The sequence below is a fragment of the Streptomyces sp. NPDC052101 genome, from assembly GCF_040680235.1.
Classification (GTDB): domain Bacteria; phylum Actinomycetota; class Actinomycetes; order Streptomycetales; family Streptomycetaceae; genus Streptomyces.
Genome location: NZ_JBFAWH010000035.1, coordinates 1 through 57671, shown reverse-complemented (window position 1 = coordinate 57671; position 57671 = coordinate 1). Strand labels below are relative to the sequence as shown.

Annotated in this window: 44 protein-coding genes and 2 pseudogenes (1 of these 46 running past the window's edge); 21 read left to right on the top strand and 25 right to left on the bottom strand. The window is 71.3% G+C overall.

Going from position 1 to position 57671, the window contains the following annotated elements; genetic code table 11:
- The 5 genes from AB0L75_RS37075 to AB0L75_RS37055 form a co-directional block, all read right to left on the bottom strand.
- On the bottom strand, window positions 1–477 hold the 5' portion of the coding sequence (locus AB0L75_RS37075; protein WP_365190359.1) for a GNAT family N-acetyltransferase. Its footprint begins 54 nt before the window's first position; the window shows 477 of its 531 coding nt (coding positions 1–477); the start codon lies at window positions 475–477; its stop codon lies off the left edge, out of view.
- Window positions 474–1766 (bottom strand): lysine N(6)-hydroxylase/L-ornithine N(5)-oxygenase family protein, encoded by a 1293-nt coding sequence (locus AB0L75_RS37070; RefSeq protein WP_365190358.1) that lies wholly within the window; start codon window positions 1764–1766, stop codon window positions 474–476. Before AB0L75_RS37070 ends, AB0L75_RS37075 begins: the two co-directional genes overlap by 4 nt.
- Window positions 1750–3192, bottom strand: coding sequence for a lysine decarboxylase DesA (desA, locus tag AB0L75_RS37065; RefSeq protein ID WP_365190356.1), 1443 nt, complete (start codon window positions 3190–3192; stop codon window positions 1750–1752). Before desA ends, AB0L75_RS37070 begins: the two co-directional genes overlap by 17 nt.
- A gap of 128 nt (window positions 3193–3320) precedes the next feature.
- Window positions 3321–4175 (bottom strand): siderophore-interacting protein, encoded by an 855-nt coding sequence (locus tag AB0L75_RS37060; protein ID WP_365190353.1) that lies wholly within the window; start codon window positions 4173–4175, stop codon window positions 3321–3323.
- A 68-nt stretch (window positions 4176–4243) separates the two neighbouring features.
- The gene (locus AB0L75_RS37055) at window positions 4244–5290 is read right to left on the bottom strand and encodes an ABC transporter substrate-binding protein (protein WP_365190351.1); all 1047 of its coding nucleotides are present in this window, start codon (window positions 5288–5290) and stop codon (window positions 4244–4246) included.
- Between the two features lie 269 nt (window positions 5291–5559).
- Here AB0L75_RS37055 and AB0L75_RS37050 point away from each other — a divergent pair, with 269 nt between their 5' ends.
- The 3 genes from AB0L75_RS37050 to AB0L75_RS37040 all read left to right on the top strand — a co-directional run bounded on the left by AB0L75_RS37050 (window position 5560) and on the right by AB0L75_RS37040 (window position 9151).
- Entirely contained in the window at window positions 5560–6744 is a 1185-nt protein-coding gene (locus AB0L75_RS37050; protein WP_365190349.1) for a polyprenyl synthetase family protein, read from the top strand.
- Window positions 6741–7370 (top strand): biliverdin-producing heme oxygenase, encoded by a 630-nt coding sequence (locus tag AB0L75_RS37045; protein WP_365190347.1) that lies wholly within the window; start codon window positions 6741–6743, stop codon window positions 7368–7370. Before AB0L75_RS37050 ends, AB0L75_RS37045 begins: the two co-directional genes overlap by 4 nt.
- A gap of 110 nt (window positions 7371–7480) precedes the next feature.
- Window positions 7481–9151, top strand: a complete 1671-nt coding sequence (locus AB0L75_RS37040) for a 5'-nucleotidase C-terminal domain-containing protein (RefSeq protein ID WP_365190344.1) — start codon at window positions 7481–7483, stop codon at window positions 9149–9151.
- A gap of 205 nt (window positions 9152–9356) precedes the next feature.
- Here AB0L75_RS37040 and AB0L75_RS37035 read toward each other — a convergent pair whose 3' ends face one another.
- The 4 genes from AB0L75_RS37035 to AB0L75_RS37020 are packed head-to-tail and all read right to left on the bottom strand — an operon-like array spanning window position 9357 to window position 15008.
- Window positions 9357–10517: an acyl-CoA dehydrogenase family protein gene (locus tag AB0L75_RS37035; RefSeq protein ID WP_365190341.1), complete on the bottom strand. Its 1161-nt coding sequence runs from the start codon at window positions 10515–10517 to the stop codon at window positions 9357–9359.
- A 5-nt stretch (window positions 10518–10522) separates the two neighbouring features.
- Window positions 10523–11467 carry a hydroxymethylglutaryl-CoA lyase gene (locus tag AB0L75_RS37030; RefSeq protein WP_365190338.1) on the bottom strand — a complete coding sequence of 315 codons (945 nt, stop codon included), beginning with the start codon at window positions 11465–11467 and terminating at the stop codon, window positions 10523–10525.
- Window positions 11464–13380 carry a biotin carboxylase N-terminal domain-containing protein gene (locus AB0L75_RS37025; protein ID WP_365190335.1) on the bottom strand — a complete coding sequence of 639 codons (1917 nt, stop codon included), beginning with the start codon at window positions 13378–13380 and terminating at the stop codon, window positions 11464–11466. The genes AB0L75_RS37030 and AB0L75_RS37025 overlap by 4 nt, the downstream gene beginning before the upstream one ends.
- 11 nt (window positions 13381–13391) lie before the next feature.
- On the bottom strand, window positions 13392–15008 hold the full coding sequence (locus AB0L75_RS37020) for a carboxyl transferase domain-containing protein (RefSeq protein ID WP_365190332.1): 1617 nt from the start codon (window positions 15006–15008) through the stop codon (window positions 13392–13394).
- Between the two features lie 97 nt (window positions 15009–15105).
- On the opposite strand from AB0L75_RS37020, the gene AB0L75_RS37015 reads away from it, so the two are divergent.
- The 4 genes from AB0L75_RS37015 to AB0L75_RS37000 all read left to right on the top strand — a co-directional run bounded on the left by AB0L75_RS37015 (window position 15106) and on the right by AB0L75_RS37000 (window position 18721).
- Window positions 15106–15705, top strand: coding sequence for a TetR/AcrR family transcriptional regulator (locus AB0L75_RS37015; protein ID WP_365190330.1), 600 nt, complete (start codon window positions 15106–15108; stop codon window positions 15703–15705).
- A 107-nt stretch (window positions 15706–15812) separates the two neighbouring features.
- Entirely contained in the window at window positions 15813–16970 is a 1158-nt protein-coding gene (locus AB0L75_RS37010) for an acyl-CoA dehydrogenase family protein (protein WP_365190327.1), read from the top strand.
- 36 nt (window positions 16971–17006) lie between these two features.
- Window positions 17007–17876, top strand: coding sequence for an acyl-CoA thioesterase II (tesB, locus tag AB0L75_RS37005; RefSeq protein WP_365190325.1), 870 nt, complete (start codon window positions 17007–17009; stop codon window positions 17874–17876).
- Window positions 17877–18154: 278 nt separating this feature from the next.
- Window positions 18155–18721 (top strand): hypothetical protein, encoded by a 567-nt coding sequence (locus AB0L75_RS37000; protein ID WP_365190322.1) that lies wholly within the window; start codon window positions 18155–18157, stop codon window positions 18719–18721.
- Between the two features lie 76 nt (window positions 18722–18797).
- Here AB0L75_RS37000 and AB0L75_RS36995 read toward each other — a convergent pair whose 3' ends face one another.
- Both AB0L75_RS36995 and AB0L75_RS36990 read right to left on the bottom strand, forming a co-directional pair.
- Window positions 18798–19586 (bottom strand): phosphatase, encoded by a 789-nt coding sequence (locus tag AB0L75_RS36995; RefSeq protein ID WP_365190320.1) that lies wholly within the window; start codon window positions 19584–19586, stop codon window positions 18798–18800.
- A 79-nt stretch (window positions 19587–19665) separates the two neighbouring features.
- A complete protein-coding gene (locus AB0L75_RS36990) occupies window positions 19666–21459 on the bottom strand; it encodes a helix-turn-helix domain-containing protein (protein WP_365190317.1) in 1794 nt (597 codons plus the stop codon).
- 134 nt (window positions 21460–21593) lie between these two features.
- Between AB0L75_RS36990 and AB0L75_RS36985 the strand changes: the two genes are divergently transcribed.
- Genes AB0L75_RS36985 through AB0L75_RS36975 form a run of 3 tightly spaced genes read left to right on the top strand, consistent with a single transcriptional unit; the run spans window position 21594 to window position 25785 of the window.
- A complete protein-coding gene (locus tag AB0L75_RS36985) occupies window positions 21594–23060 on the top strand; it encodes a sodium:solute symporter (RefSeq protein ID WP_365190314.1) in 1467 nt (488 codons plus the stop codon).
- Window positions 23061–23116: 56 nt separating this feature from the next.
- Window positions 23117–24088 carry an agmatinase gene (gene speB, locus AB0L75_RS36980; RefSeq protein ID WP_116150954.1) on the top strand — a complete coding sequence of 324 codons (972 nt, stop codon included), beginning with the start codon at window positions 23117–23119 and terminating at the stop codon, window positions 24086–24088.
- A 5-nt stretch (window positions 24089–24093) separates the two neighbouring features.
- The gene (locus AB0L75_RS36975; RefSeq protein ID WP_365190311.1) at window positions 24094–25785 is read left to right on the top strand and encodes a thiamine pyrophosphate-binding protein; all 1692 of its coding nucleotides are present in this window, start codon (window positions 24094–24096) and stop codon (window positions 25783–25785) included.
- 55 nt (window positions 25786–25840) lie between these two features.
- Here AB0L75_RS36975 and AB0L75_RS36970 read toward each other — a convergent pair whose 3' ends face one another.
- Window positions 25841–28174, bottom strand: a complete 2334-nt coding sequence (locus AB0L75_RS36970) for a glycosyltransferase family 39 protein (protein WP_365190308.1) — start codon at window positions 28172–28174, stop codon at window positions 25841–25843.
- A 149-nt stretch (window positions 28175–28323) separates the two neighbouring features.
- Between AB0L75_RS36970 and AB0L75_RS36965 the strand changes: the two genes are divergently transcribed.
- The 3 genes from AB0L75_RS36965 (at window position 28324) to AB0L75_RS36955 (ending at window position 33671) form a co-directional block, all read left to right on the top strand.
- Entirely contained in the window at window positions 28324–29256 is a 933-nt protein-coding gene (locus AB0L75_RS36965; RefSeq protein ID WP_365190305.1) for a serine hydrolase, read from the top strand.
- Between the two features lie 210 nt (window positions 29257–29466).
- Window positions 29467–33189 carry an ABC transporter ATP-binding protein gene (locus tag AB0L75_RS36960; RefSeq protein ID WP_365190302.1) on the top strand — a complete coding sequence of 1241 codons (3723 nt, stop codon included), beginning with the start codon at window positions 29467–29469 and terminating at the stop codon, window positions 33187–33189.
- Between the two features lie 86 nt (window positions 33190–33275).
- Window positions 33276–33671 (top strand): hypothetical protein, encoded by a 396-nt coding sequence (locus tag AB0L75_RS36955; protein WP_365190299.1) that lies wholly within the window; start codon window positions 33276–33278, stop codon window positions 33669–33671.
- 12 nt (window positions 33672–33683) lie between these two features.
- Here AB0L75_RS36955 and aroA read toward each other — a convergent pair whose 3' ends face one another.
- Both aroA and AB0L75_RS36945 read right to left on the bottom strand, forming a co-directional pair.
- Window positions 33684–34943, bottom strand: a complete 1260-nt coding sequence (aroA, locus tag AB0L75_RS36950; protein WP_365190296.1) for a 3-phosphoshikimate 1-carboxyvinyltransferase — start codon at window positions 34941–34943, stop codon at window positions 33684–33686.
- An 86-nt stretch (window positions 34944–35029) separates the two neighbouring features.
- Window positions 35030–37510: a DUF3376 domain-containing protein gene (locus AB0L75_RS36945; protein ID WP_365190294.1), complete on the bottom strand. Its 2481-nt coding sequence runs from the start codon at window positions 37508–37510 to the stop codon at window positions 35030–35032.
- 416 nt (window positions 37511–37926) lie between these two features.
- On the opposite strand from AB0L75_RS36945, the gene AB0L75_RS36940 reads away from it, so the two are divergent.
- On the top strand, window positions 37927–39780 hold the full coding sequence (locus AB0L75_RS36940; protein WP_365190291.1) for a glycoside hydrolase family 3 protein: 1854 nt from the start codon (window positions 37927–37929) through the stop codon (window positions 39778–39780).
- A gap of 112 nt (window positions 39781–39892) precedes the next feature.
- Window positions 39893–40483 (top strand): hypothetical protein, encoded by a 591-nt coding sequence (locus tag AB0L75_RS36935; protein ID WP_365190288.1) that lies wholly within the window; start codon window positions 39893–39895, stop codon window positions 40481–40483.
- A 60-nt stretch (window positions 40484–40543) separates the two neighbouring features.
- Here the strand turns inward: AB0L75_RS36935 and AB0L75_RS36930 are convergent, their stop codons facing one another.
- The 3 genes from AB0L75_RS36930 to AB0L75_RS36920 form a co-directional block, all read right to left on the bottom strand.
- Window positions 40544–41974, bottom strand: a complete 1431-nt coding sequence (locus AB0L75_RS36930; protein ID WP_365190285.1) for a S28 family serine protease — start codon at window positions 41972–41974, stop codon at window positions 40544–40546.
- A 111-nt stretch (window positions 41975–42085) separates the two neighbouring features.
- Window positions 42086–42886, bottom strand: a complete 801-nt coding sequence (locus tag AB0L75_RS36925) for a sugar phosphate isomerase/epimerase family protein (protein WP_365190282.1) — start codon at window positions 42884–42886, stop codon at window positions 42086–42088.
- Between the two features lie 43 nt (window positions 42887–42929).
- Window positions 42930–43859, bottom strand: a complete 930-nt coding sequence (locus tag AB0L75_RS36920) for a GNAT family N-acetyltransferase (protein WP_365190279.1) — start codon at window positions 43857–43859, stop codon at window positions 42930–42932.
- A 366-nt stretch (window positions 43860–44225) separates the two neighbouring features.
- On the opposite strand from AB0L75_RS36920, the gene AB0L75_RS36915 reads away from it, so the two are divergent.
- On the top strand, window positions 44226–44564 hold the full coding sequence (locus AB0L75_RS36915; RefSeq protein ID WP_365190276.1) for a hypothetical protein: 339 nt from the start codon (window positions 44226–44228) through the stop codon (window positions 44562–44564).
- A gap of 123 nt (window positions 44565–44687) precedes the next feature.
- Window positions 44688–45902 carry an FAD-dependent monooxygenase gene (locus tag AB0L75_RS36910; protein ID WP_365190273.1) on the top strand — a complete coding sequence of 405 codons (1215 nt, stop codon included), beginning with the start codon at window positions 44688–44690 and terminating at the stop codon, window positions 45900–45902.
- Here AB0L75_RS36910 and AB0L75_RS36905 read toward each other — a convergent pair.
- Entirely contained in the window at window positions 45888–46946 is a 1059-nt protein-coding gene (locus AB0L75_RS36905; RefSeq protein ID WP_365190270.1) for a LacI family DNA-binding transcriptional regulator, read from the bottom strand. The genes AB0L75_RS36910 and AB0L75_RS36905 overlap by 15 nt on opposite strands.
- 221 nt (window positions 46947–47167) lie before the next feature.
- Here AB0L75_RS36905 and AB0L75_RS36900 point away from each other — a divergent pair, with 221 nt between their 5' ends.
- Genes AB0L75_RS36900 through AB0L75_RS36890 form a run of 3 tightly spaced genes read left to right on the top strand, consistent with a single transcriptional unit; the run spans window position 47168 to window position 50306 of the window.
- Window positions 47168–48319: a Gfo/Idh/MocA family oxidoreductase gene (locus tag AB0L75_RS36900; RefSeq protein WP_365190267.1), complete on the top strand. Its 1152-nt coding sequence runs from the start codon at window positions 47168–47170 to the stop codon at window positions 48317–48319.
- Window positions 48316–49467, top strand: coding sequence for a dihydrodipicolinate synthase family protein (locus tag AB0L75_RS36895; protein WP_365190265.1), 1152 nt, complete (start codon window positions 48316–48318; stop codon window positions 49465–49467). Before AB0L75_RS36900 ends, AB0L75_RS36895 begins: the two co-directional genes overlap by 4 nt.
- Window positions 49464–50306: a sugar phosphate isomerase/epimerase family protein gene (locus tag AB0L75_RS36890; RefSeq protein ID WP_365190262.1), complete on the top strand. Its 843-nt coding sequence runs from the start codon at window positions 49464–49466 to the stop codon at window positions 50304–50306. Before AB0L75_RS36895 ends, AB0L75_RS36890 begins: the two co-directional genes overlap by 4 nt.
- Before the next feature lie 3 nt (window positions 50307–50309).
- Here AB0L75_RS36890 and AB0L75_RS36885 read toward each other — a convergent pair whose 3' ends face one another.
- The 6 genes from AB0L75_RS36885 to AB0L75_RS36860 form a co-directional block, all read right to left on the bottom strand.
- Window positions 50310–50789, bottom strand: coding sequence for a hypothetical protein (locus tag AB0L75_RS36885; protein WP_365190259.1), 480 nt, complete (start codon window positions 50787–50789; stop codon window positions 50310–50312).
- Between the two features lie 46 nt (window positions 50790–50835).
- On the bottom strand, window positions 50836–51216 hold the full coding sequence (gene rbsD, locus AB0L75_RS36880; protein ID WP_365190256.1) for a D-ribose pyranase: 381 nt from the start codon (window positions 51214–51216) through the stop codon (window positions 50836–50838).
- Window positions 51213–52115: a ribokinase gene (locus tag AB0L75_RS36875; RefSeq protein ID WP_365190253.1), complete on the bottom strand. Its 903-nt coding sequence runs from the start codon at window positions 52113–52115 to the stop codon at window positions 51213–51215. Before AB0L75_RS36875 ends, rbsD begins: the two co-directional genes overlap by 4 nt.
- An 89-nt stretch (window positions 52116–52204) precedes the next feature.
- A complete protein-coding gene (locus AB0L75_RS36870; protein ID WP_365190250.1) occupies window positions 52205–54157 on the bottom strand; it encodes a substrate-binding domain-containing protein in 1953 nt (650 codons plus the stop codon).
- Window positions 54147–55676, bottom strand: a complete 1530-nt coding sequence (locus AB0L75_RS36865; protein ID WP_365190247.1) for a sugar ABC transporter ATP-binding protein — start codon at window positions 55674–55676, stop codon at window positions 54147–54149. The genes AB0L75_RS36870 and AB0L75_RS36865 overlap by 11 nt, the downstream gene beginning before the upstream one ends.
- On the bottom strand, window positions 55673–56722 hold the full coding sequence (locus AB0L75_RS36860) for a LacI family DNA-binding transcriptional regulator (RefSeq protein WP_365190244.1): 1050 nt from the start codon (window positions 56720–56722) through the stop codon (window positions 55673–55675). Before AB0L75_RS36860 ends, AB0L75_RS36865 begins: the two co-directional genes overlap by 4 nt.
- Window positions 56723–56918: 196 nt before the next feature.
- Here AB0L75_RS36860 and AB0L75_RS36855 point away from each other — a divergent pair.
- Window positions 56919–57098 (top strand): annotated as a pseudogene (locus AB0L75_RS36855) (alpha/beta hydrolase); the annotation flags it as partial.
- Between the two features lie 54 nt (window positions 57099–57152).
- Here AB0L75_RS36855 and AB0L75_RS36850 read toward each other — a convergent pair.
- Window positions 57153–57671 (bottom strand): annotated as a pseudogene (locus AB0L75_RS36850) (hypothetical protein); the annotation flags it as partial.

The window sequence follows — 57671 nt, the reverse complement described above, 5'->3', positions numbered from 1 at the left end:
CAGGGCCGGCTTCTCCGGCTTCTGGATCTCCCGCTCGGGCACGAATCCGACGGCCTCGTTCAGGGCGTGCACGGCCGTGTTGGCCACGTCCGGCTCGACGACGACCCGGCGCACCGCCGGGTCCTCGAAGAGGCGGGCCATCACGGCGGTGATGACGGACCTGGTGAAGCCGTGCACGGGGGTGTCGGTCGCCGGGGTGAGGAAGTGCATGCCGATGTCGCCGGGCTGCGGCTCGTACAGGCCGACCAGCTCCCGGTGCGCGGGGTCGTACTGCTCCATGAGGAAGGCGGGAGCGCCGTCCCGCAGGCCGAGCAGCGCGTGCTGGTGGGGGTCCGCCGCGATCTCCATGTACGCGCGCTCGATGTCCTCCAGTCTGGCGTCCTGCATCATCCAGAAGGCGGCCTTGGGGTGGGTGAGCCAGGAGCGCAGCAGCTCGGCGTCCTGCAACGGGTCGACGTCACGGAAGGCGAAGGTCATACGGCGAACTCCTGGAATGCGATGGTCTTCTCGACCGGGTAGTACTCGGTGCCGAGCAGCTCGCGGATGATGTACGAGTTGCGGTAGGCGCCCATGCCCAGGTCGGGGCTGGTGATGCTGTGGGTGTGGACGCCGGCGTTCTGCAGGAAGACGCCGCGGCCGGTGACGTCGACGGCGTAGTTGCGGGCGACGTCGAAGCGGCCGTGGCCGTCGAAGAGCAGACGGTCGCGGATCGGGGCGAGGAAGGCCGGGGGCTCGTAGTGGTAGCCGGTGGCCAGCAGCAGGCCCTCGGTGCCGATCTCGAAGTCCTTGTCCTGCTCGTCCTGGTGGAAGCCGAGGGTGTAGCCGCCGTCGGCGTCGTAACGGGCGCTGGTCAGGCTGGAGTTGGTGAGCAGGCGGGTGGGGACCGGGCGGTCGCCGCTCTCGACGTGCTTCTGGTAGAGCAGGTCGAAGATCGAGTCGATCAGATCCGAGTTGATGCCCTTGAACAGGCCCTTCTGCTGCTTCTCCAGCCGGTAGCGGGTCTCCTCGGGCAGCGCGCGGAAGTAGTCGATGTAGTCCGGGGACGTCATCTCCAGGGTCAGCTTGGTGTACTCCAGCGGGAAGAACCGCGGGGAGCGGGTGACCCAGTTGAGCTGGTAGCCGTGGGAGTCGATCTCGGCGAGCAGCTCGTAATAGATCTCGGCCGCGCTCTGGCCGCTGCCGACGATCGTGATGGACTTCTTCGCCTGCAGCTCCGCCTTGCGGTGCATGTACTGGGAGTTGTGCACGAAGTCGCCGCCGAGCCCCCGGCAGGCCCGCGGGACGAAGGGGACGGTGCCCGTGCCGAGGACCAGACGCCGGCCGCGGTACGTCTGGCCGCGCTCGGTGCGGACGACGTACACCTCGTCCTCGTCCTCGTACGTCACCTCGGTGACGGTCGTGCCGAAGCGGACGCTGCTGAGCTTGCCCGCCGCCCAGCGGCAGTAGTCGTCGTACTCGACCCGCAGCGGATAGAAGTTCTCGCGGATGTAGAACGGGTACAGCCTGCCCTTCTCCTTCAGGTAGTTGAGGAAGGAGTACGGCGAGGTGGGGTCGGCGAGGGTGACCAGGTCCGACATGAACGGGGTCTGCAGATGGGCGCCGTCCAGGAACATGCCGGCGTGCCACTCGAAGTCGGGCTTGGAGTCGAGGAAGACGCCGTCCAGTGCGGCGATCGGCTCGGTCAGGCAGGCGAGGCCGAGGTTGAAGGGGCCGAGCCCGATCCCCACGAAGTCATAGGTGCGGCTGGCTTCAGGAAGCGCGGTCAAGGGACTCTCCCAGGTACTGCTCGGCATGGCCGGCGATCAGGTCGAGGACGGCGGCGATGTCGGCCGGCGTCGTCTCGGGGTTGAGCAGGGTGAACTTCAGGTAGTGGCGGCCGTTGGCCTTGGTACCCGCGACCACGGCGTCGCCGGAGGCGAACAGGGCCTTGCGGGCGTAGAGGTTGGCGCGGTCGGTCTCGGCCGGGTCGGTGACGGCCGCCGGGATGTAGCGGAAGACGAGGGTGGAGAGGGTCGGCTCGACGACGACGTCGTAGCGCGGGTCGGCCGCCAGCAGCTTCCAGCCCTCGGCCGCGAGGTCGCAGACCTCGTCGAAGAGCGCGCCGATGCCGTCGGCGCCCATCACCCGAAGGGTCATCCAGAGCTTGAGGGCGTCGAAGCGGCGGGTGGTCTGCAGGGACTTGTCGACCTGGTTGGGGATACGTTCCTGCACCATGCGGCGCGGGTTGAGATAGTCCGCGTGGTAGGTGGCGTGGCGCAGGGTGGCCGCGTCCCGGACCAGTAGGGCGGACGAACTCACCGGCTGGAAGAAGGACTTGTGGTAGTCGACCGTGACCGAGTCGGCGCGGTCGATGCCGGCGAGGCGGTCCCGGTACTTCAGCGAGGCGAGCAGCCCGCAGCCGTAGGCGGCGTCGACGTGCATCCACACGCCGTACTGCGCGCACAGCTCGGCGATCTCCGGGAGCGGGTCGATGGAGCCGAAGTCGGTGGTGCCGGCGGTGGCGACGACGGCCATGGGGACCAGGCCGTCGCGCCGGCAGCGCTCCAGCTCGCGGGCGAGGGCGACGGTCTGCAGGCGCTTGTTGTGGTCGACGGGGACGGCGACCACGGACTCCTGGCCGAGACCGAGCAGTTTCGCAGACTTCTGCACGCTGAAGTGGCTGGCCTCGGAGGCGAAGATCCGCAGCTCGGCGAGGCTGTCGGTCTTCGCCTCCTCCCTGGCGAGCAGCAGGGCCTGCAGGTTGGACTGCGTGCCGCCGGAGGTGAACACGCCGTCGGCGGCGGGGCCGAGGCCGATCCGCCGGGCCGTCCAGTCGATGAGCCTGCGCTCGATGAGGGTGCCGCCGGCCGACTGGTCCCAGGTGTCGAGGGAGGAGTTGACGGCGGAGAGTACGGCCTCGCCGAGCACCGCCGGGATGACGACCGGGCAGTTGAGGTGGGCGAGGTAGCGGGGGTGGTGGAAGTAGACCGCGTCCTTGAGGTAGACGTCCTCCAGCTCGTCCAGGACGGCGGCGGTGTCGCCGAGCGGGCGGTCCAGGTCGATGGCGTCGACGCGGGGGGTGAGGGCGTCGACGGTGACGCCGGTGAACGGACGGTCGGTGGTGGCGAGTTTGGCCGCCACCCGCTCGACTCCTTCGGTCACGGAGCTGCGGTAGTGCTCCGCGGTCAGGCCATTGAGCAGGTGCGAGCGCATGTGAGGGTCCTCCGAGGGGACAGTCCGTGCGGGGGTTTGAACGGGCTCCGTTCTACTTAGGTTAGCCTAACCTAAGTTTCTTGGATCAAGGCATGCCTGACCCGTGACCGGCGTCACGCCAGGCCGGGTTACTCCGCGGCCCGCAGCTCTTCCTCGGTCATCCCCTGCCGCCAGTACCCGACGAACGCCACCCGCCGCCGGTCCACCCCGCGCTCGCCCACGAAGTGCCGCCGCAACGCCTTGACCTGCCCCGACTCGCCCGCGATCCACACGTACGGCCGCTCGGCCAGGGGGAGTCGGGCGGCCCGTACGGCGTCGACGGCCATGGGGGCGCCGTCGTGCCGGACGAGCCAGGTGATCTCCGCGTCCGCGTCCGTCGCGATGTCCTGGATGTCGCCGGCGTGCGGCACCTCCAGCCAGGCGTGGACGCGGGTGCCGGCGGGGAGGGACTCCAGGATCGCGGTCGCGGCCGGTACGGCCGTCTCGTCGCCCCACAGCACGACGAGATCGGTGTCCTTCGTCGGACGGAAGCGGATCGCGCGGTTGTCGGCGAGGGCGGGCCCGAGCAGCAGGACGCGGTCGCCGGCGGCGGCCCGGGAGGCCCAGCGGGAGGCCGGGCCGGCGGTGGTCGCGTCACCGGGTTCGATGCCGTGCAGGACGAAGTCGATGTCGATCTCGGCGGTGTGGCCCAGGGCGTCCCGGCGCAGGGCGCGCAGGGTGTACGAGCGCATCACCGCCCGTATGTCGTCCGGCAGTTCCCGCCAGCCCTGCCACCAGCCGTCGCCCAGCTCCAGCGGTACCACGGGCTCGGGCTGGCCTGGATGCGGCAGGAACAGCGACAGGGACTGGTCGCGGCCGTCGGAGTGGAAGGCCCGCAGATCGGCCCCGCCGAACGTGACCCGGACGAGAGACGGCCCCAGCCGCCTCGTCCGTACGACCTGCAAGGAGAAGAAGCGGAACGGGGCGGCTACGGCCGTCGTCATGGTGACTCCTGAAGGGGGGTGGGATTCAGGACTTTCTCGGCGCTGCGGCAGGGCTCTGCCGGGGTGGGTCAGCTGACCTTCCTGGCCTTCTCCAGGGCCTCGGCCAGAGACGTCAGCAGGGGTACGCACTTGTCGTACGACAGGATCGGCTCGGGGGAGCGGGCGATGACCTGACCCGCCTTCACCGCGGGCAGCTTCTTCCAGGTCGGCTTGGTGATGTCGGCGGGCTGGAGCGCGGAGGAGCGGTCGTCCATCATGATGATGTCGGCCTGGTACTTGTCGACGTTCTCCCAGCTCAGCGACTCGTACCAGCCGCCGCCCTGCTTCTTCGCGCTCTCCGGCGGCTCCACGAAGTTGACGCCGAGTGCCTTGAAGTACTCCAGGTCGGCGGAGAGGTGGGTGCCGGAGACGTAGAAGAGCTGGTCGCTCGCGCTGCCGGCCATCACCTTGATGCCGGGCTTGGCCTTGGCGGCGGCGCGCAGCCGGGCGGCCGCGGCCTCGAACCGCTTCTTCGCGTCCGTCACCTTGGCGGCCTTCATGTCGCCGCCGAGCGACTGCGCGAGGTCCCACATCCGCTGCAGCGGCCCGGTGAGCTGGCGGTCGTAGACGGAGATGCCGACGCTCGGCGCGAGCTGCGCGATCTTCTTCTTCGACTCCTCGGGGACGTACCAGAGCGTCCCGGCGCCGTCGAACATCGTGGTGATCAGCACGTCCGGCGCGAGGGACGCGTACTTCTCCAGGTTGAACTGGCCCCAGGCGTTGCCGAGGACCGTCACCTTGCTGATGTCCATGTCGCCGGCCTGGACATCGGGCTTGCCTGCGCTGGTCCTCGTCGGTCCGAAGACGCCCTTGACCTGTACGCCGTAGTCGTAGAGGGCCGCGCCGACGCCGGTGAAGGCGACGATGCTCGCCGGGACCTTGTCCAGCTTCACGGCCGTACCCCGGTCGTCCTTGAACGACCAGGGGCCGGACTTGCCGGACTTGGCCGCCGTGCCGGAGCCACTGTCTTTGCCTTTGCCGTCCCCGCAGGCGGCGAGCGCGGCGCCGAGTCCGAGGGCGCCGCCCGCGGAGAGCAGTCCGCGGCGAGTGGGGTGGGTGGCACGGGCTTGGGACATGGGTATGGCTGCTTTCGAACGGGGCGGAGGGCCCGCCGGACAGGTTCCAAGGTAGGTTAGCCTAACCTCATCTAATGTCCAGGGTGGGGGCGATCCGGCGCACCCCGCACAGGGGAGCGGAACCGGCCATTCATCGCGTACCCGCCCCTCAACGCCCCTTTTCCCGCCTGGTTGTTGCGATCACGCGCGGTTATGTTGAGCCGCACGACGAGAGCTGTTCGATGACGACCGAGTACGGGGCAGGAGTGGCCGCAGCGGTGGGTGGAGACATGAGCGCGGTGGAGGGCGTCGTCCGTGCGGACGCCGCGCTGCTGGAGGCGGATCTGGCCCGGTTCCTCGGGTCGCTGACCGGCGGGCCACCCGGCACTTCGGGATCCGTCACTTCGGGATCCGGCACTCCGGGATCCGTCACTTTGGGATCCGGCTCGGCCTATGGCGCGGCACTCGACCGCGCGTTGCGTCTGCCGGTCGCCGACGCCGTCGGCTCCAAGGCCGGGCAGGAGGCGCTGCGGCCGCACCCCGGGGCTCCCGGGGGCGGGGCGCCGCTGCGACCCTCGATGGTGTACTGGGCATACCGCAACTACCGGGGCTTCGACGCCGTCTCCGGCCCCTCCGCGGCCGACGCCGGGGACGACGCCCTCGCCGCCGTCCGCCGGGCCGCCGTCGCCGTGCGGGTGCTGCTGAAGGCCGCGGTCGTGCTCGACGACATCCAGGACGGCAGCGCCGTCCGCTACGGCGAACCCGCGCTGCACCTCACCCACGGCGTCCCGCTCGCCGTCAACACCGGCTCCTGGCTGATCGCGGCCGCACTGGCGCACGCGGCCGACCCGGCCGTCGTGGAGAGCCTGCTCGCGGCGGTGGCGAACGGGTTCACCGGGCAGGCCGTCGACATCGCGACCCGCTCGGACCGCACCCGCACCGACCTGACCGAGGCGTCGTACCCGGAACGGATCGGCTTCTGGGAGTCGATGGCCGCGCTCAAGACGGGCACGCTGTTCCGGATGCCGCTCGACGCGGCACTGGCCGCCCTCCACGTCGTCGCCGACGAACGGGCCGCCCTTCAGGAGGCGATGCGCCAACTCGGGCTCGCCAGCCAGCTGTTCAACGACGTCACCGACTTCGTGCCGGAACTCGGCGGCGCCAACACCCACGAGGACTTCGACGCACTGAGCAACCGCGTCCTGCTGGAACTCCTCGACTCCGCACCGCCCGACGCCCGCCCTGACCTGTCCGGCGAGCGGCTGCGCTCGTACGTCCTCGGCCACCCCGGACTCGACCGGACGCTGCTCGCCCTCGCGGCCGAGGCGGCCGAGCGCAAGCGTGTCGCGAAGGAGGCCGTGCACCGGGTGTGCCGCTCGGCGGAGAGCGCCGCCTACTTCGACATCACCATCGAGCGCAAGGGCCACCTCATCGACCGGCTCCACGACACCCTCCGGCAGCGGAGCGGCGTATGACGGCGACAGCGGTCGACCACCTCCGCACCGGCACCCGGGCCTGGCACGACGCCCTGGAGGCCACCGGTTTCGCCACCGCGCTGCTCGCCGGGACCCTCCCCCTCAACCGCTATGTGGCCCAACTCGCCGCCTACCGGGTGGTGCTGAGCGCCCTGGAGACGGAACTCGACCGCGCCACCGACCCCGCGGTGGCCGGGCTGTGGGCGGCGGAGGACCTGCGGAAGGTCTCTCTGATCCAGCGCGATCTGCGCCATTTCGCGGTGCGCGGCGCCACCCCGGTCCGCTGGCCGGCCGCAGCGGCGGTGGCCTTCGCGGGCGAGATCCGCACGGCCGCGGTCGCCAGCCCGCTCTCGCTGCTCGGCTTCCTGTACGTCCTGGAGGGCTCCACCCTCGGCGCGCGCTACCTGAGCCGGTACGTCACCGGCGCCTACGGCCTGCACGGCACCGACGGCACCGCCTACTACGCCAGCGGTGACCGGGCCCGCTGGACCCGGTTCACCACCCGGCTGAACGAGGCCCTCACCGACCCGTCCGCCCAGACCCGCGCCCTGGCCGCCGCCGAGCGGGCCTACCGGCACACGGCCCGCATCACCGGTGCCCTCTCCGCCGGCCTGCCCCTGCCTTAGCGGTATGTCTCGTGGGCCCAAGTGCCACCGCTGCGCCCGCGAATGTCCCCCTGCCGTTCACTCGTTCCGGCTACGGTGCCGACGGCGCGACACACCTCCGCAGGAGAACCATGAGATCCCCATCCCGTTTCGGGCTGGTCGCACTGGTCACGGCGACAGCGGCCGTTTCCGGGGCCCTGCCCGCATCGGCCTGGTCGCCGTATGACGGCCGTCCCGGGAACCCGCGCCGAAGCGATGTCGTCGACATTCAGGTGCTCAACGTCTCCGATTTCCACGGTCAGCTCGACCCGCTCAACGTGCACGGCGTCGGTGATGTGGGCGGTGCGGCGGCGCTCAGCTCTTACTGGAGGGCCGACCGTCAGAAGAACCCCGACACGCTGCTGCTGACCGCCGGGGACGCGGTCGGCGCGAGCGCGCCCATTTCCGGCTTCTTCGACGACACGCCCACGATCCGGTTCATGAACTACGCCGGCTTCGACGCCGACACGTTCGGCAACCACAACTTCGACAAGGGCCTGGAGCACCTGCAGACGCAGATCGACGACGCGCGATTCCCGTACGTGTCGGCGAACCTGAGGCGCCTGGACGACAACCTGAGCGGTGTCAGCCCCTACGCCATCAAGAACGTCGACGGCGTGAAGGTCGCGATCATCGGCGTGACCAATCCCGAGGCCCCCACTCTGGTGGCGCCGGGAAACCTCGGCACGATGACGGTCACCGACCCGGCGGCCGCGGCCATGCGAGCGCGCACGGAGGCGGCCCGGCACGGCGCCAGGGTGTTCATCGCCCTCGGCCACCTCGGTATCGAAGGCACCGACCAGTCGGGCGACCCGACGGGGCCGCTGACGGATTTCGCGCAGCGCGTCCACGGCTTCGATCTGGTCCTGGGCGACCACACCGACGTGCAGTACCAGGGCCGGATCAACGGCGCCCTGGTGCTGGAGAACCGGAGCAAGGGCGCCACCTATGCGCGTACCACGCTGACCTACGACCGCCGTCGCGGCGGCCGGGTCGTGAACGCCGCCTCCGAATTCGTCGTGCCGGTCAGCGGTGCGGTACAGCCGGATCCGGACGTGGTGGCGATGCTGAAGCCCTACCGCGAGGAGATGGCGAAGCGCTACGACAGCACGGTGGGAACGGCGACGGGGCTGTTCGGGAACGAGGAGAGCGATGTGCGGGGCCGGGAGACGGCTCTGGGCGACCTGACCGCCGATGCGCTGCGGGCCACCTACAAGACGCAGGTCGCCTTCACCAACGGCGGCGGGATCCGCGCGGCGCTTCCCTCGGGGTATCTGCCGGCCGACACATCGCTCAGGCGTCCTTCGTCGGGCTATGCCGCCGGTCCGCCGTACGACCTGGTGACGGGTGACGCGTACTCGGTACTGCCGTTCGGCAACCAGTCGCTCACGCGGACGCTGACGGGTGCACAGCTGTGGGCGGTGCTGGAACACAGCGTCAGCAAGGCACCCGGCACCTTCGGCGGCTTCCTGCAGGTCTCAGGGCTGCGGTTCACCTACGACTCCGCCCAGCCCGCCGGGTCCCGCGTCCAGTCGGTGACGCTCGACGACGGCACGCCGGTGGCGAACGACGCCACCACGTACACGGCGGCCACCAATAACTTCACCAACGCCGGTGGCGACGGGTACACGATGCTGGCCGACGGGCAGGGCGCCAGCCGCAACCTGATGGCCGCGGACCTCCTGGACTACGTCACCGCCCGGAAGACACTCACCCCGGCGACTGACGGCCGTATCCAGGACGTCTCCCGACCGGACGCCTGACAGATGCACCGAAATCCCCCGCCTCCGTCCAGGCGGGGGATTTCGTGGCGTGCCGTTCGGCTTGCGGCCGGTGACCGCCGTGACCGTCACCGATCCGGTGATGTCCGTCGAGGGCCGGCGCCGGCGACCGCAAGATCACCGAAGCCCTCGACGCCGCCTGACCGGACACCGGCCCGCACGGCTACGGCGCCATGACCGCTCCAGCTCAGCTCACCAGCCCCAACTCCCGTGCGATCAGCATCCGCTGGACCTCGCTCGTGCCCTCGCCGATCTCCAGGATCTTGGAGTCGCGCCACATGCGGGCCACCGGGTACTCGTTCATGAAGCCGTAGCCGCCGTGGATCTGGGTGGCGTCGCGCGCGTTGTCGACGGCGACGGTGGAGGAGTAGAGCTTGGCCAGGGCCGCCTCCTTCTTGAAGGGCTCGCCCGCGACCAGGCGGGACGCCGCGTCGCGCCAGGCCAGGCGGGCCGTGTGGGCCTTCATCTCCATGTCGGCGATCTTGAACTGGATGGCCTGGTTGGCGCCGATGGGGCGGCCGAAGGCGTGGCGCTCCTTCGCGTACTTCACCGACTCGTCGACACAGCCCTGCGCCAGGCCCGTCGCGAGCGCCGCGATGGCGATACGGCCCTCGTCGAGGATGCGCAGGAACTGGGCGTAGCCCCGGCCCTCCTCGCCCAGCAGGTTCGCGGCGGGGACCCGGACGTCGGCGAACGACAGCTCGCGGGTGTCGGAGGCGTTCCAGCCGACCTTCGAATAGGGCGCGGCCACCGTGAAGCCCGGCGTGCCGGACGGGACGATGATCGCCGAGATCTGCGGCCTGCCGTCCGGCTTGCGGCCGGTCACGGCGGTGACGGTCACCAGGCCCGTGATGTCCGTACCGGAGTTGGTGATGAAGCACTTCGTGCCGTTGATCACCCATTCGTTCGTGTCCGGGTCCAGGCGGGCCGTCGTACGGGTCGCCCCCGCGTCGCTGCCGCCGTCCGGCTCGGTCAGCCCGAACGCGCCGAGCATCTCGCCCGTGCAGAGGCGGGGGAGCCACTCGCGCTTCTGCTCCTCCGTGCCGAACAGGTGCAGCGGCATCGCGCCCAGCGAGACGCCCGCTTCGAGGGTGATCGCCACGGACGAGTCGACCCTGGCCAGCTCCTCCAGGGCGATGCCGAGCGCCAGATAGTCGCCGCCCATGCCGCCGTACTCCTCCGGGAACGGCAGCCCGAACAGGCCCATGCGGCCCATCTCGCGGACGATCTCGTACGGGAACTCGTGCCGCTCGTAGAAGTCGCCGATCTTCGGCGCCACGACATCGTGCGCGAACTCCTCCACCGTACGGCGGAGTTCCTCCAGCTCGGGGCTGAGACGGTGGTCCATGCTGATCACTGGTCCTTGTGGGAGAGAGCGCGGACGGTACGGGACGGGCTGGGCCGGTCCAGATGGGCGGCCATCCACACGCTGGTGGCGGTCAGACGGCCGAGGTCGACCCCGGTCTCGATGCCGAGTCCGTGCAGCATCCAGACGAGGTCCTCGGTGGCGAGGTTGCCGGTGGCGGACTTCGCGTACGGGCAGCCGCCGAGGCCCCCGGCGGAGGCGTCGATGGTGGTCACGCCGTGTTCCAGGGCCGCGTAGGTGTTCGCGAGCGCCTGGCCGTAGGTGTCGTGGAAGTGGACGCCGATCATGTTCGTCGGGACGCCCTCCTCGTTCAGCAGGGCGAGCAGTTCGAGGACATGGCCGGGGGTGGCGACGCCGATGGTGTCGCCGAGGCTCAGCTCGTCGCAGCCCATGTCGCGCAGGGCCGTGCAGACGCGGGCCACCTGGTGCAGGGGGACCGGGCCCTCCCACGGGTCGCCGAAGCACATGGACACATAGCCGCGTACATGCGCGCCCGCGTCCTTCGCCTGCCGCACCACCGGCCCGAACACCGCCAGCGACTCGTCCACCGTGCGGTTGAGGTTGGCCTTCGCGAAGGACTCCGTGGCGCTGGCGAAGACGGCGATACGCTCGGCGCCCAGCGCCAGCGCCCGCTCCAGGCCGCGCCCATTGGGCACCAGCACCGGCAGCGCTACCCCCGGAAGGTCCTTGACCAGCGGGAACAGCTGCTCGGCGTCGGCCAGTTGGGGCACCCACTTCGGGTGCACGAAGCTCGTCGCCTCGATGGTCGTCAGGCCCGCGCCGGCGAGCCGGCGGATGAACTCCGCCTTGATCTCGGTCGGTACGGCCCGCTGCTCGTTCTGCAGTCCGTCGCGCGCGCCGACCTCGTGGATCCGCACCCGCGCGGGCAGATCGGCGGCCGGTACGGCCATGGGCAGTCCCTCGGCGGTCACTCCGCCACCTCCTCATGGGGTGTGATCACGGCGAGCACCTGGTCCATGGCGACCGTCGTGCCCGCGCTCACGTCCAGTTCGGCGACCGTGCCGGCGTGCGGGGCGGAGATGACGTGCTCCATCTTCATCGCCTCCACCACCAGCAGGCTCTGCCCGGCGGCCACCTCGTCGCCGACGGCCACCTTGACCACGGTGACCGTGCCGGGCATGGGCGCGGTGAGGGAGTCGGCGCCCGCGTGCGCGGACCTGCCGAGGGACGCGGCGACCGGGTCGTGGTCCCGCACCTGCCAGGCGTCGCCGTCCCGGCCGATCCAGTCACCGGCCCGGCGGAAGGCGTGGCGGACGCCGTCGAGGGTGACGGAGACCGTGTCGTCCGTGACGGTCGCGGTGCCGCGCGGGGTGTACGTCACCGGGTCCTGCACCCGCAGGTGGAAGGCGGGCGGCTTCGGGGTGCCGCCGAGCCGCCAGCCGCTCGGCACCGAGAAGGGGTCCACCCAGCCGTCCGTGCGGGGCGCGAGCGCCTGTGCCCGTACGGCCGCCGCCGCCTCGTAGACCTCCTCCGGTACGTCCGTCGGGACCAGCTCGTCCACGACCCGCTCGACGAGGCCCGTGTCCAGCTCGCCGGCCACGACCGCCGGATGGGCCAGCAGCCGGCGCAGGAAGCCCGCGTTGGTCGGCACGCCCAGCGTGACCGTCCGCGCCAGCGCCGCCCGGATCTTGCGCAACGCCGTCTCGCGGTCGGGGCCGTAGGCGATGACCTTGGACAGCATCGGGTCGTACAGGCTGCCCACCTCGGTGCCCTCGCTGAGCCCGGAGTCGGTGCGGACGCCGTCGCCCCGGGGTTCTTCGAGGAGCAGCACCGTGCCGCCGGACGGCAGGAAGCCGCGCGCGGGGTCTTCGGCGCAGATACGGGCCTCGACCGCGTGCCCGGTGAGCGTGATCTCGGACTGCGTGAAGCCCAGCTTCTCGCCGGCCGCCACCCGCAGCTGCCACTCCACCAGGTCCAGGCCGGTGATCAGCTCGGTGACCGGGTGTTCCACCTGGAGGCGGGTGTTCATCTCCATGAAGTAGTACGACGACGGGTCGCCGCCCGGCACGATGAACTCGACCGTGCCCGCGCCCCGGTACCCGCACGAGCGCGCCGCCTGCACGGCCGCCTCGCCCATCGACGCGCGCGTGGCCTCGTCGAGGAGCACGCTCGGCGCCTCCTCGATGATCTTCTGGTGGCGCCGCTGGAGCGAGCACTCGCGCTCACCGAGGTGGACGACGCCCCCGTGGCCGTCGGCCAGCACCTGGATCTCGATGTGCCGGGGCCGGTCGACCCACCGTTCCACCAGCAGCGTGTCGTCACCGAAGGAGGCGCGGGCCTCACGGCGGGCGGCCGCGATCTCCTCCTCCAGCACGGTCATGTCCCGCACCAGCCGCATGCCCTTGCCGCCACCGCCGGCGGAGGGCTTGAGCAGCACGGGCGCGCCCAGTGCGCGGGCCGCCTCGGCCAGTTCGGGATCGCGTCCGCCGGGCACCACCGGCACCCCGGCCGCCTGCACCGTCTCCTTGGCGCGGATCTTGTCGCCCATGAGCGCGATCGCGTCCGCCGGCGGGCCGATGAAGACCAGCCCCGCCTCCTCGCACGCGCGCGCGAAGCCCGCGTTCTCGGCGAGGAAGCCGTACCCCGGGTGGACGGCCTGGGCGCCGGTACGGACGGCGGCCTGAAGCAGCCGCTCCACCGACAGATAGCTCTCGGCGGCCGGAGCCGGGCCGATCCGTACCGCCGTGTCGGCCTCCCGGACGTGCCGGGCATCGGCGTCGGCGTCGGAGAAGACCGCCACCGAGCGCACGCCCAGCGAGCGGAGCGTACGGATGACGCGTACGGCGATCTCGCCCCGGTTGGCGACCAGCACTGTGTCGAACACGGTTCCCCTCCTCACATCCGGAAGACGCCGAACTGGGGGTCTCCCAGAGGCGCGTTGGCGCAGGCCGTCAGGGCGAGGCCCAGCACCTGACGGGTCTCCAGCGGGTCGATCACGCCGTCGTCCCAGAGGCGGGCCGTGGCGTAGTAGGCGTTGCCCTGGCGCTCGTACTGCGCGCGGATGGGCGCCTTGAAGGACTCCTCGTCCTCGGCGGGCCATTCCTCTCCCCGCGCCTCCAGCTGGTCGCGCTTGACCGTGGCGAGGACGGAGGCGGCCTGTTCGCCGCCCATGACCGAGATCTTGGCGTTGGGCCACATCCACAGGAAGCGGGGGGAGTAGGCCCGGCCGCACATCGAGTAGTTGCCCGCGCCGTACGAACCGCCGACCACCACCGTCAGCTTCGGCACGCGCGTGCACGCGACGGCCGTCACCATCTTGGCGCCGTGCTTGGCGATACCGCCCGCCTCGTAGTCCCTGCCGACCATGAACCCGGAGATGTTCTGCAGGAACACCAGCGGGATGCCGCGCTGGTCGCACAGCTCGATGAAGTGGGCGCCCTTCTGGGCGGACTCGGAGAACAGGATGCCGTTGTTGGCGACGATCCCGACCGGGTGGCCGTGGATCCGGGCGAAGCCGGTGACCAGGGTCTGCCCGAACTCGCTCTTGAACTCGGCGAACCGCGAGCCGTCGACCACGCGCGCGATGATCTCGCGCACGTCGTAGGGGGTACGGGAGTCGACCGGGACGGCGCCGTACAGCCCGTACGGGTCCGCCTTGGGTTCCGCGGCCGGTGTGACCTCCCAGGGGAGGGACTGCCGGGCGGGCAGTGTGGCGACGATGTTCCGTACGATCCTGAGCGCGTGGGCGTCGTCCTCGGCGAGGTGGTCGGTGACACCGGAGATCCGCGAGTGGACCTCGCCGCCGCCCAGCTCCTCCGCCGTCACGACCTCGCCGGTGGCGGCCTTCACCAGGGGCGGGCCGCCGAGGAAGATCGTCCCTTGGTTGCGGACGATGACCGCCTCGTCGCTCATCGCGGGCACGTACGCGCCACCCGCCGTGCAGGACCCGAGCACGGCCGCGATCTGCGGGATGCCGGCGCCGGACATCCGGGCCTGGTTGTAGAAGATCCGCCCGAAGTGGTCCCGGTCGGGGAAGACCTCGTCCTGCATCGGCAGGAAGGCGCCGCCGGAGTCCACGAGGTAGACGCACGGCAGCCGGTTGTCGAGGGCCACCTCCTGCGCGCGCAGGTGCTTCTTCACGGTCATCGGGTAGTACGTGCCGCCCTTGACGGTCGCGTCATTGGCGACGATCACGCACTCGCGCCCGCTGACCCGCCCGATCCCGGCGATCACGCCGGCGGCCGGGGCCTGCCCGTCGTACATCCCGTCGGCCGCGAGCGGTGCCAGCTCCAGGAACGGCGACCCGGGGTCGAGCAGCGTGTCCACCCTGTCCCGCGGCAGCAGCTTGCCCCGCGCGGTGTGCCGGGCGCGCGCCTTCTCGCCGCCGCCGAGGGCGGCCGCGGCCAGCTTGGCGCGCAGCTCCCCGACCAGCGCGAGATGCGCCTGTTCATTGGCCCGCCAGGCCTCCGACGCGGGGTCTGCCGCGCTCTGGAGCTCCGGTGCCTCCTGCATCCTGCGGTCCCCTCACCCGGTGTTCGAACCTGTTAATGAGCGTTAACCATTTCCTTCAGGTTAACGACCGCTAACCTCGCTGTCTAGAATTGCCTGCATGGTCACCAGAACCGACGCCCCGACCCGCCGCGAGCAGATCCTGAAGGAGGCCGCCCGGCTCTTCGCCGAGCGCGGTTTCCACGGCGTCGGCGTCGACGAGATAGGCGCCGCGGTGGGCATCAGCGGCCCCGGCCTCTACCGGCACTTCCCGGGCAAGGACGCGATGCTGGCCGAGCTGCTGGTCGGCATCAGCGGCCAGCTGCTCACGGGCGCCAAGCGTCGCCTGGCGGAGGCGGACGGCCGGACCGCGGCCTCGTCCGTCCTGGACTCCCTCATCGAGGGCCACATCGACTTCGCCCTGGACGACCGCCCCCTGATCACCCTGCACGACCGCGAGCTGGACCGGCTGCGCGACAGCGACCGCAAGCTGGTGCGGCAGCTCCAGCGGCAGTACGTCGAGCTGTGGGTGGAGGTGGTCCGCGAGGTGTACCCGGCGCTGACCGAGCCGGCGGCCCGCTCGGCGGTCCACTCCGTCTTCGGCCTGCTGAACTCCACGCCGCACCTGGGGCGGGCGGGAACCCTGCCGGGCCGGGGCACCACTGCCGCGCTGCTGCACCGGATGGCGCGGGGGGCGTTCGAGGCGGCGGGGGACGCCTGACTTCCGACGGCGGGGCGTGGTCAAGCTCACCCTGGACTCCCGTGCGTACTCGCCGGTATCTTCGATTCTGAGCAAGCGCTTAGACAGGTATCCCTGGAGGTGGCGGCGTGCGCCGTACGGTGTTCAACGAGGATCACGAGGCGTTCCGGGAGACCCTGCGCGCCTTCATCGAGGCCGAGGTCGTCCCGGTCTACGACGAGTGGTTCGCCGCCGGCCAGGCGCCGCGCGACTTCTACTACAAGCTCGGTGAGCTGGGCATCTTCGGCATCAACGTGCCGGAGGAGTTCGGCGGCGCGGGCCTGGACAGCCACAAGTTCGAGGCGGTCCTCTACGAGGAGACCGCCCGCGCGGGCGTCCAGTTCGGCGGCTCCGGCGTGCACGTGCTGCTCGCCCTGCCGTACATCAAGATGCTCGCCACCGACGAGCAGAAGAAGCGCTACCTGCCGAAGTTCGTCAGCGGCGAGGAGATGTGGGCCATCGCGATGACGGAGCCGGGCACCGGTTCCGACCTCGCGGGCATGAAGTCCACCGCCAAGCTCTCCGAGGACGGCACGCACTACGTCCTCAACGGCGCCAAGACCTTCATCACCGGCGGCGTCCACGCCGACAAGGTCATCGTCTGCGCCCGCACGGCCGCGCCGACCGCCGAGGACCGCCGCCACGGCATCTCCCTGTTCGCCGTGGACACCAAGTCCGAGGGCTACTCCGTCGGCCGCAAGCTCGACAAGCTGGGCCTGAAGACCTCCGACACCGCCGAGCTGGCCTTCGTCGACGTCAAGGTCCCGGTCGAGGACCTGCTCGGCGAGGAGAACAAGGGCTTCTACTACCTCGGCCACAACCTGGCCTCCGAGCGCTGGGGCATCGCCTTCGGCGCCTACGCGCAGGCCAAGGCCGCCGTCCGGTTCGCCAAGCAGTACGTCCAGGAGCGCACCGTCTTCGGCAAGCCGGTCGCGCACTTCCAGAACACCAAGTTCGAGCTGGCCGCCTGCCAGGCCGAGGTCGACGCGGCCGAGGCCGTCGCGGACCGCGCCACGGAGGCCCTGGACGCCGGTGAGCTGACGCCCGCCGAGGCCGCCTCCGCCAAGCTGTTCTGCACCGAGGTCGCCCACCGCGTCATCGACCGCTGCCTCCAGCTGCACGGCGGCTACGGCTACATGAACGAGTACCCGATCGCCCGCCTGTACGCGGACAACCGCGTCAACCGCATCTACGGCGGCACCAGCGAGATCATGAAGACGATCATCGCCAAGGACATGGGCCTGTAAGGTCCCCGCGAATCACTGGCCGGTACAACTGACGCCATGAGCCAGGCACTCCAGGATCTCCTCGATCTGCTCGACCTTGAGCAGATCGAGGAGAACATCTTCCGCGGCCAGTCCCGCTCCGCCGTCGTACCCCGCGTCTTCGGCGGGCAGGTCGCGGCGCAGGCACTGGTCGCCGCCGGGCGGACGGTCCCCGCGGACCGCCCCGCCCACTCCCTGCACGCGTATTTCCTGCGTCCCGGCGACCCCGGCGCGCCCATCGTCTACACGGTGGACCGCATCCGCGACGGCCGGTCCTTCACCACCCGCCGCGTGGTCGCCGTCCAGCACGGCAAGCCGATCTTCCATCTCTCGGCGTCCTTCCAGACGGACGAGGAGGGACTCGAACACCAGGCCCCGATGCCGCCCTCGCCCGACCCGGCGACCCTGCCCACCTCGCAGGAGCGGCTGCGCGGCTACGACCACCTCGCGCCCGAGGTCGTCGAGAGGTTCCTGGAGGCCCGCGAGGCGATCGACCTCAGGTATGTGGAGGAGCCGCCGTACGGGCAGTTCGGCGAGCCGCGTGAGCCGCACTCGCAGGTCTGGTTCCGCACCAACGGCAAGCTGGCCGACGACCCGTTGCTGCACGTCGTCCTCGCCACCTATGTCTCCGACATGACCCTCCTCGACTCCATCCTGCTCGCGCACGGCCGCGGCGGATGGGCGGTCGGCGATGTCGTGGGCGCCTCCCTGGACCACGCGATGTGGTTCCACCGGCCCTTCCGCGCCGACGAGTGGCTGCTGTACGACCAGGAGTCGCCGTCCGCGCACGGCGGCCGCGGCCTCGGCCAGGCCCGGATCTACACACAGGACGGCCAACTCGCCATCACCGTCATCCAGGAGGGCGTGGTCCGCGTACCGCGCGCCTGACGCCCTTTGCGCCCCTGACGCTCCGAGGTGCCGAGTGACGCGGGGGGTACTAATCTCTAAGAGTGAAGGCCGCAGCACACGGCGTAACCGGCTGACGAGTTTCCGGGTCCCCGGAACGGCAGACGTCGGCGGTGAGCGCCGTGTCGCCTACCTCTGCGGCGACACCTGAAGAGCGCGCCGTGCCTTCCCCCTCCGTGCGCACGGCGTCGGCCATCCATCCATCCCACGCCTCCCCAGTAAAGCCGCGAGAGATGGTGGAAACGAAAGGGTAGTTTCCCATGCGAACACAGCGCGTCAGGCGTTATGCCGTGATGTCCGCAGCAGCTTTCCTGCTGGCAGGCGGAGCGGCCATCGGCGCGGCGGGCACCGCCTCGGCAGCACCTGTACACCACAACCTCGGTTCCGTCACCCGGCACGATGACGACTGCGGTCGACACCACGGCCACCACCACGGTCACGGGCATGACCACGGCCGTGACGACAACAAATGCTGTGACGACAACAAGGGCTCAGGCAACAACAAGGGCTCCGGCGACAACAAATGCTGTGACGACAACAAAGGCTCAGGCAACAACAAGGGCTCCGGCGACAACAAATGCTGTGACGACAACAAAGGCTCAGGCAACAACAAGGGCTCTGACGGCAACAAATGCTGTGACGACAACAAAGGCTCTGGCGACAACAAGGGCTGTGACAACAACAAGGGCTCTGACGACAACAAGTGCTGCGACAACAACGGCCGTGGCGACCATGACGACAACGGCCGTGGCGACAACGACAACAAAGGTCACTGCGACCACGACCATGACCATGGCCACGACGACCACGGCCGCGGCGACCACTGATCCGACGCCGTGAGCGCCCGCACTGTGCGGCTCCGTACGCGGAGCCGCACAGCGCCGTCGGGCACCGGCGGGCCGGTCAGGAAAGTCCCGCTGCCGCCAGCAGATACGCCGTCATCGGGTCGTAGTGGCGAGGGCTGACCACGTGGTCGTCCAGCGGTACGACGACCTGGACGGTCCCCTCGGACTCGGCGAGGAACAGCGCCGGGTCGTTGCAGTCGGCGTACCCGACCGAGTCCAGGCCGTGCTGTCCGGCGTACCCGGCCCAGCCGTGGTCGGCGACCACCAGGTCCGGCAGCGGGCGGCCCTCGCGCTCAAGTCCCGTGAGAATGGCCCGCATCGGCTCCCCGGAGTGGGTGTGCCACAGCGTCGCCCCGTGCTCCAGCACCGCCACGTCCGCGAACTGCATGACATACCCCTCGTCCGTCTGCAGCCCGTCGGGGATGACCACGATCTCGCAGCCGGCGGAGCGCAGCGCGGCGGCCGTGGCCCGGTGTACGTCCAGCAGGCCGCCCGGGTGCCCGGTCGCGAACAGCACGCGCTGCTGTCCCTCGGCCGCCTTGCGCAGCCGTGTCGCCATCCGCTCCAGCGCGTCCACGGTCAGCTCGGGGTCGATGGTGTCCTGCCCGTACCGGAACTCGGGATCGTCGTTGACGCCGACCCGCTCGGCCATCACCGCGAGCACGTCCTGCTCGTCCGTCCAGCGGTCGCCCAGCTCCAGGCCGAGCCAGAAGTTGCGGACACCGTTGGCGAGCTGACGGTAGTGGGAGAGGTTGTTCTCGCGGGGCGTGGCGACGTCCCCCGCGATACGGGTCCTCACCAGGTGGTCGACGAGCTGGGCGCGGCTGGGTGTCCCGGATATCGGCATGCCTCCCATTGTGGGGCAGCGGAACGAGGGCCGTCCTCGGCATATCGACCGCTGGGACGGGACTCACTCGCCGGGACGGTCAGCCGTGCCGCAGCGCGAACCACAACTCCATGCGTACGTCCGGATCGTCCAGGTCGGTGCCCAGCAGGGCGGAGCAGCGGGCGATCCGCTGCCGCACGGTGTTGCGGTGCACCTCCAGCGCCACCGCCGTGCGGTCCCAACTGCCGTGCAGTGCAAGCCAGTTGCGCAGCGTCTCGGCCAGCTCTGGCCGGTCGGCGAGCGGGGCGAGCAGCGCGCGGGCGTGTGCCTCGGCGTCCGCGCGCGGCACCAGGCCCGTGAGCCCCGGGCGGGCGCCGTGCCGGACGAGCGGGGCGCGGGTGGCGCGGGCCCGGGCCAGGGCACGGGCCGCCTGCGCGTCACCGGCCGGCCACGCGCGCGGCCCCACGGCGGCGCTCACCCCGAGCGTCCAGCCGGCCTGCGGTTCCGGTACCCGCCCGCCCGGCACCAGCACCCGCACCACGTCATGGCCGAGGTCGACCAGCGGCGAGCCCAGGGCGGCGCCGAGCGCCGAGGCGGCGACGGCGTCCGGAAGCTGCGCCTCGGGCCGGGCGTGCACGACGACCCAGCTCTCCTCTCCGAGCAGCGGAGCGACTTCCTCGGGCGCCGCGCCGAGCAGGAGCCGTACCAGCGCCGAGGACCGAGCCGCCCCGGCGCCGCTGTGATGCTCCCCGGTCAGCAGCGACAGCAGCACCGCGGCCACCGAGGCGATGGTGTTGTCGCCGGGGTCGCGCCGCGGCGTGGCCACACCCAGCACGAACCCCTCGCCGGCGCCCAGGGCGTAGACGGCGAGATGGCTGTCGCCGACGGTGTCCGTGGCGGAGGTGGGGAGCGGCCGGACGGCGACCGGCGGTGGGGCGGCGGGGGTGGAGCGGCCGGGGGGCGGGGCGGTGGGTCGTTCGGCGGGGAGGCGGTCGGGTGTCGGGCGTGAGCCGCCTCCCGCGGTTGCTGGGGCGGTGCCTGGCGTGTGACCACCGGCGGGGGCGGCCGTGCGGCCGGTCGCGCCTTCCGGTTCCGAAGGCTGCGTGGCGATCCGTCCGGTCGTGGCGGCGGCCTCGGACGTGGCGTCCTGCTCGGGTGCCGGGCCGCCGGTGGGGCGTACCACGGCCGCCAGACCGGCCAGCGCGGCGCGGACCTCCTCGGCGGGTTCCCGGCCCGCGTCTGCGAGGGCCGTGCCGTCGGGGCCGTAGAGCACCGCGTGACCGGAGAGGCGGTGGGAGAGGCGCCGCAGCACCGACGGCACCGGGTCGGGGCGGCCGGCGGCGGAGGCGAGGCTCTGCTGGGCCTCGGTGACACGGCGCAGTTCGGCCAGCCGGGCCTGGGCCATCAGCTGCCACACCGCTCGGGCCACGCCGGAGAACGTGGTCTGGGGCGGCACCTCCAGCAAGGGGAGGCCGTAGGCGTCGCAGGCGGCGACCAGGGCGCGCGGGACCGTGTCGTGCACCGGGGCCAGGCCGAAGCCGAGGGCCGCGCCGCCCGCCGCGACGATCCGGGACACATAGCCGTCGAAGTAGTCCCCCGGTCTCGAATCCTCCCCCACTCTCGACTTCGCTCGAGCGGGGGGACCCCCATGACCGGGGTCGCCCCCGTCCGAGCCCGCCGCCTGCGGGATGTGCACCCCGGCCGTGAGCAGCAGCTCGCCGCCCAGCAGATACGGGTACGGGTCGGCCATCTCCGAGGTGTGCGCCCAGTGGATCACGGTCCCCTGGTCCCTCGGGCCCGCGATCTGGCGAAGGGCGAGATCCTCGCGGGCCAGCAGGGCCGAGAGCGGTACGGGTGGGGTCGGTGGGACCGCTGGGGTGATCGATTCCGGCATGGTGTGCGTTCCCTCCACTCCCACCCCGTTGATATGGATGAAACGTACACTTCGCAGTCGCTTTCCGGCCACCTAGTGTCGGTGGACGTCACCCGCCGGCGACCCCCGTACGACTTCGAGTGGAGGAGGCCCTCATGGCCGTCGACTACACAGTGATCGTCGTCTATCTCGCCGGCATGCTGGCCATGGGCTGGTGGGGCATGCGCCGCGCCAGGTCCAAGAGCGAGTTCCTGGTGGCCGGCCGCCGCCTGGGACCGGCCATGTACTCCGGCACCATGGCGGCGATCGTCCTCGGCGGCGCCTCCACCATCGGCGGCGTCGGCCTCGGCTACCGGTACGGCCTCTCCGGCGCCTGGATGGTCTTCACCATCGGCCTGGGCCTGCTCGCCCTGTCGGTCTTCTTCTCGGCCCGCATCGCCCGCCTGAAGGTCTACACGGTCTCCGAGATGCTGGACCTGCGCTACGGCGGACGGGCCGGTGTGATCTCGGGCGTGGTCATGTGGGCGTACACCCTCATGCTGGCCGTCACCTCGACCATCGCCTACGCCACGATCTTCGACGTCCTCTTCGACATGAACCGGACCCTCGCGATCGTCATCGGCGGCTCGATCGTCGTCGCCTACTCCACCCTCGGCGGCATGTGGTCGATCACGCTGACCGACATGGTCCAGTTCGTGGTGAAGACCATCGGCGTGCTGCTGCTCCTCCTGCCGATCGCGGTCGTCAAGGCCGGCGGCTTCAGCGAGATGAAGGCCAAGCTGCCGACCTCGTACTTCGACCCGCTGGGCATCGGCGGCGAGACGATCTTCACCTACGTCCTGATCTACACGTTCGGCATGCTGATCGGACAGGACATCTGGCAGCGCGTGTTCACCGCCCGCAGCGACAGAACCGCCAGGTGGGGCGGCACCGTGGCCGGAACCTACTGCCTGGCCTACGCCCTCGCCGGCGCGGTGATCGGCACGGCCGCCAAGGTGCTCTACCCCGCGCTGGGCAGCCCCGACGACGCCTTCGCCACCATCGTCAAGTCAGAACTCCCCGTCGGCGTGCGAGGGCTGGTGCTCGCCGCCGCCCTGGCCGCGGTGATGTCGACATCCTCCGGCGCCCTGATCGCCTGCGCGACGGTCGCCAACAACGACATCTGGTCGCGGCTGCGGGGTGTCGTACGCCATGGCGCCGAGGACCAGGACCAGGACGAGGTCGGCGGCAACCGCGCCTTCATCCTGATCATGGGCATGGCGGTGATCGGCACGGCGATCGCGCTGAACAACGTGGTCGAGGCGCTCACGGTCGCCTACAACCTCCTCGTCGGCGGCCTGCTCGTCCCCATCCTCGGCGGCCTGCTGTGGCGGCGCGGCACCGTCCAGGGCGCGCTGGCCTCGGTGATCGTCGGCGGCCTCGCGGTCATCGGCCTGATGGCCGGATACGGCATCCTCGCCAATGAGCCGGTCTATTACGGCCTGCTCGCCTCCCTCGCCGCCTACGTTGTCGTCTCCCTGGCGACCAGGCCCACCGACGAGACCGTTCTCGCCACCTGGCGCGAGCGCCTCGCCGGACATTCTCCTGAACTCGCGTCCGAACCGGTCCCGGCTCCCCAGTAGAGTCGTATGGAAAGCAGTACATGCGCGACGAAGCGCAAGAAAGAAGGCATTTCATCATGAGCAGCAACGAGACGCCCCGCGGCCCCGTCGACTCCTCCCGCATCCCGCGGTACGCCGGCCCCGCGACCTTCGCCCGGCTGCCCCGCCTGGACGAGGTCGGCACCGCCGACGTCGCCGTCGTCGGCGTGCCGTTCGACTCCGGCGTCTCGTACCGGCCGGGCGCCCGCTTCGGCGGCAACGCCATCCGCGAGGCGTCCCGGCTGCTGCGCCCCTACAACCCGGCGCAGGACGCCTCCCCCTTCGCTCTCGCCCAGGTCGCGGACGGCGGCGACATCGCCGTGAACCCGTTCAACATCAACGAGGCCGTCGAGACGATCGAGGCGGCGGCGGACGACCTCCTCGGCACCGGCGCCCGCCTGATGACCCTGGGCGGCGACCACACCATCGCGCTGCCCCTGCTCCGCTCGATGGCGAAGAAGCACGGCCCGGTGGCCCTGCTCCACTTCGACGCCCACCTGGACACCTGGGACACCTACTTCGGCGCCGAGTACACCCACGGCACCCCGTTCCGCCGCGCGGTGGAGGAGGGCATCCTCGACACCTCGGCCCTCTCCCACGTCGGCACCCGCGGCCCCCTGTACGGCAAGCAGGACCTCACCGACGACGAGAAGATGGGCTTCGGCATCGTCACCTCGGCGGACATCTACCGCCGCGGCGCCGACGAGGTGGCCGACCAGCTCCGCCAGCGCATCGGCGACCGCCCGCTGTACATCTCCATCGACATCGACTGCCTCGACCCGGCCCACGCGCCCGGCACGGGCACGCCCGAGGCGGGCGGCATGACGTCGCGGGAACTTCTGGAGATCCTCCGCGGGTTGGCATCGTGCAACCTGGTCTCGGCGGACGTCGTGGAGGTCGCTCCCGCGTACGACCACGCGGAGATCACCTCGGTGGCGGCCTCCCACACGGCCTACGAACTGACCACCATCATGAGCCGCCAGATCGCGGCGGCCCGGAAGGACGCGTAAGCGCAGTGACTCACGACCACGACCTGGTACTCCGCCCGACGCAGGCGCAGATCACCGCGGCCCTGAACCCTCCCTCGGGGCGTAACGGCGGAGACCTGGTCGTGGAAACGCTGGCCGGGCTGGGCGCGACGACGGTCTTCGGCCTGCCCGGCCAGCACGCCCTGGGCATGTTCGACGCCCTGCGGAGGTCTTCGCTCCGCTATGTGGGCCTGCGGGTGGAGAACAACGCGGGCTTCGCGGCGGACGCGTACGGCCGGATCACGGGAGAGGCCGCGCCGCTGCTGCTCTCGACGGGCCCGGGCGCGCTGACGTCGCTCGCCGCATTGCAGGAGGCGGCGGCGGCCTCCGCCCCCGTGCTGGCCATCAGCAGCCAGATCCCGACGGCCGGCCTGGGCGGCGGCCGCCACGGCTATCTGCACGAACTCCCCGACCAGGCGGCCTCGTTCCGGGGCGTAGTGAAGTCGGTTCACACGGTCCGTACGCAGTCCCAGATCCCCTCCGCGATCGCGGCGGCCTGGAAGTCGGCGCTGACGGCACCCCACGGCCCGGTGTGGGTGGAGATCCCCCAGGACGTCCTGCTCGCCGAGACCGCCCTGCCCGTGGTCACGGCGGTGGACGCCACCCCGGACGAGCTGACCCCGCGCCCCGAACTGACGGCGGTGGCAGCGGACTTGCTGTCCCGTGCCGCGCGCCCGGCGATCATCGCGGGCGGCGGGGTCGTACGGTCGGACGCCTCGGGCAAGCTACGTCAGCTGGCCGAGAAGCTGGACGCTCCGGTCGTGACGACCTTCGGTGGCAAGGGCGCCTTCCCCTGGAAGCACCCGCTGTCGCTCCAGTCCTGGCTGGAGGACCGCCATACGACGGACTTCCTGGAGGACGCGGACGTCCTGCTGGTCGTGGGCTCGGGCCTCGGCGAACTCTCCTCCAACTACCACACGTTCAAGCCCCGGGGCCGGGTGATCCAGATCGAGGCCGACCTCGGCAAGCTGGAGTCCAACCACCCGGCACTGGGCATCCACGCGGACGCCCGACTGGCGTTGCAGGCCCTGCTGGAGACGGTCGAGGAGCGGACCGACGAGTCGGCGCCCGGGCGGGTGCGGGAGCTGCTGGAGAAGGTGGCCGCCCGTATCGGCTCCCAGGACCTGACCCTGGAGCAGAACGTGCTGGCGGCGGTCCGCCGCGCCCTTCCCGCCGCCTCCCCGTCCTTCTGGGACATGACGATCCTGGCGTACTGGGCGTGGTCGGCGTTCGACGCGAAGGGTCCGAACACCATGCACTCGGCCCAGGGCGCCGGCGGCCTCGGCTACGGATTCCCGGCGGCGCTGGGCGCGGCGGCGGCCGACCCGACGCGCCCCGTACTGGCGGTCTCGGGCGACGGCGGCGCCCTGTACTCGATCGCGGAACTGGCCACGGCCAGGCAGTACGACCTGCCGGTCACCTGGCTGATCGTCGACGACGGCGGCTACGGCATCCTCCGCGAGTACATGACGGACGCCTTCGGCCAGGCGACGGCGACGGAACTGACGCGTCCCGACTACGTGGCCCTGGCCGAGTCCTTCGGCGTACCGGGCGTCCTTACGACCCCGGAGACGCTGGAGGAGGACCTGGCGAAGGCGCTGGCGGCACCGGGCCCCTCGGTGGTCGTACTCCCGGCGGTGCTGCGGATGTTCGCGCCGACGCACCTGGGTACGAGCTGAGCCGAACGGCCCCTGGAATCCGCCGTGGCGGTCAGGGGCCGTTGCCGTCATCGCCTCAGCTCACGTCCGACGGGTCCAGGCGGTAGATCGTCGACTGGCTGGTCTGCGACGACGTCCTGCCGGACGACTTGGAAGAACTGGAAGAAGAGGGCGAGGAGCCGGAACTCTTGCTGTACGCGCTCTCCTTCACCAGCGTCCCGTGCTTCTTCACCCAGGCCGTGACCTCGGACGACACGCTGTTGCCGGCGCCGCCGGGGCCGCCGCCCATCATGCCGCCGCCGAGCTGGATGTAGTGCAGCTCGCCCTTCTTCACCAGTTTCTTTAGCTTGGCGACGGTCATCGCCTTGTCGGTGCCGGTGAAGCCCCACATGGAGATGACCGGCACCTTGGCGCTCAGCTCGATCTGAGCCGCGCTCTGCGAGTTGGAGACCGCGAGCAGCCAGGCGGCGCCGTCCTGGTGCTTCTTCAGGTACGCGATCAGCTCGCTGTTCGCGCCGCCCATGCCGCCGCCCCTCATCATGCCGCCGCCCATGCCGCCTGCCGTACGGCCGCCCGTGGGCCCGGAGCCGCCGTTCGGGGCGTCGGCCTCGCCGGTGCCGCCGGTGCCGCCAGGGAGTTCACCGCCCTGCCCGCCTCCCGGGAAGCCGCCGGCCTGCTGCCCGCCGCCCGGTATCTCGCCGGTGGGAGCCCCACCGGAAGCCCCGCCCGAGGCACCCCCGGGCGCGCCGCTCGCCGAGCCGCCGGGCGCGCTCCCGCCACCGGGGAAGCCCGCGCCCGCCTCGGCGTCTCCGCCGCCCTGGCCGCCGTTCCGCCCGGGCATCTCGCCACCGCCCGGGAAGCCGCCGGAGCCACCCCGGCCGCCTCCGCCGGGGCCCCCGAAGCCGCCGCCCGTCGAGGGCCCGGCCGTCGGGTTCACCCCGCTCATGCCGCCACCCGAACCCGACGGCACCGACCAGGCGTACGCCGCCGGGCCCGCGAGCGCGGCGACGACCGCCGCCGCGACGGCGGCCGCGAACAGCCGCACGCGGCCGCCGGAGCGGAAGAGGAACAGGCCGGCGATGGCCGCCGCCATGACCACACCGACGGTCGGCCACAGCCAGGTGTGCCAGCCGGAGGCCCGGCGCAGGAGGACGATCGCCCAGACGGCGGTGGCGGCGAGCGCGGCCGGCAGCACCCACGCCCAGCGCCTGTCGGCGCGGAACGCGCGGAGCAGCAGCACCCCGCCACCGCCGCACAGCGCCGCGATACCGGGTGCGAGGGCGGTCGTGTAGTACGGGTGCATCGTGCCCTCGGCGGTCGCGAAGGTGACGTAGTGCAGCACCGTCCAGCCGCCCCACAGGATGAGCGCGGCCCGGGTGAGGTCGGTGCGCGGGGCGCGGCCGCACAGGATCAGGCCGGAGACGAGGGCGATGGCCGAGAACGGGAGCAGCCAGGAGATCTGGCCGCCGAGGATGTCGTTGAACATCCGGCCGAGACCGGCGGACCCGGAGAAGCCGCCTCCGCCTCCGCCGCCCCCGCCGCCGTTGCCCTCGCCGCCGAAGATCCGGCCGAGGCCGTTGTAGCCCGTGATCAGGTTCCAGGCGGTGCCGTCCGTCGAACCGCCGATGTACGGCCGTTCGGAGGCGGGGACCAGGGACACGGCGATCGCCCACCAGAAGCTGGAGACGGCGAGGACCACCCCGGCGATCAGCAGGTTCACGATCCGCTTGACCGGCTTTTGCCGCGCCGCGAGCAGGTAGACCGCGAGGACGGCGGGCAGTGCGATGTATCCGGCCAGCATCTTCGTGTTGAAGGCGAGGCCGAAGCACACCGCCGAGCCGAGCAGCGGCAGCAGCCGGCCGTTCGTCACCGCGCGCAGGCCGAGCGCCGCGCCCCCGACCATCAGCAGGACGAGGATCGTGTCGGGGTTGTTGTCCCGGTTGATGGCGACCGTGATGGGGGTGAGCGCGAGGACGAGCGCGGCCACGGAGGCCGCCGCGTGCCCGAAGGCCCGCTTCACGGAGGAGTGCAGGATCCAGATCGCGCCGAGCCCGGCCGCGACCTCGGGCAGCATCATCTGCCAGGTGCCGAAGCCGAAGACGCGGCACGACAGGCTCATGACCATGTTGGCGAACGGCGGTTTGTCGACGGTGAGGAAGTTCCCGGCGTCGAGTGAGCCGAAGAACCATGCCTTCCAGTTCTGGGTGCCGCTGTAGATGGCCGCGCTGTAGAAGCTGTTGAGGCCGGAGCCGGACAGGTTCCAGGTGGAGAGCACGGCCGCCAGCAGCAGGATCGCGAGCAGCGCGGGCAGCGACCAGCGGGGTGCGCGCTCCGGCGGTACGGCTTCCGGTACCGGCGGAGCCGGGGGCGCGGTCGTCGGGTGGGGGAGGGGATCGGTGGCAGATGTCACCAGTGCACCTTGCAGACCGGCGATGGGTGCGGGCTGTGGTGCACCTGGGCGGAGGCTGTGGGTCGGTGAGAGCCGGGTAAGGGGGCGTCGAACTCCCGCCCCGGGAGCGGGTGTACAACGTTCGGCCACTTCCGTGCGTCAACTGGGGTATGAATCCCCGGACATCACGGCGTACCGGCGCGCTCGCCGCCGCCCTCGGCGCCGCGCTGCTCATACCGGCCGTCACCGCCGTCGGCACCGCCACCCCGGCCGCCGCGGCCACGCCCACCGTCAGCTGCGCGTCCGCCGACGCGGGCCTCGCCGCCAAGCTGCGCAAGGACATCACGGCCGCCCTCGCGGGCCGCGGCGGCACCGTCGCCCTCGGCCTGTACGACCGCGGCACCGGCACCACCTGCACCCTGCGCGCCACCAGCTCCTACGACTCGGCCAGCACGGTCAAGGTCACCGTGCTCGCGACGCTGCTGTGGGACGCCAAGAGCCACAACCGCTATCTGACCGACCGTGAGACCTCGCTCGCCAAGGCCATGATCACCCAGTCGGACAACAACGCGACGACCACGCTGTGGAAGCAGCTCGGCCTCACCAAGATCAAGGGCTTCCTGGCCGCCGCCGGGATGACGAACACCGTGCCGGGCGCGAACGGCTACTGGGGCCTGACCCAGGAGAACGTCACCGACGAGCAGAAGCTGCTCCAGCTCGTCACCGCCAAGAACAGCGTGCTGAGCGACAACTCCCGCGCCTACATCCTGAAGCTGATGGGCCAGGTCATCACCTCGCAGCGCTGGGGCACCCCGGCCGGCGCGCCGTCGACCGTCTCCGTGCACGTCAAGAACGGCTGGCTGCAGCGCTCGACGCACGGCTGGCGGGTGCACAGCCTCGGCACGTTCAGCGGCGCCGGCCACGACTACATGATCTCGGTGCTCACGCAGGACAACAGCACCATGACCTACGGCGTCACCACCATCCAGAACGTCGCCAAGGCCATCCACAAGGACCTGGTGCCGACCACGCCGACCACCCAGGTCTATGTGCCGACCAGCAGGCCCAGCGAGGCCTTCGTCGCGGTGCCGCCCCAGGGCTGACGCTCCGCGGGGCGGTCTCCCGCAGGACACCCGCCCGCCCTGCGGTCCGGGCGGGGCAGCCCACCCAGGGGCGCGGGGAACTGCGCGACCGGCCACGACGGCGCGGTACCCGCCGACGCATCGCACCCGGCAATTGTTGCGGCGGGATGAAATCCGGGCCCGTCGGCGTTGGTGCCTTCCGGTGGACGAGCTGAACAGGGAGGCACCGGAGTGGCAGCGCAACGGGGATGGGCACGACGTCTGGCGGCGTACGCCTGGCGGTATCCGAAGGACGTGCTCCTCGCCCTCGGCTCCTCCCTCGCCGGCATGGCCGTGATGGCCGTCGTCCCGCTGATCACCAAGGTGATCATCGACGACGTGATCGGGAACCACACCCGCTCCATGACCCCCTGGGCCGGCGCCCTGATCGGCGCGGCCCTCCTCGTCTACGTCCTCACCTACATCCGCCGCTACTACGGCGGCCGGCTCGCCCTCGACGTCCAGCACGACCTGCGGACGGAGATGTACGGCACGATCACCCGCCTCGACGGCCGCCGCCAGGACGAGCTGTCCACCGGGCAGGTCGTCGGCCGGGCCACCAGCGACCTCCAGCTGATCCAGGGCCTGCTCTTCATGCTCCCGATGACCATCGGGAACGTGCTGCTCTTCCTGATCTCCCTGGTGATCATGGCCTGGCTGTCGCTGCCGCTGACCCTGGTCGCGCTCGCCGTCGCGCCCGCGCTCGCCTGGATAGCCAAGCACAGCCGCGGCAAGCTGCACCCCGCCACCTGGTATGCCCAGGCCCAGGCCGCCGCCGTCGCGGGCGTGGTCGACGGCGCCGTCAGCGGCGTACGCGTGGTGAAGGGTTTCGGGCAGGAGGAGCAGGAGACCGGGAAGCTGCGGGAGGTCGGCCGCAAGCTCTTCGCGGGACGCCTGCGCACCATACGGCTGAACAGCAGGTACACCCCCGCCCTCCAGGCCGTCCCCGCCCTCGGCCAGGTCGCGATGCTGGCGCTCGGCGGCTGGCTGGCGGTGCGCGGGCACATCACGCTCGGCACCTTCGTCGCCTTCTCCAGCTACCTCGCCCAGCTGGTCGGCCCGGTCCGCATGCTCGCGATGGTGCTCACGGTCGGCCAGCAGGCCCGGGCCGGCACCGAGCGCGTCCTGGAGCTGATCGACACCGAGCCGACGCTCCGCGAAGGCACCAGGACGCTCCCCGCCGACGCGCCCGCGACCGTCGAGTTCGACGACGTGTCCTTCGGGTACGAGCACGAGCGCCCGGTCCTCGACGGGCTGACCTTCGAGATACGCCCCGGCGAGACCCTCGCAGTCGTCGGCTCCTCCGGCTCCGGCAAGTCCACCCTGTCCCTGCTGCTCCCGCGCTTCTACGACGTCACCCACGGCGCCGTCCTGATCGGCGGCCACGACGTCCGAGAGCTGACCCTGGACAGCCTGCGGGCCGCGATCGGACTCGTCCCCGAGGACTCCTTCCTCTTCTCGGACACCGTCCGCTCCAACATCGCCTACGGCCGCCCGGACGCCTCCCAGGAGGAGATCGAGGCCGCCGCCCGCGCCGCCCAGGCGGACCGTTTCATCAGGGAACTCCCCGAGGGCTACGACACCAAGGTCGGCGAACAGGGCCTGACCCTCTCCGGCGGCCAGCGCCAGCGCATCGCGCTCGCCCGCGCCCTGCTCACCGACCCGCGCCTGCTGGTCCTGGACGACGCCACCTCGGCCGTGGACGCCCGGGTCGAGCACGAGATCCACGAGGCGCTGAAGCAGGTCATGCAGGGCCGTACCACCCTCCTCATCGCGCACCGCCGCTCCACCCTCAACCTCGCCGACCGTATCGCCGTCCTCGACGGCGGCCGGCTCGCCGACCTCGGCACCCACGAGGAACTCCAGGAGCGGTCCCCCCTCTACCGCCGCCTCCTCACCGACCCGGACGAGCTGGGCGGGGTCTCCCCGGGCCACGCCGAGCCCGCCGCGGTGCAGGAGGAGGACACCTCCGTCCGCGAGGAGCTGGACGCCGAGTTCGACGCCGAGCGGGGCGTGACGCCCAGGCTGTGGACGGGCGACCGGGAGCCGAAGGACCAGGCGCTCTCCGGCACCCCGGCCACCCCGCAGCTGCTCGCCCGGGTGGACGCGCTGCCCCCGGCCACCGACACCCCGGACATCGACGAGGCCCGCGCGGTGCGGCGCGAGGACTCCTACGGCCTGCGCCGCCTGCTGCGCGGCTTCGGCCTGCCGCTCCTGCTCAGCCTGCTGCTGGTCGCCGCGGACGCGGGTGCGGGCCTGCTGCTGCCGGTGCTGATCCGGCACGGCATCGACGCGGGCGTGACGAAGCTGGCCCTGGGCGCGGTCTGGGCGGCCGCGCTGCTCGGGCTGCTGACCGTGCTGGTGCAGTGGGTCGCGCAGATCGGCGAGACCCGGATGACCGGCCGTACCGGTGAGCGGGTGCTGTACACGCTGCGGCTGAAGATCTTCGCCCAGCTCCAGCGGCTCGGGCTCGACTACTACGAGCGCGAGCTGACCGGCCGGATCATGACGCGCATGACGACCGACGTCGACGCCTTGTCGACGTTCCTGCAGACCGGCCTGGTCACCGCGTTCGTCTCGGTCGTCACCTTCTTCGGCATCATGGTCGTCCTGCTGGTGATCGACGTACAGCTCGCACTCGTCGTCTTCGCGACGCTGCCCCCGCTGATCGTCGCCACGTTCTTCTTCCGCCGGGCGAGCGTGAAGGCGTACGAACTCGCCCGCGAACGCGTGTCGACGGTCAACGCCGACCTCCAGGAGTCGGTCGCCGGGCTGCGGATCGTGCAGGCCTTCCGGCGCGAGCGGGACGGCGGGCGGCGGTTCGCCGAGCGCAGCGACAGCTACCGCGGCGCCCGTATCCGCGGCCAGTGGCTGATATCCGTCTACTTCCCGTTCGTACAGCTCCTGTCGTCCGTCGCGGCGGCCTCCGTGCTGATCGCGGGCGCGCACCGGGTGGAGGCGGCGACGCTCACCACCGGCGCCCTGGTGGCGTACCTGCTCTACATCGATCTGTTCTTCGCGCCCGTCCAGCAGCTGTCCCAGGTCTTCGACGGCTACCAGCAGGCCACGGTGTCCCTGGGCCGCATCCAGGAGCTGCTGCGCGAGCCGACGTCCACGAAGTCGGCGGACGAGCCGCTGGAGGTGCTCTCCCTGCGCGGCGACATCGCCTTCGAGGACGTCCGCTTCGCCTACGGGGCCGACGAGGCGGCGCTGACCGGCATCGACCTGACGATCCCCGCAGGCCAGACGGTGGCCTTCGTCGGCGAGACGGGCGCCGGCAAGTCCACGCTGGTCAAGCTGGTGGCCCGGTTCTACGACCCGACCGGCGGCCGGGTCACGGTCGACGGCACGGATCTGCGCGCCCTCGACCTGACCTCGTACCGGCACCGGCTCGGGGTCGTCCCGCAGGAGGCGTACCTGTTCCAGGGCACGGTCCGGGACGCCATCGCCTACGGCCGCCCCGAGGCCACCGACGCCGAGGTGGAGGCGGCGGCGCGGGCGGTGGGCGCCCACGAGATGATCGCCACCCTCGACGGCGGCTATCTGCACGAGGTCGCCGAGCGCGGCCGCAACCTCTCGGCCGGCCAGCGCCAGCTGATCGCGCTCGCCCGCGCCGAACTGGTCGACCCCGACATCCTGCTCCTCGACGAGGCCACCGCCGCCCTGGACCTGGCCACGGAGGCGCAGGTCAACCAGGCCACCGACCGCCTGGCGGGCCGTCGTACGACGCTGGTGGTCGCCCATCGCCTCACCACGGCGGCCCGCGCGGACCGGGTGGTCGTGATGGACCACGGCCGGGTCGCGGAGGACGGCACCCACGCCGAACTCCTCGCCCGCGACGGCCGGTACGCCGAACTGTGGCGCACCTTCGTCGGCCGCCCCGAACCGGAGGAGCCGGTCACCGCGTCCCGCTGACGGCCGTGCAACCATCCGGCATACGTCATGCGTCCGTACAGCAGTACGGCAACTGGGTGTACGACCGCGGTACGGGGAGGACAACAGTGGACAGTGGTGGGATACGTCGGCGCCTGGCACTCGGCGGGGTCGTGCTGGCCGCCGCCGGGATGTTCGGACTCGCGACAACCGGCACCGCCCAGGCGGACACCGGCGGGACCTGCGCCGGGCGCGAGGTGCGGACGCTGCCGTTCAGCTCTGGTGTCACGCATATCTACAAGCAGGACGGCTATGTCTGCGCCGTCACCGTCGCTCGCCGCACCGGCGCCGCCCAGACGATGTCCGTCAGCGTCCAGGCCCGCGGCGGCCGACCGGTCGTCGACAAGGGCAGCTACCGGGATCACGCGGGCCCGATCACCGTCCACGCCGGTCGGCGCTGCGTGTGGGTCAGAGGTTCGGTGGGGTCGCAGGGGTCGGTCAGCTCGGGCTGGATCCTGTGCTGACAGCCGGTCCGGTCAGCGCGCTCCCGCTTCCGGCAGGTTCGCGAACGCCTCGTGGAACCCCGGGAACGTCTTGCGGACGCAGCCCGGGTCGTCGTACGCCAGACCCGGGGTGCGCAGGCCCGTCACCGCGAAGGACATCACGATGCGGTGGTCGCCGCAGGTCTTGATCTCGGTGTGGGGCGCGGGCGTGCCGGGGCTGATCTCGATCCAGTCGGGGCCGGTCGCCACGGCCACGCCGAGCCGCCGCAGGTTGTCCGCGCAGGCCTCCAGCCGGTCGCACTCCTTCACCCGGGTGTTGGCCACGTCCTCGATACGGACGGGGCCGGAGGCGAACGGCGCGATCGCGGCGAGCGTCGGCATGGTGTCGGAGATGTCCCGCATGTTCACGGTGAGCCCGCGCAGGACTCCCGTGCCGCGTACGGTCGTCCGGTCCGCCGCGATCTCCACCTCGGCGCCCATCCGCCGCAGCACCTCGACGAAGCGCAGGTCGCCCTGGAGCGCGCCGGTGCCGAGGCCGGGCACGGTCACCTCGCGGCCCGGCGTGACGGCGGCCGCCGCGAAGAAGTAGCTCGCGGTGGAGGCGTCCGGCTCGACGGCGTAGGCGGTGGCCCGGTAGCCGCCCGCCGGGACGCAGTACACCTCCCCGTCCCCCTCCCCATCCCTGTCCCGGACGACCTCCACGCCGAACGCCCGCATCATCGCCAGCGTGATCTCCACATACGGCGCCGAGACCAGGTCGGTCACCCGGATCCTGAGCCCCTTGCGGGTCAGTGGGCCCAGCAGGAGCAGCGCGGTCAGGTACTGGGAGGACTGGCCGGCGTCCAGCACCACCTCGCCGCCCTCCACACCGGACGCCCGGACGGTGAGCGGATGGTGGCCCTCGGCCTCCTCGTGCCGCAGCTCGACACCGAGGTCGCGCAGGGCGCGGCTGAGCGGGCCGAGGGGGCGGCGGCGCATCTGCGGGGAGGCGTCGAAGCGGTAGGTGCCGTGACCGGCGGCGGCCAGGACCGGCAGGAAGCGCGCGGTGGTGGCGCCGTCCCGGCAGTAGACGTCGGCCTCGGCGAGCGCGGGCCCCTGCGGACGCCCGTCCACCTGCCAGGCGTCCGGACTCCGCCCCACCCGGTAGCCGAGCCGGGCCAGCCCCTCGGCGAACCCCTCAGTGTCGTCGGAGCGCAGCGGACGCACCAGCGTGCTGACGCCGTCGGCGGCGGCCGCGAGAAAGAGCGCACGCGCGGTGATGGACTTGGAACCGGGGATGTCGACTGCGGGCATGGCCCTCATCATGGCCTGCGGCCGAATCCCGGGACGGGGATGTCCGGGAAACGGACAGCTCTCGGAATCTGCCCCTGCCGCACGAGCTATGCGAACCAGCGCGCGAAGCTCACGACCCCGGCGATCAGGACCGCCAGCACGAAAGCGATCAGTGCCAGGACGACGACCGCGCCCGCGACCGCGCGCAGGCGTGCCCACGGCGGCGGCCGTCGGCACCGCCATGTCGCGAGCCACAGGTACGCCCAGACCGACGGACCGAGCAGAAGCCGCCAGAGGCCCAGGGGGCGCAGCAGATTCCTCCGCGTCCTTCCGGGCAGCCCCTGTACCAGGATGTCGGCGTTCGTCAGTGCCACGAGATCTTTCAGACGAGCCCTCATCCGCTCGGCCGGGTCCGCCTCCCCGGGATTCTCCGCCCTGAGGATCGCCTCGTGCAGCCTGCGTTCGGTCCGCTCGTCGTCCGGTTGCCCTGACAGGAGGCCCAGGAGGTGATGGGCGGCATCGAGTCGCCCCCACGCGAAGTCGTATCGGCGCCACTCCTCGCTCATGAACGCGGCGAAGTGGTAGCAGTTCAGCCCGAACAGTTTCCTGGCGCCCAGATCCACCGACCAGTCCTCGTTGAACAGGGGACCCATGTGGTCCGGGCCGAGCCGCAGGAACCGGAACTCGGGGGAGAGCTTTTCCATGGCCCGAGCGGGTGGGGCGAAGCTCTGGGTGAGGACCTCCACCAGGAGCATGGCGGCCACGACGTCCTCCGGCGCCTTCCACCGCTCGTAATGGTCGTCCGCGTGCGCCGTGTGCAGGAAGCAGTGCGCGGCGGCGAGCACCAGCGCGCCGACCTGCGTCGGGACCGAGAGACTCGTGAACACCTCGTTGAGCCTGAGCGCCTCCTCCCACGGGCCCGGGGGGCACTCGTCCCACTGCGTCTTCTCGTGTACGACCTCATTGACGGCGAGGACCCTCAGGAGAGTGTCGTTGACGAACCGGATCGCGTCGGAGACCACCCGCACCCTGTCCCGGTCCTCGTCCCCGCGCGCCGCGTCGAGAAGCTTGTGGAGCTGGTACAGCAGGTTCTGCAGAAGCCGCTCCGCAGGGGTGACGCCCCAACGCCACTCCTCCAGGCCGGGCTCGGTGAGGCTCCGCGGATCGGCGGACGGGAGCCACATCAGACCGTCCCGCGCGAGGATCTGCCGGAGGGTCTCGTCCGAAGGCACCTCGGCGTTTCTCAGCGAGGTCACCCGCGCATTGGTGACGGTGAGCCGTCTCCGTACGGCCAGGACCCGGCTCCTGCGGTACTCGGCGTACAGGGCCTGCGCAGCCGTACGCATGCCGCGCTCCTCCTCGGGGCTCTGCACGCGGTCGAGGAGCCGGTCGAGCAGTTCGTCCCGGGACCTCGGGCCGCTGATCTCCAGGCGGAACTGCACGTCGTCGATCCCGGAGCGGAAATCGACCTCCTGGGGATAGTTGAGCGCGCTCCAGGCAGCCGTCGTGATGGGGATCTCGTCGCACCGCGTGTCCTTCACCGCCTCGTCGGCCAGCACGCCGCCGGAGGGGACGACGAACATGACGACGCGCTCGGCCGGACCGCCACGGCGTTCGGTGATCTCGTCGAGGACGGGGGTGAAGGGCGCGTTGTTGAGGACACCGCCGTCCATCACACAACTCGCGGGGACGTCCAGCGCCTTCGCGGGATGGACCCGGTAGTCGAGGAGAAGATGTTCGCTGACCGGCTGGAACGCCACCGGATAGCTGGCCGTGGCGCGTGCCGCCCTGGCCAGGGCCTGGATGTTGGTGTCGGCGAATTCCCTGAAGGCCCACTTCCTGAGCTTCCACGTGGTCCCCTCATCGACATAGCGGAAGGTCTCGGGGTCGTTGCGGAAGCGGTACATACGCCGGTGGTCACGCACGCTGAAGGCACTGCCGACGCTGTCCTCGTAGTCCCGGTGCCGGCCGTCCAGCGCGGTGGCGGTGACGAAGAGGGTGACGCGTTCCGAGCGCGGCTGTGTTCCCGGAAGCATCTCGGAGAGGGCGTCCTTCACCCTCTTCTCGAACCATCTCCCGTCGAGCAGGGTCTTCCGGCACCTGGTGCGTTTCCCGCGGCTCAGCTTGTCCAGCGAGGCGAGCTTGAGCCACAGGTCGCGGAGTTTCGCGAGCGGGGCTCCGCGGGCGATGGTCGTGGCCAGCAGCAAGCCGTTGAGTCCGCCCGCGGACGTGCCGGAGACGATGTCGACCTTCACCTCGACCCTGGCCCTGTCCGCGGCCTCCTGCCAGATCTCGAAGACCTGGCGTTCCTCCGGCGGGACGCTGTCGGCGGGGTCCCCGCGTGACGCCCGCCGGAGCAGGTCGAGTTCGTGGGTGACGCCGCCCATCCACACGGCGAGGCTGACGCCGCCGTTCATCACGAGGGCGATCCGGTGCTCGGCCTTGGGCAGCCGCTCTTCGTCGTCCGGGAGAGTGCAGGGCGAGGCGGAGGCGTCGGTGCCGGGCGGGCGGTGGCAAGCGCGTCGGCGGGCCGTGGCGCGGGCGCGGCGCCATCTCCCGGACAAGCCCTTGCGCTTCCGGTCGGGCATGGAGCGTCCTCCCAGTGTGGCCGGACGCTCGGACGGAGCCGAGCCCCCTTCGGGCGATGACTGCCACCAGCCTCGCTTCCCCGCAGGTCAGGTGCCACCGGGCAGCGCCGCCCGGGCTACGGTCCTCGGCTGTGGCGCGCGGGGAACCGCCCCGCCCCCGCGCCCGTCCAACGCGCGGGTTGCCGGACGAGTCCTCCGTGCCGTGGTGTCGGCCCCTCGCGACTGGCCGCGAACGCCGACCCACCCTCACCGCCATGGCACGGCCGACAGCCCGCCGCCACCGGCGCGCCCCCGCGAATACGCCGGTGGCGGCCCCTTGCTGGTTACTGTGCAGTCCCTTGACGGAAAGAAACTTCCCGGATATTGCTGACTCCTCGGAAGTTTCCTTCAGCGGTTCTCCTCTGGAAGGAGCGCACGTGCCCGACACCAGCACGGGAAGCGACACCAGCACGGGAAGCACGGGAAACGCCGCACGGCCGTCCAGACGCGCCGTCCTCGCCGCGACCGCGGGCCTCACCGCCGCGCTGACCGTACCGGCCACCGCCGACGCGGCCACCGGCCCGGGCGCCCGTCGGCTGCGCGGCCTGATCTCCCGGATGACGCTTCAGGAGAAGGTCGGCCAGCTCTTCGTGATGCGGGTCTACGGCCACTCCGCCACCGCCCCCGACCAGGCCGACATCGACGCCAACCTCAAGGAGATCGGCGTCCGCACGGCCGCCGAGCTGATCGCGAAGTACCGTGTCGGCGGCATCATCTACTTCACCTGGGCCCACAACACCCGTGACCCGCACCAGATCGCGGACCTCTCCGACGGCATCCAGAAGGCCTCCCTGGCCCAGCCGCGCGGCCTGCCGGTGCTGATCTCCACCGACCAGGAGCACGGCGCGGTCTGCCGGGTCGGCAAGCCCGCCACCCTCTTCCCCGGCGCCATGGCCGTCGGCGCCGCCGGCTCCCTCTCCGACGCGCACACCCTCGGCCGGATCTCCGGCGCCGAACTGCGCGCGATGGGCATCAACCAGGACTACTCACCGGACGCCGACGTCAACGTCAACCCGGCCAACCCGATCATCGGCGTACGGTCGTTCGGCGCCGCCCCGGACGCGGTCGCCGCGCTGGTGGCAGCCGAGGCGAAGGGCTATCAGGCGTCCGGTGTCGCGGCGACCGCCAAGCACTTCCCGGGGCACGGCGACACCGCCGTCGACAGCCACACCGGCTTCCCGGTCATCACCCACAGCCGGGACCTGTGGGAGAAGCTGGACGCCGTCCCCTTCCGCGCGGCCATCGCCGCGGGCATCGACTCGATCATGACCGCCCACATCCAGTTCCCGGCCCTGGACGACTCCGGCGACCCCGCCACCCTCTCCCGCCCGATCCTCTCCGGCATCCTGCGCGGCGAACTCGGCTACGACGGCGTCGTGATCACCGACTCCCTCGGCATGCAGGGCGTCCGCACCAAGTACGGCGACGACCGGGTGCCGGTGCTCGCCCTGAAGGCCGGCGTCGACCAGCTGCTCAACCCGCCGTCGATCGACGTGGCCTTCAACGCCGTGCTGAAGGCCGTACAGGACGGTGAACTGACCGAGTCCCGCCTGGACGAATCGATCCTGCGCATCCTGCGCCTGAAGGCCCGCCTCGGACTCCTCGATCCCCCGCGCACCGACCGGGCGCCCATCGAGCGCACGGTCGGCACCAAGGAGCACCTGGCCGCCGCCGACCGCATCGCCGAGCGCACCACGACCCTGCTGGTCAACGAGGACCGCGTCCTCCCCCTCGATCCCCGGACCGAGCGCCGGATCCTGGTCGTCGGCGCCGACCCGGACTCCCCCTCCGGCACCACCGGCCCGCCCACCGGCGTGCTGGCCGCCGCCCTGACCGAACTGGGCTTCACCGCCACCGCCCTGTCCACCGGCACCTCGCCCTCCGCCACGGCCATCGCCCAGGCGGTCACGGCCGCGCGGGACGCGGACGCGGTGATCGTGGCGACGTACAACGTGACGACGGGCGACGCGCAGAAGACACTGGTGGAGCAGCTGCTGGCCACGGGCAGGCCCCTGGCGGCCCTCGCCGTCCGCAACCCCTACGACGTGGCCCAACTCACCTCCGTCAAGGGGTACTTGGCGTCCTACGGCTGGACGGACGTCGAAGTGTGCGCCGCCGCACGGGTGATCGCCGGACGCGTGGCTCCGTGCGGCAGGCTGCCGGTGCCGGTGCAGCGGGCCGACGACCCCGCACAGGTGCTGTACCCGATCGGGCACGGGCTGACGTACTAGTCGTACGCCACGCACCAGGCGTAATCCCCCCAACAGGCGGAAACCCTCCCACATGTCTGGCGTGGCCCCGCCGCCAAGGGCCACGCTGGACCGGGGTGTCAGGGGGATAGCCATGCGCGGGAAAGGTGCCGTCACAGCCGTGTGCCTCGCATGCCTGCTCCCGGCCGCCCTGCTGGCCGGCTGCCGGGGCCCGGCGGGCGCCCCCGTCGGCGACGCCCGCCCCACCCCGGCCACGACCGGCGGCTACGGCGCCGAGTTCCTCGCGGTCGGCGAGTGCAGCTCCTTCGGCACGACCAGCTTCACCGAGGTGCCCTGCGCCGGCGAGCGGGCGGCGGCCAGGGTCGTCGCCCGCTACGACGGTGCCGTCACCGACGGCCCCCTGTGCCCGGCGACGACCGACTTCGTCCTGCACATCAGCGCCCAGGCCGCGATCGCCCCGGGCTACGCCTGCATGCGCAACCTGGAGCCCCCGCACCCCGGCGACCCCGGCGCCGGCGGCGGCCCGCGCACGATCCCGGGCGACTGCGTGTACGACTCGGGGGACGGCCAGGTGCGCGAGACGGCGTGCGACGGCTCGGGGCAGCGGAAACCGCAGTACAAGGTCACGAAGGCGGTCACCGACCGCGCCCTGTGCCCGGGATCGACGGTCCTCTATGTCCAACTCGGCGGGAACCGGCCCGTCGGCTGCGCCCGTCCCGTCTGACGTGACGGCGAGTCATCCGGACCCGCCGCCAGTCTCGATGTTCTCTCTCCCCGGCGAGCGCTACGGACGCAGCGCGGGCTCCCGCTCCACCCCCTGTACGTCCAGCTTCGCGTCATGGCGAGCCAGGGGCTTCGCCGACGACGGGTCGTGCTGGACCGCCGGTGACGCCACGCCTGCCCAGTCAAGGATTCGGGCCGTGGCCAGGGTCATTTGGTCAGGGGTCAGTCCGGCCACGTTCGCCCCGTGGTTCATGCCGGGCGCGGTGAAGACATAGGAGTCACGGGCGCCCGTGCCGACGCGGAAGCGCTCCGAACCCCAGGGGTCGTTCTGGCCGTACACGAAGAGCATATGGGTGGCGTGGTGGCGGACCCATGTGTCCACGTCCCGCATCGCGAACGGCTGGAAGCGCATCGGGATCGAGCGCGGCACGAAGTTGCGCGGCGGCTGGTAGCCGTAGCGGATCAACTTCCGCTCGATGTAAGGGAAATGGATGGTCGGCGAGCCCAGCTGGGTGCCGGCCTGGTAGTAGTACGGCGTGAACTGCGCGAGCCCCTGGTCGGTGTAGGCGGAGAATCCGGAGATGGTGTCGACCGACTTCCAGAGCGCGTCGTCGCTCGCGGTCGCCGCGTCGGCCGGGACGGTGTCGCAGTCCTTCAGCAGGCTGTACTGCCAAAAGCCCCAGACATAGTCGAGGACGACCGCCTCGTACGCCTTGTCCAGACCGCCGATGGTGTCGAAGGTGTAGCCCTTGTCGGCGGCGTACCGGGCGTACTTCTTCTCCAGCGGCCCCCGGCGCACCAGCGCCTCCCGCTGGACCGCGTTCAGCCGGTCCCGGCACTGCTTGGTGCCGACGGCGGTGAAGAAGCGGTCGTAGGCCGAGTCCTCGTCGTTGACGACGTCGTTGGGCGCGACGTACGCGACGACCCCGTCCATGTCCCTCGGGTAGAAACGCTCGTAGTACGTCGCCGTCATGCCGCCCTTGGAGCCGCCGGTGGCGATCCAGTGGCCGCCGTAGACCGGCTTGAGCGCCTCGAACACGCGGTGCTGGTCGCTCGCCGCCTGCCAGATGTCGAGCTTGGACCAGTCGGCGGGGTCGGGGCGGGAGGGGGTGAAGAAGCGGTACTCCAGGGAGACCTGGTTGCCGTCCACGATCCGGGTGGGCTCGCTGCGGGACGGGGTCGTGGAGACGTTGTAGCCGCTGGTGTAGAAGACCGTCGGTCGGCTCACGTCCTTGTGCAGCACGGTGATGCGCTGCTGGAAGGTGCCGCGGTCGGGGTGCCGGTGGTCGATCGGCTGGGTGTAGTTCAGGACGAAGTACCGGTAGCCGGGGTACGGCTTCTCCTCGATCAGGCTCATGCCCGGTATGGCGAGCAGCCGGTCCTTGATGTCGGTGGGCTCGGACTGGGCGGCGGTGGCCGCTCCCGCCGCTGTACCGCTCAGCGTTCCTATGAACACCGCGAGCGCCAGCAGCCATCTGAGCACCTTGCGCATGCGCACTCCCCTGTGAGACAGATGTGCGCCGGAAACTATCGGAGCAACAGCTGTCACACCAGAGGGAGTTGTGCGCGAAGCGACGACGAGCGGCCCGCACGCGCGGCCGGACTACGCCGCCTCGTCCAAGAGCCGCAGCAGATGATCCCGACCGGCACCGAGCAGCCCCCCGAGCGGCGCCGCCGACCCGTACCAGCGTGCCTCGTACTCCCAGCACAGCCACCCGTCCCACCCGCGCCGGCACAGCACGTCCACGCACTCGGTGAGCGGAAGTACGCCCGAGCCCAGCGGCAGCGGCGTCGTGTCGTCGGCCGAGGCGATGTCCTTGACCTGCACATATCCCAGGTGCGGGGCGAGTGCCGCATAGGTGTCGGAGGGCTGCTCGCCGCCCAGCCAGGTGTGCATGACGTCCCACAGCGCACCGACCTGCCGGTGTCCCACCGGGCCGAGGATCCGGATCGCGTCCGCACCCGTGCGGTGCGAGTCATGCGTCTCCAGCAGAATCCGCACGCCCAGCGCGGCGGCGTCCTCCGCGGCCGTGCCGAGCCGCCGGGCGGCGATGGCGTCGGACTCCTCGTGCGGTCGGTCCGGGTCGGCGCCGGGGAAGACCCGGACGAAGGGTGCGCCGAGGTCGTGGGCGAGCTGCAGGAGATCCCGGATCTCCGTCAGCACGGGCGCGTCGGCACCGGGCGCGGCGACGCGCGCGTACCCGGCGACGCTCAGCACCTCGACCCCGGCCTCCTTGAACAGGGCCGCGGTCCCGGCGCGTTCGGCGGGGGAGAGGCCGGGACGCACCGGCTCCTCGGGGTGGGCGCGCAGTTCGACGCCGTGGTAGCCGTGGGCGGTCGCGAGTGCCAGGACCTCGGGGACGGGCAGGCCGGGGACACCGAGGGTGGAGAACGCCAGCTTCATGGATCGGACCCTACTCGTCACCCGCCCGATCCGTGCGGACCTGTCACTCGTCCGATGTGTGCAGATCCAGCCGCCAGTCCTGGCCCACGAGATCCCGGCCGAAGGAGCGGTGCGGCTTCTCGGCGGCGAGGACGAAGCCGTGCCGCTGGTAGATGCGGCGGGCGGCGCCCAGCACGTCGTTGGTCCACAGCACCAGCTCGCGGTAGCCGACCCCGCGCGCGAAGTCGATCACGGCCCCGACCAGCCGGTCTCCGATGCCGTGCCCGCGTGCCTCGGGTTCGACGAGCAGCAGCCGCAGCCGGGCGGCACCGGGTGCCTCGTCCCGTACGCACATCACACAGCCCACCGGCTGGCTTCCCCGCTCGGCGATCCACACCCGCTCCAGATGTGGGTCGTGGTCCTCCGCGAAGTCGGCGACGATCCGGGCGACCAGCCCCTCGTAGTCGGCGTTCCAGCCGTACTCGGCGGCGTACAGGGCGGCGTTTCGCTGCACGATCCAGCCGAGGTCGCCGGGTCGGGGCTCGCGCAGCGCAATCTCGCGGAAGGCGGCGCGCGGCTCGCCGAGGATGTCCTGGATGGTCCGCATGGCCTCCGCCAGCCGCGGCCGGTCGGCCGGGGCCACGGTGTCGAGCAGGGCCCCGACCCTCTCCCGGGCCCGCTCGTCCAGCAGCCCGGCGGCCTCCTGCCCCCGCGCGGTCAGCCGCACCCGCCGCCGGCGCGGATCGCTCTGCGAGGGCCCGCGCTCGATCAGCCCGGTCTCCTCGAATCTGTTCAGGATCCGGCTCAGATACCCGGCGTCGAGGTCGAGCAGGGTGCGCACATCGGCCGCGTCGAGGTGCGGGACCTGAGCGAGTTCGTACAGCACGCGGGCTTCGGTGAGGGTGTACGGGGCGTAGAGACGGCGGCCGTGGTCGAGGGCGCCGATGAGGCCCGTGTAGAAGCGGTTGAAGGCGCGGACGTCCTGGACGGTCATGATCGCCCCCGGATGCTCAGGATGCTGGCTCAGGATGTCTGACTCAGTCAGATATGCCGCCCCTGAGAGCCTAGGCCCGCCGCCCCTCCGCGTCCACGGCCCGTTCCTCTCGGCGCCTCAACTTCCTTTGCTGGTTCTTACGTTCCCTGCCGGGCCCTGCCTTTGACATCCTCTCGATCTCATCGTACGTTTGAAATCAAACGTCACTTATGTCCGTTTCAACTTCGGACGTGACGACCCGCCGCCGGAGCGCGCATCGCGAGCGGCGGGCGACGCGCAGAGCTGCGCGCAGGCTCTGGAGCGCATGCGGACGGTCCGTCGAGGCCGCCGGTAAATCCACCACACCCTCTGGAGAGGGGCTTCATCATGCGCGCGCACACCACCCGTATCAAGAGAGTGGCCATCGCGGTCTGCTCGGCACCGCTCCTCGCCCTCGCGGCCGGAGCCGGAGCCGCCCACGCGGCCACCACCACCGCTGCTCCCGACCACGTCACCGTCGCGTACGACCACGACCACGGCGGCGGCTGGGGCGACGACCACGGTGGCTGGGGCTGGGGAGACGACCACGGCGGCTGGGGTTGGGGCGACCATGGCGGCTGGGGTTGGGGAGACGACCACGGCGGCTGGGGTTGGGGCGACCATGGCGGCTGGGGTTGGGGAGACGACCACGGCGGCTGGGGCTGGGGAGACGACAACTGCGACTGAATGTCAGCAGGTGTGACCCACACCCCCTGAGAACAAAGGGTGGATCCGGGTGCCCGACCCCATGGGGCACCCGGATCCATGTCGGCTGCACGGTGAGGCGGTGACCGGATGAGGATCGTCTGCGTGGGTGGAGGCCCGGCCGGGCTGTACTTCTCGATCTCCGCGAAACTGCGGGACGCCGGCCACGAGATCATCGTGATCGAGCGGGACCCGCCGGAGGCGACGTACGGCTGGGGTGTCGTGTACTGGAACGATCTGCTGGACATCCTGCACCAGAACGACCCCGAGAGCGCACGAGCGGTGAGCGCCGGTTCCGTGCTCTGGCAGCAGCAGGAGATACGCCTGCACGGCAGCCGGCACGACGGCACCGCGTACTTCGGGGGCTACGGCTACAGCATGGGCCGTGCGGCCCTGCTGGAGGTCCTGACCCGGCGCGCGCGGTCCCTCGGCGTCGACGTCCGGCACGAGAGCCTCGCCGACCCGACCGACCTGCCGGAAGCCGACCTGATCGTGGCGGCCGACGGCGCGGGCAGCCGGATCCGGCAGAGCCGCGCCGAGCACTTCGGCACCCGGTTCGAGACCGGCCGCAATCCCTACATCTGGCTCGGCACGGACCGGCAGTTCGAGAGCTTCGTGTTCTGCTTCGAGGAGACCCCCGCGGGCTGGATCTGGTTCCACGCCTACCCGTCGATCCAGGGCCGGATCAGCACCTGCATCGTGGAGTGCTCGCCGCAGACCTGGCAGGGCCTGGGCCTCGACACGCTCGACGCCGAGGAGGCCGTACCCCTGCTGGAGAAGATCTTCCACCGTGCGCTCGACGGCCGCTCCCTGTTCAGCCGCTCACGTGGCGAGCCCGCGAAGTGGCAGCGGTTCTCGCACATCAGCAACCGGACATGGCTCGACGGCAATGTCGTGCTGGCGGGCGATGCCGCGCACACCACCCACTTCACGCTGGGCTCCGGAACCCGGCTGGCGATCATCGACGCGATCGTGCTGGCCCACAGCTTGTCCCGGTACCCGGACCTGAGGACCTCACTGCGCGAGTACGACCAGCACCGCCGCGCGGAACTGCACTCCGTGCAGGCCGGAGCGCGCGCCAGCATGGCCTGGTTCGAGCAGCTCGACGACTACCTGGACCGGGACCCGGTGTCCTTCGCCTACGCCATGGCGGTACGCACCGGTCATCAGAGCCCCTGGAAGTACCAGGTCCACCTCGCCACCCAGCTCGCCACGGTCCGCAGGGCGCTGCGGGCCTACGAGGTCGGCAAGCGCTGGTACCGCGACCGCCGCAGGGGTCAGGCGCCGCTGCCGCTGCTGGGGCGGTCACTTCCCGGCTGACCGGGGCACCCCGGAAGACCCCCGCACCATCAACTCGCCTCGAACGGTGGCGATGCCCCCGGGCGGCGCCTCCTCCCGCCCCATGGCGATACGCCCGGCCCTGGCCCCCGCCTCCGCGAGCGGCAGCCGCACCGTCGTCAGCGAAGGCACCGCGTCGACACTGAACGGCAGGTCGTCGAAGCCGGCCACCGACACGTCCTCCGGAATCCGCAGCCCGGACGACCGCAGCGCCGCGCACGCCCCCAGCGCGACGGAGTCGTTCGCGGCGACGATCGCCGTCAGCGAGGGGTCGCGGCGCAACAGCTCCAGCGTGGCCTCGTAACCGGACTGGCGGTCGTACCGCCCGTGCACGGTCCGGCGCGGGTCCTCCTCGATGCCCGCCGCGGCCAGCGCAGCCCGGTGCCCCTCCAGGCGGTGCCGGGTGGTCGTACGCTCCACCGGACCCGCGATATAGCCGAGCCGGCGATGGCCGAGGCCGATCAGATGGTCGGTGAGTTCCCGGCCGCCCCCGCGGTTGTCGAAGGTCAGGGCGACGGCGTCGGTGCCGGCCGCCGGCGGCCGCCCGCACAGCACCACCCGGGTGCCGGCCTCCGTGAGCTTGCGCAGCTTCGCCGCGACCGCCGCCGCGTGCGGCGCGTCCTCCACGGCCCCGCCGGTCAGCACCACGGCCGCCGCCCGCTGCCGCTGCAGCAGCGTGAGATACGTCAGCTCCCGCTCCGGCGATCCGCCCGTGTTGCACACGACCGCGAGCCGCTCACCGCCCGCCCGGCCGCCCCCGACGCCGCCGATCTCGGCCTGGATCGCGCTCGCCATGATCCCGAAGAACGGGTCCGCGATGTCGTTGACGAGGATGCCGACCAGGTCCGACGTGGCCGCCGCCAGGGCGCTCGCGGGGCCGTTGAGGACGTAGTCCAGCTCGTCCACCGCCCGCAGCACCCGCTCACGCGTGGCGGCGGCCACGGGGTAGTTGCCGTTCAGCACGCGCGACACCGTCGCGGGTGAGACCTGGGCGCGGGCCGCCACATCCGCCAGGGTCACCGTCATGTCGTCGTCCTCCGGTCGCGCATCGTGTCGTACGCCCTCGTAGACAGCCAGGTCGCGCTGCTGGTTCCGAGAAACTGTCGAGCAGACCTTAAAGCCATGGACCCCGGGTGTTCGCCCCCTCGAACAACTCGAAGGGGACACGGTCTTGTACAGACAGTGTCCAGAGGCTAGCTTCTCCGGATAGAAAGCGCTTGCTGCTTGTGTTGACAGAGGGGACTGACGTGACACGCAAGACGGTGCGTATCGCCATGAACGGCGTGACCGGGCGCATGGGCCACCGCCAGCACCTCGTCCGCTCGATCCTCGCCCTGCGCGAGGCGGGCGGGCTCGACCTCGGCGACGGCACCGTGCTGTGGCCCGAGCCGATCCTGCTCGGCCGCCGCGAGCACGCGCTCAGGGAGATCGCCGACCGGCACGGCCTCCACGAGATCTCGACGGACGTCGACGCGGTCCTCGCCGACGACAGCGTGGACATCTACTTCGACTCCCAGGTCACCTCCGCCCGCGAGGAGGCGATCAAGAAGGCGATCGCCGCCGGAAAGCACGTCTACACCGAGAAGCCGACCGCGACGGGACTGGCGGGCGCCCTCGAACTCGCCCGGCTCGCCGAGGAGCGGGGCGTCAAGCACGGCGTGGTCCAGGACAAGATCTTCCTGCCGGGCCTGCTGAAGCTGAAGCGGCTCGTCGACGGCGGCTTCTTCGGGCGGATCCTGTCCGTCCGGGGCGAGTTCGGCTACTGGGTGTTCGAGGGCGACTGGCAGCCCGCCCAGCGGCCCTCCTGGAACTACCGCGCCGAGGACGGCGGCGGCATCGTCGTCGACATGTTCCCGCACTGGGAGTACGTGCTGCACGAGCTGTTCGGCCGGGTGAGGTCCGTCCAGGCCCTCGCCACCACCCACATCCCGCAGCGCTGGGACGAGAGCGGCAAGCCCTACGACGCGACGGCGGACGACGCGGCCTACGGCATCTTCGAGCTGGAGGGCGGTGCGATCGCCCAGATCAACTCCTCCTGGGCGGTCCGGGTCAACCGCGAGGAGCTGGTGGAGTTCCAGGTCGACGGAACGGAGGGCTCGGCGGTCGCGGGGCTCAGGAACTGCCGGGCGCAGCACAGGTCGGCGACCCCCAAGCCGGTCTGGAACCCGGACGTCCCCGCCACCGAGGCCTTCCGCGACCAGTGGCAGGAGGTGCCGGACAACGCGGACTTCGACAACGGCTTCAAGGCCCAGTGGGAGCTGTTCCTCAAGCACGTCTACGCCGACGCCCCCTATCACTGGGACCTGCTGGCCGGCGCCCGCGGCGTGCAGCTGGCCGAACTGGGCCTGAAGTCCTCCGCCGAGGGCCGCCGCATCGAGGTGCCGGAGATCTCCCTGTGACGATCCGACTCCCCTCCGCCGACGGCGCACTGCGGCCGTACATCCCCCGTACCGATCCACCGGTGTTCTCGTCGAGCACCCCCTTCAGCTCCCGCACGGTCTTCTCGGCGGCCCATGTCGTGGCCGACCCGTACGCCGACACGACCCCCGACTCACCCGCCGCCGTCGACTGGGACGCCACCCTCGCCTTCCGCCGCCATCTGTGGTCCCACGGACTCGGCGTCGCCGAGGCGATGGACACCGCCCAGCGCGGCATGGGCCTGGACTGGGCGGGCGCGGCCGAGCTGATCCGCCGCAGCGCGGCCGAGGCGCGGTCGGCCGGCGGCCGGATCGCCTGCGGGGTCGGCACCGACCAGATCACGGCCGGTTCTCCGGCGGAGATCCGCGCGGCCTACGAGGAACAGCTCGCGGTGGCGGAGGAGTCGGGCGCCCAGGCGATCCTGATGGCGTCGAGGGCCCTGGCCGCCGCGGCTTCCGGCCCCGAGGACTACCTGGAGATCTACGGCCATCTGCTCCGCCAGTGCGCCGAGCCGGTGATCCTGCACTGGCTGGGCCCGATGTTCGACCCGGCGCTGGAGGGCTACTGGGGCTCGGCCGACCTGGACGCGGCGACCGAGGTGTTCCTGGAGGTCGTCGCCGCGCACCCGGACAAGGTGGACGGCATCAAGGTGTCGTTGCTGGACGCGCGGAGGGAGATCGACCTCCGTCGCCGGCTGCCCCGAGGGGTCCGCTGCTACACCGGCGACGACTTCCACTACCCCGAGCTGATCGCGGGCGACGACCAGGGCTTCAGCCACGCCCTGCTCGGCATCTTCGACCCGCTGGGCCCGCTGGCGGCGGAGGCGGTACGGGTGCTGGACACGGGTGATGTGACCGGTTTCCGGGGGTTGCTGGACCCCACGGTCGAGCTGTCCCGGCACCTCTTCCAGACCCCGACCCGCTTCTACAAGACGGGCGTGGTCTTCCTGGCCTGGCTGGCGGGCCACCAGTCGCACTTCACCATGGCCGGCGGCCTCCAGTCGGCCCGCTCCCTCCCGCACCTGGCCCGCGCCTACGAACTCGCGGACGGCCTGGGCCTGTTCCCGGACCCGAAACTGGCGGAGGAGCGGATGAAGAACCTGCTGTCGCTGTACGGGGTGGACCAATGACCGATCGGACGCGCTTCAGCATCAACCAGATGACGGTGAAGCAGCTGACACTCCCCGAACTCGCGGACGTCTGCGTCCAGTTGGATGTCACGCAGGTGGGCCTGTGGCGCGAGCCGGTCCAGGCTTACGGCGTCGAGGCCGCCGCCGAGCTGATGCGCGACGCGGGCCTGACGGTGACGACCCTGTGCCGGGGCGGCTTCTTCACGGCGATCGACCCGAAGGAGCGGGCGGCGGCGCTGGCGGACAACCGGCGTGCGATCGAGGAGGCGGCCACCCTCGGCACCGACACGCTGGTCCTGGTCTCCGGCGGCCTCCCGCCCGGCAGCAAGGACCTGCGGGCGGCCCGCCAGCGCATCGCCGACGCCCTCGCCGCCCTCGCCCCGTACGCCGCCGAGCGCGGCGTCCGTCTGGCCATCGAGCCCCTGCACCCCATGTACGCGGCCGACCGCTGCGTGGTCTCGACGCTGGCCCAGGCCCTGGACCTCGCCGAACGCTTCCCCGCACATCAGGTCGGGGTGGCCGTGGACACGTACCACATCTGGTGGGACGACCAGGCGCCCGCGCAGATCGCCCGCGCGGGCGCGAGCGGCCGTATCCACACCTTCCAACTCGCCGACTGGATCACCCCGTTGCCCGAGGGTGTCCTCAACGGCCGGGGCCAGCTCGGCGACGGCGCGATCGACATGCGCGAGTGGCGGGGGTATGTGGAGGCGGCCGGCTACACGGGCCCGATCGAGGTCGAACTCTTCAACGAGGAGCTGTGGGCCAGGGACGGGCGGGAGGTGCTGGCGGAGACGGTGGAGCGTTTCCTCGGCGCTTTCCCGGCAGGCCCTCGGTGACGGTCACTCGATCTCCAGGGGCCCGATGCCCAGGTCCGCACGCATGAGGCTGCGCATCCGGGCCATGGCCGCGCGCCGCCGCGCTATCAGGGGCGCTACCTCGGCAGAGTCGACAGCCGCGCCTCGGGCGTAGGCGTCGCGTAGCGCGCGCAGGCTGTGGAACGCCTCGTTCCCCGCCGCCACAACCTGCGGCGGCCCCACGAGCCAGAGGCGTTCACTCGCCGTGTAGATGCCCGTGCCACGGACGGCCTCCCGCACGGCCTCATCGCGCGCCGACTCGGACAGGTGATCGCCCAAGGCGATCGCCCGTATCTCCTCACCTGCGGCCTTCAGGGCGGAAACGAACTCCGTGTACACCTCGCGCCGTATCTCCAGCGCGTTTCTGGCATCCTCCCGTCGCCACCGGTTGCGATCGGCGATCAGAGTGGCCGTGATGCCGATGACGGCACCGGCCAGCGTCGAGAGCAGGGGCATCCAGTCCATGTGCCGAGCTTGTCCGAGAAGCGCCCAGCCTCGGAAGGGCACGGCGTCAGAAGAACACCCCGCACCGCAGCAGCACATTCGCATACGGCCGTGCCTCCCCGGTGCGGACCACCAGTCGGGCGCCCGTCGAGAGTTCCTTGAGGCGTTCGTGCGGGACGAGTTCGAGATCCTGGAAGTGGCCGTCCAGTAAAGCCCGGTTGGGCCCGCGCAGCTCCCGCGCGGCCGTGGCGCCCTCCACCACCAGCTCGGCCAGCAGACCGTCCAGGACCTCGGCGAAGGACGGGACGCCGGCCCGGAACGCCAGGTCCACCACGCGCGGCCCGGCCGGGATCGGCATGCCCGCGTCGCACACGAGCACCCCGTCCCCGTGCCCCAACTCGGCCAGCGCACCGGCGAGATGGCGGTTGAGGATGCCCGCCCTCTTCACAGGGCGTCCACCTCGGCCGCCGTCGGATACGACTCCTGCGCGCCCCGCTTCGTCACGGCCGCCGCGCCGACCCGGGCCGCGTACCCCGCCGCCTCCATCAGGGAGGCACCCGACCCCAGCTGCCGGGCCAGCGCCGCCGTGAACGCGTCCCCGGCACCGGTCGTGTCCACCGCGTCCACCTTCACCGACGGCACGGAAGAGACACCGTGGGAGTCGGCCACCAGCGCCCCCTCCGCGCCCAGCGTCACCACCACCGAGCGCGGCCCCTTGGCCAGCAGCAGCCGCGCCCAGTCCGCCGGGTCCTCGCTCACACAGGACTCGCCGAGGATCACCCGCGCCTCGTGCTCGTTGACGATCAGCGGATCGCAGGCCGCCAGCACCTCCGTGGGCAAGGGGCGCGGCGGCGACGGGTTCAGCACGAAGCGACCGTCCGGGGACAGGTTCCGCACGACCTCCACGACCGTCTCCAGCGGGATCTCCAGCTGCGCCGACACCACCCGCGAGGCGAGGAACAGGCTGACGGCCGCGCGGATGTCCGCCGGGGTCAGCCGGGCGTTGGCACCGGGCGACACCACGATGCTGTTGTCCCCGCAGGGGTCCACGGTGATCAGCGCCACGCCCGTCGGCGCCCCGCCCACCAGCACGCCGACCGTGTCGACGCCGGACGCGCGCAGGGAGTCGAGGAGCAGCCGGCCGTAGGTATCGTCTCCGACCCGGGCCAGCAGGGCCGTACCCGCGCCGAGCCGGGCGGCGGCGACCGCCTGGTTGGCACCCTTGCCGCCCGGGTGGACGGCCAGGTCGCCGCCGAGCACCGTCTCACCGGCGGCCGGTCTCCGTTCGACGTCGATGACCAGGTCGGCGTTGGCCGAACCGACGACCAACAGGTCGTAGTCGTACATCAGTTGACTCCCCTTGTTCCCCTGAGAGATGACCGCTGAGAGATGCCCTGCTGGCAGTTGACCCGCCCCTTGCCGGCGGCCGCCCGCTGTCAGCCGCTGAATCCCGCCACGTTGTCCTTCGTGACCACCTTCACCGGTACCTTCACCGTCGGCTCCACCTTCTTGCCCTGAACCGCCTTCAGCGCGTTGTCCACGGCAATCCTTCCCAACTGCGTCGGCTGCTGGGCGACCGACGCGTACAGCGTGCCGTTCTTCACAGCCGTCAGCCCGTCCGGGGTGCCGTCGAAACCGACCACCTGCACGGACTTGCCGGCCTTGGAGCCGAGCGCCTTGATCGCGCCGAGCGCCATCTCGTCGTTGGCGGCGATGACGCCCTGGACGTCGGGGTGGGCCTGGAGCAGGTTCGACATCACGTCGAGTCCCTTGGTGCGGTCGAAGTCGGCCGGCTGCTGGGCCACCACCTGGATACCGGGGTAGGCCTTCAGACCGTCCGCGAAGCCCTGCGCCCGCTCCCGCGCCGCCGACGTACCCGCCTGGCCCTGCAGGATCACGATCCTGCCCTTGCCGCCGAGCTTCTCGGCGATCGTCCTGGCGGCCAGCTCGCCGCCCGCCACGTTGTCGGAGGCCACCAGGGCGTCCAGGTCGGCCTTGTTGACGCCCCGGTCGACGGCGATCACCGGGATCCCCGCCTTGTCGGCGGCCTTCACCGAGTTGCTCGCCGCGTCCGAGTCCACCGGGTTCACGATGATCGCGCCCAGGCTCGAACTGGTGAAGTTCTGCAGCTGGTTGGCCTGCTGGGAGGCGTCGTTCTGGGCGTCCGTGACGGTCAGGTCCACGCCCAGCCGCTTCGCCTCGGCCTGGGCGCCCGCCCGGATCTGCACGAAGAAGGGGTTGTTGAGGGTGGACAGCGACAGGCCCATCCTCGGGGTCGTCGAGGCCGGCGAGCCGCCGTGCAGGAAGGAGGTCGCGCCGACGATCGCCACGGTCACCACGGCCGCGAGCCCGTACGTCGCCGCCTGCCTGCCCTTGCCGCCGGGAGCACCGCCCGTGGTCACCGGGGCCGCCCCCGCCTTGCGGCGCACGGTGTCCAGCAGCACCGCCAGCGCGATGACGACACCGATCACGACCTGCTGCCAGAAGGCCGACACGGAAAGGAGGTTGAGGCCGTTCCTGAGCACCGCGAGGATCAGCGCGCCGATCAGCGTGCCGGACGCCTTGCCGGTGCCGCCCGCGAGCGAGGCGCCGCCGATGACGACCGCCGCGATCGCGTCCAGCTCGTAGCCGTCGGCGGCCTGGGGCTGCGCCGAGGACAGCCGGGAGGCCAGCACGATGCCGGCGGCCGCCGCGAACACCCCGGACAGCGCGTAGATCGCGAGCTTCTGCCGCTTCACCCGCAGCCCCGACAGCCGCGCGGCCTCCTCGTTGCCGCCGATCGCGTACATCGAGCGCCCGATGTACGTCCGTCCCAGCACGAGCGCCGCGATCAGCCCCATGACCACCATGACCAGCACCGGCACCGGCAGCCAGCCGCCGAGCGTGTCACCGAGGTGCGAGACCGAGTCGGGGAAGGCGATCGGCGACCCCTGTGAGATCACCAGGGCGAGACCGCGCCCCACCGACAGCATGGCCAGCGTCGCGATGAACGGCGGCAACTTGCCGTAGGCGATGAGGAAACCGTTCACCAGCCCCGCCACGACACCCGTGGCGACGGCGAGGAGGACCGCCAGTGCCACCGGCACGCCGTGCTGGGTGGCGCTCCAAGCCAGCATGGTCGCCGACAGCGCGGCCACGGACCCGACCGACAGGTCGATGCCCGCCGAGACGATCACGAAGGTCACACCGAAGGCGAGGATCGCCGTCACGGCGGCCTGCACACCGATGTTGAGCAGGTTGTCCGTCGTCAGGAAGTCACCGGACAGCGCCGACAGGGCGATGAGGAGGACGATCAGCGCGGTGAGCGCGCCGTTGTCGAGCAGCAGCCGGCGCAGGCCGCCCGGGCCGCCGCTCGCGCCCGTCCGGCTGTTGAGCGTGTCAGTGGCCACGGCTGGCCTCCTTCTCGGTGGTCGCGCTGGTGGGGGTGGAGACGGCGAGCGCCATGACGGCGTCCTGGGTGGCCTCGTCGGCCGTGAGTTCACCGGCGATCCGGCCCTGGGCCATGACCAGCACCCGGTCGCTCATGCCGAGCACCTCCGGCAGATCGCTGGAGATCATCAGTACGGCGGCCCCGGCGGCGGTCAGTTCATTGATCAGCTGGTAGATCTCGACCTTGGCGCCGACGTCGATCCCGCGCGTCGGCTCGTCGAGGATCAGCACCTTGGTGTCGGCCAGCAGCCACTTGCCGATGACGACCTTCTGCTGATTGCCGCCGGACAGGGTGCGCACATGCTGCCCGAGGCCCGCCATGCGCACACCGAGTTGCCGGGCGATCCGCTCGGCGGCGGCGTGCTGTGCCTTCCGGTCGACGAGCCCGCCCCGGGTGGCGGCCCGCAGGGTGACGAGCCCGAGGTTCTCCTCCACGGAGGCGTCCAGCACGAGCCCCTGCCCCTTGCGGTCCTCGGGCACGAGCCCGACCCCGGCCGCCATGGCGGCGTTCACGTCATGCCGCCGGAGCCGGTCGCCGCAGACCCGCACGACCCCGCCGTCGTACGGATCGGCACCGAACACGGCCCGCGCCACCTCGGTACGGCCCGCGCCGACCAGCCCGGCGATCCCGACGACCTCACCGGCGTGCACCTCGAAGCTCACGTCGTGGAAGACCCGGTCCCGGGTGAGCCCTTCGACGGACAGCAACGCCGCACCGCGGTCGGCCCGTTGCCGCGGATACTGCTGCTCGATTGAGCGCCCGACCATGAGCCGTACGAGTTCGTCCTCGGGGGTGGAGGCGGGCACCTGCCCCACACTCCTGCCGTCCCGGATCACGGTGACCCGGTCCCCCAGGGCGGCGATCTCCTCCAGGTGATGCGTGATGAAGACGATGCCGACGCCGTCCTCCCGCAACGCCCGCACGATGCCGAAGAGCTTCTCCACCTCCTCCGAGGTGAGTACGGCGGTCGGCTCGTCCATGATGAGCACGCGCGCGTCCAGGCTGAGCGCCTTGGCGATCTCGATCATCTGCAGTCGCGCGATACCGAGGTCACGCACACGCGCGCGTGGGGAGACCGGAACGCCGACACGCTGGAGCAGGGCCTCCGCCTCGGCCTCCATCCGCTTCCGGTCGATCATCCCGAAGCGACGAGGCTGCCGGCCGAGGAAGATGTTCTCGGCGACGGTCAGATCCGGAACGAGGTTGAACTCCTGGTAGATGGTGGCGATCCCGAGCCGCTCGGCGTCCTGGGCGCCGTGAATGCGCACTTCCCGGCCGCCTGCGTGGATCCGTCCGGCATCGGGCGTATGGGCCCCGGAGAGCATCTTGATGAGCGTGCTCTTGCCGGCGCCGTTCTCACCGAGCAGCACATGGACCTCGCCCCGGCGCAGATCGAAGTCGACGCCGTCGAGCGCGACCACACCGGGGAAGGTCTTGCGTATGCCCTCGATGCGCAGCAACTCGTCCGGGTTGCTCACGATGTGCTCCTTTGCGCTGGGGAGGGGGACGGGGCGGGGATGTCCGAAGGCGCGGCGGGCTCACCGCACGAGCGGCGCACGACGAGCCGGGCGGGCAGGGTGACGGACCGCGGCTCCCGTCCCTCGATGCGGTCGACCAGGGCCCGTACGGCGGCCCGCCCCAGCTCACCGGTCGGCTGGGCGATCGCGGTGACGGGCGGATCGGTGTGCACGAACCAGGGGATGTCGTCGAACGCGGCCAGCGCGATGTCGTCCGGTACCCGCAGCCCACGCGCGCGTACGGCGTCCAGGGCGCCGAGTGCCATGAGGTTGTCGGCCGCGAAGACGACCTCCGGCGGCTCGGCGAGATCCAGGAACCCCTCGGTGACCCGCCGCCCGCTCTCGGCCTGGAAGTCGCCCTGGCCCGTGTAGGCGTCGGGGAGCGAAAGCCCGTGCTCGGCGAGGGCGGCCCGGAACGCCTCGACCCGCTCGCTGCCGGTCGTGGTGGCGGCGGGCCCGGCGATGATGGCGAGCCGCCGGTGTCCGAGCGCGTACAGATGCGCGACCAGATCCCGTACGGCGGCCCGCCCGTCGGCCCGTACGACGGGCACGTCCACGCCGGGGATCCACCGGTCCACGAACACCATGGGCGTCCCGGCGCGAGCGGCGTCCAGCATGAGCGGCGACCCACCGTCGGTGGGGGAGACGAGCAGCCCGTCGATCCGCCGGTCGAGCAGATTCCGCACGTGGTGGTCCTGCAGTTCGGGCCGCTCGTCGGCGTTCCCGATGATCACGCTGTACCCGAGCGCTCGGGCCTCCTCCTCCACGGAACGGGCCAGCTCGGTGAAGTAGGGATTCAGCACGTCGCTGATGACCAGCCCGAGGGTGTGGGTCTGGTCGGTGCGCAGCGACCGGGCGACGGCGTTGGGCCGATAGCCCAGCTCCTCGACGGCGGCCAGCACCCGCGTCCGTGCGTCGGCGCTGACCGACGGGTGCCCGTTCAGGACACGGGAGACCGTGGCGACGGACACCCCCGCCGCGGTGGCGACGTCCTTGATACCCGCCATCGCCGGGCTCACCTCCTCGCGGGATTCCTGAGACTCTCCGCGGCGTGGAAACGATTACATCCACGCCGCAGGAAGGATTGGAATCGATTACACGATCAAGGCGCAAGAGGTTGAACGTTGACCGAAACCTAATCGTGACCGCTCGTCCGGGGGGTGACGCCTGCCGGGGGGAACGCGCTTGAGCGGCCGGATCGCGGCCGTCCTGACAGCAGTGCAGAACCTTGACCAGGTAGGCGCAGGCCCGGTGGGCTACTGCGCCATGTCCATGGGCTGCGGACTCGGCGTCCCGCTCATAGCAGCCGAGTCCCGGATCCGCGCCGCCGTGCTGGGCCTGCTCGGCGTGCACGGGCTGGCCGAGGACGCCGCGCAACTGACGCCCCTCGCTCAACGCGCCGGCCAGATCCCACCCCCGGCCGGCGCGGCCAGGCGCTCACTCCGTGTCGAACAACTCCGCCGCATCGGTGGCGTGTACGGCGCGCCGGGCCCAGACCTCCAGTTGGGCAAGGTCCCGGCACGCCGCCACTCGCTTGCGGTCGGCGTCGAGCATCGGGATGCGGCGCCACTCCAGAATGTGGAGCACCATCTCGGCCTTGGTCTCTACCCGGCCCTGTTCCAGGCCCTGTTCCAGGCCCTCTTCCCGGCCTTCTTCCCTGCCTTCTTCCCGTACCTGTTCCGCGAGCGGGTGCCGCCAGAAGTACTGGATCGCGGTCATCAAGTCCCTCCACATCTCTTTCGCCTGGGGGTCGGCCAGGCAGGAGTCGACAAACTGCACGAAGACTGCGGCGCTGTCGGGGTCGATGGTCCGCAGGGCGGCGGCCAGGGATTCCAGTATGGCCGGAGTGTGGGGGCCGCGTCCGTGTGTCATGGCCGAGAGCACCGCAAGGGGTACGTCCCGTTCGGCCTGATGCGTGTCGGCGATCACCGGAACGTTGTCCGGGCCCAGCACGAG

Bases quoted from the DNA above. Each gene is read 5' to 3' on its own strand.
- desA (WP_365190356.1), bottom strand. From the start codon at position 3,192: ATGCGCTCGCACCTGCTCAATGGCCTGACCGCGGAGCACTACCGCAGC.
- AB0L75_RS37060 (WP_365190353.1), bottom strand. From the start codon at position 4,175: ATGACGACGGCCGTAGCCGCCCCGTTCCGCTTCTTCTCCTTGCAGGTC.
- AB0L75_RS37055 (WP_365190351.1), bottom strand. From the start codon at position 5,290: ATGTCCCAAGCCCGTGCCACCCACCCCACTCGCCGCGGACTGCTCTCC.
- AB0L75_RS37050 (WP_365190349.1), top strand. From the start codon at position 5,560: ATGAGCGCGGTGGAGGGCGTCGTCCGTGCGGACGCCGCGCTGCTGGAG.
- AB0L75_RS37045 (WP_365190347.1), top strand. From the start codon at position 6,741: ATGACGGCGACAGCGGTCGACCACCTCCGCACCGGCACCCGGGCCTGG.
- AB0L75_RS37040 (WP_365190344.1), top strand. From the start codon at position 7,481: ATGAGATCCCCATCCCGTTTCGGGCTGGTCGCACTGGTCACGGCGACA.
- AB0L75_RS37035 (WP_365190341.1), bottom strand. From the start codon at position 10,517: ATGGACCACCGTCTCAGCCCCGAGCTGGAGGAACTCCGCCGTACGGTG.
- AB0L75_RS37020 (WP_365190332.1), bottom strand. From the start codon at position 15,008: ATGCAGGAGGCACCGGAGCTCCAGAGCGCGGCAGACCCCGCGTCGGAG.
- AB0L75_RS37015 (WP_365190330.1), top strand. From the start codon at position 15,106: ATGGTCACCAGAACCGACGCCCCGACCCGCCGCGAGCAGATCCTGAAG.
- tesB (WP_365190325.1), top strand. From the start codon at position 17,007: ATGAGCCAGGCACTCCAGGATCTCCTCGATCTGCTCGACCTTGAGCAG.
- AB0L75_RS37000 (WP_365190322.1), top strand. From the start codon at position 18,155: ATGCGAACACAGCGCGTCAGGCGTTATGCCGTGATGTCCGCAGCAGCT.
- AB0L75_RS36995 (WP_365190320.1), bottom strand. From the start codon at position 19,586: ATGCCGATATCCGGGACACCCAGCCGCGCCCAGCTCGTCGACCACCTG.
- AB0L75_RS36990 (WP_365190317.1), bottom strand. From the start codon at position 21,459: ATGCCGGAATCGATCACCCCAGCGGTCCCACCGACCCCACCCGTACCG.
- AB0L75_RS36985 (WP_365190314.1), top strand. From the start codon at position 21,594: ATGGCCGTCGACTACACAGTGATCGTCGTCTATCTCGCCGGCATGCTG.
- speB (WP_116150954.1), top strand. From the start codon at position 23,117: ATGAGCAGCAACGAGACGCCCCGCGGCCCCGTCGACTCCTCCCGCATC.
- AB0L75_RS36965 (WP_365190305.1), top strand. From the start codon at position 28,324: ATGAATCCCCGGACATCACGGCGTACCGGCGCGCTCGCCGCCGCCCTC.
- aroA (WP_365190296.1), bottom strand. From the start codon at position 34,943: ATGCCCGCAGTCGACATCCCCGGTTCCAAGTCCATCACCGCGCGTGCG.
- AB0L75_RS36945 (WP_365190294.1), bottom strand. From the start codon at position 37,510: ATGCCCGACCGGAAGCGCAAGGGCTTGTCCGGGAGATGGCGCCGCGCC.
- AB0L75_RS36935 (WP_365190288.1), top strand. From the start codon at position 39,893: ATGCGCGGGAAAGGTGCCGTCACAGCCGTGTGCCTCGCATGCCTGCTC.
- AB0L75_RS36930 (WP_365190285.1), bottom strand. From the start codon at position 41,974: ATGCGCAAGGTGCTCAGATGGCTGCTGGCGCTCGCGGTGTTCATAGGA.
- AB0L75_RS36925 (WP_365190282.1), bottom strand. From the start codon at position 42,886: ATGAAGCTGGCGTTCTCCACCCTCGGTGTCCCCGGCCTGCCCGTCCCC.
- AB0L75_RS36920 (WP_365190279.1), bottom strand. From the start codon at position 43,859: ATGACCGTCCAGGACGTCCGCGCCTTCAACCGCTTCTACACGGGCCTC.
- AB0L75_RS36915 (WP_365190276.1), top strand. From the start codon at position 44,226: ATGCGCGCGCACACCACCCGTATCAAGAGAGTGGCCATCGCGGTCTGC.
- AB0L75_RS36905 (WP_365190270.1), bottom strand. From the start codon at position 46,946: ATGACGGTGACCCTGGCGGATGTGGCGGCCCGCGCCCAGGTCTCACCC.
- AB0L75_RS36890 (WP_365190262.1), top strand. From the start codon at position 49,464: ATGACCGATCGGACGCGCTTCAGCATCAACCAGATGACGGTGAAGCAG.
- AB0L75_RS36885 (WP_365190259.1), bottom strand. From the start codon at position 50,789: ATGGACTGGATGCCCCTGCTCTCGACGCTGGCCGGTGCCGTCATCGGC.
- AB0L75_RS36875 (WP_365190253.1), bottom strand. From the start codon at position 52,115: ATGTACGACTACGACCTGTTGGTCGTCGGTTCGGCCAACGCCGACCTG.
- AB0L75_RS36860 (WP_365190244.1), bottom strand. From the start codon at position 56,722: ATGGCGGGTATCAAGGACGTCGCCACCGCGGCGGGGGTGTCCGTCGCC.